59 protein-coding genes (1 of these 59 only partly in view) are annotated in these 56,021 nt (G+C 52.6%); 26 read left to right on the forward strand and 33 right to left on the reverse strand.

Annotated features, from left to right (window positions below; all coding sequences use genetic code 11):
- From BCF53_RS00580 to BCF53_RS00600, 5 genes are all read left to right on the forward strand, one after another.
- Positions 1–557, forward strand: the 3' portion of a protein-coding gene (locus BCF53_RS00580) for a winged helix-turn-helix domain-containing protein (RefSeq protein ID WP_132698804.1). 2,122 nt of this gene lie to the left of the window's left edge; only the last 557 of its 2,679 coding nucleotides appear in the window; the start codon falls outside the window, past its left edge; the stop codon is at positions 555–557.
- A gap of 117 nt (positions 558–674) precedes the next feature.
- Entirely contained in the window at positions 675–1,253 is a 579-nt protein-coding gene (locus BCF53_RS00585) for an OmpW family outer membrane protein (RefSeq protein ID WP_132698806.1), read from the forward strand.
- A gap of 11 nt (positions 1,254–1,264) precedes the next feature.
- On the forward strand, positions 1,265–1,501 hold the full coding sequence (locus BCF53_RS00590) for a hypothetical protein (RefSeq protein ID WP_132698808.1): 237 nt from the start codon (positions 1,265–1,267) through the stop codon (positions 1,499–1,501).
- Positions 1,498–2,142 (forward strand): hypothetical protein, encoded by a 645-nt coding sequence (locus tag BCF53_RS00595; protein WP_132698810.1) that lies wholly within the window; start codon positions 1,498–1,500, stop codon positions 2,140–2,142. Before BCF53_RS00590 ends, BCF53_RS00595 begins: the two co-directional genes overlap by 4 nt.
- A 277-nt stretch (positions 2,143–2,419) precedes the next feature.
- Positions 2,420–2,812 carry an STAS/SEC14 domain-containing protein gene (locus tag BCF53_RS00600; RefSeq protein WP_132698812.1) on the forward strand — a complete coding sequence of 131 codons (393 nt, stop codon included), beginning with the start codon at positions 2,420–2,422 and terminating at the stop codon, positions 2,810–2,812.
- Between the two features lie 16 nt (positions 2,813–2,828).
- Here BCF53_RS00600 and BCF53_RS00605 read toward each other — a convergent pair whose 3' ends face one another.
- The 9 genes from BCF53_RS00605 to BCF53_RS00645 form a co-directional block, all read right to left on the reverse strand.
- Positions 2,829–4,037, reverse strand: coding sequence for an anaerobic sulfatase maturase (locus BCF53_RS00605; RefSeq protein WP_132698814.1), 1,209 nt, complete (start codon positions 4,035–4,037; stop codon positions 2,829–2,831).
- Between the two features lie 54 nt (positions 4,038–4,091).
- A complete protein-coding gene (locus BCF53_RS00610) occupies positions 4,092–5,399 on the reverse strand; it encodes a sulfatase-like hydrolase/transferase (RefSeq protein ID WP_132698816.1) in 1,308 nt (435 codons plus the stop codon).
- Positions 5,400–5,502: 103 nt separating this feature from the next.
- Entirely contained in the window at positions 5,503–6,129 is a 627-nt protein-coding gene (locus BCF53_RS00615) for a DUF4956 domain-containing protein (RefSeq protein ID WP_132698818.1), read from the reverse strand.
- Between the two features lie 79 nt (positions 6,130–6,208).
- Positions 6,209–6,967 carry a polyphosphate polymerase domain-containing protein gene (locus BCF53_RS00620; protein ID WP_132698820.1) on the reverse strand — a complete coding sequence of 253 codons (759 nt, stop codon included), beginning with the start codon at positions 6,965–6,967 and terminating at the stop codon, positions 6,209–6,211.
- An 89-nt stretch (positions 6,968–7,056) separates the two neighbouring features.
- A complete protein-coding gene (locus BCF53_RS00625; protein ID WP_207902606.1) occupies positions 7,057–9,672 on the reverse strand; it encodes a CotH kinase family protein in 2,616 nt (871 codons plus the stop codon).
- Positions 9,673–10,043: 371 nt separating this feature from the next.
- A complete protein-coding gene (locus BCF53_RS00630; RefSeq protein WP_424511397.1) occupies positions 10,044–11,030 on the reverse strand; it encodes an ABC transporter permease in 987 nt (328 codons plus the stop codon).
- Between the two features lie 3 nt (positions 11,031–11,033).
- The gene (locus BCF53_RS00635) at positions 11,034–12,155 is read right to left on the reverse strand and encodes an ABC transporter permease (RefSeq protein WP_132698822.1); all 1,122 of its coding nucleotides are present in this window, start codon (positions 12,153–12,155) and stop codon (positions 11,034–11,036) included.
- Positions 12,152–13,729: an ABC transporter ATP-binding protein gene (locus BCF53_RS00640; RefSeq protein WP_132698824.1), complete on the reverse strand. Its 1,578-nt coding sequence runs from the start codon at positions 13,727–13,729 to the stop codon at positions 12,152–12,154. Before BCF53_RS00640 ends, BCF53_RS00635 begins: the two co-directional genes overlap by 4 nt.
- 151 nt (positions 13,730–13,880) lie before the next feature.
- On the reverse strand, positions 13,881–14,879 hold the full coding sequence (locus tag BCF53_RS00645; protein WP_132698826.1) for a BMP family lipoprotein: 999 nt from the start codon (positions 14,877–14,879) through the stop codon (positions 13,881–13,883).
- Between the two features lie 285 nt (positions 14,880–15,164).
- Between BCF53_RS00645 and BCF53_RS00650 the strand changes: the two genes are divergently transcribed.
- Entirely contained in the window at positions 15,165–15,350 is a 186-nt protein-coding gene (locus BCF53_RS00650; RefSeq protein ID WP_132698828.1) for a YfgJ family double zinc ribbon protein, read from the forward strand.
- An 89-nt stretch (positions 15,351–15,439) separates the two neighbouring features.
- Here BCF53_RS00650 and BCF53_RS00655 read toward each other — a convergent pair whose 3' ends face one another.
- Together BCF53_RS00655 and tkt are read right to left on the reverse strand one after the other, a co-directional pair.
- Positions 15,440–16,453 carry a BMP family lipoprotein gene (locus BCF53_RS00655; RefSeq protein WP_207902607.1) on the reverse strand — a complete coding sequence of 338 codons (1,014 nt, stop codon included), beginning with the start codon at positions 16,451–16,453 and terminating at the stop codon, positions 15,440–15,442.
- A 158-nt stretch (positions 16,454–16,611) separates the two neighbouring features.
- A complete protein-coding gene (gene tkt / locus BCF53_RS00660; RefSeq protein ID WP_132698830.1) occupies positions 16,612–18,600 on the reverse strand; it encodes a transketolase in 1,989 nt (662 codons plus the stop codon).
- Between the two features lie 305 nt (positions 18,601–18,905).
- Between tkt and BCF53_RS00665 the strand changes: the two genes are divergently transcribed.
- From BCF53_RS00665 to metF, 5 genes are all read left to right on the forward strand, one after another.
- Positions 18,906–19,832 carry an ArsR/SmtB family transcription factor gene (locus BCF53_RS00665; protein ID WP_165901766.1) on the forward strand — a complete coding sequence of 309 codons (927 nt, stop codon included), beginning with the start codon at positions 18,906–18,908 and terminating at the stop codon, positions 19,830–19,832.
- Between the two features lie 22 nt (positions 19,833–19,854).
- Entirely contained in the window at positions 19,855–21,009 is a 1,155-nt protein-coding gene (gene metK, locus BCF53_RS00670) for a methionine adenosyltransferase (protein ID WP_132698834.1), read from the forward strand.
- A 48-nt stretch (positions 21,010–21,057) separates the two neighbouring features.
- Entirely contained in the window at positions 21,058–21,432 is a 375-nt protein-coding gene (locus tag BCF53_RS00675) for a four helix bundle protein (protein WP_132698836.1), read from the forward strand.
- Between the two features lie 25 nt (positions 21,433–21,457).
- Positions 21,458–22,840 (forward strand): adenosylhomocysteinase, encoded by a 1,383-nt coding sequence (gene ahcY, locus BCF53_RS00680; protein WP_132698838.1) that lies wholly within the window; start codon positions 21,458–21,460, stop codon positions 22,838–22,840.
- Between the two features lie 87 nt (positions 22,841–22,927).
- A complete protein-coding gene (gene metF / locus BCF53_RS00685) occupies positions 22,928–23,764 on the forward strand; it encodes a methylenetetrahydrofolate reductase [NAD(P)H] (protein WP_132698840.1) in 837 nt (278 codons plus the stop codon).
- A gap of 6 nt (positions 23,765–23,770) precedes the next feature.
- Here the strand turns inward: metF and BCF53_RS00690 are convergent, their stop codons facing one another.
- On the reverse strand, positions 23,771–24,109 hold the full coding sequence (locus BCF53_RS00690; RefSeq protein ID WP_132698842.1) for a hypothetical protein: 339 nt from the start codon (positions 24,107–24,109) through the stop codon (positions 23,771–23,773).
- 164 nt (positions 24,110–24,273) lie between these two features.
- Between BCF53_RS00690 and argC the strand changes: the two genes are divergently transcribed.
- Positions 24,274–25,221 carry an N-acetyl-gamma-glutamyl-phosphate reductase gene (gene argC / locus BCF53_RS00695; RefSeq protein WP_132698844.1) on the forward strand — a complete coding sequence of 316 codons (948 nt, stop codon included), beginning with the start codon at positions 24,274–24,276 and terminating at the stop codon, positions 25,219–25,221.
- A 167-nt stretch (positions 25,222–25,388) separates the two neighbouring features.
- Positions 25,389–26,114: a 16S rRNA (uracil(1498)-N(3))-methyltransferase gene (locus BCF53_RS00700; RefSeq protein ID WP_132698846.1), complete on the forward strand. Its 726-nt coding sequence runs from the start codon at positions 25,389–25,391 to the stop codon at positions 26,112–26,114.
- 8 nt (positions 26,115–26,122) lie between these two features.
- Here the strand turns inward: BCF53_RS00700 and BCF53_RS00705 are convergent, their stop codons facing one another.
- On the reverse strand, positions 26,123–27,301 hold the full coding sequence (locus tag BCF53_RS00705) for a cation:proton antiporter (RefSeq protein ID WP_132698848.1): 1,179 nt from the start codon (positions 27,299–27,301) through the stop codon (positions 26,123–26,125).
- Positions 27,302–27,374: 73 nt separating this feature from the next.
- Between BCF53_RS00705 and BCF53_RS00710 the strand changes: the two genes are divergently transcribed.
- Together BCF53_RS00710 and BCF53_RS00715 are read left to right on the forward strand one after the other, a co-directional pair.
- Positions 27,375–28,022 carry a class I SAM-dependent methyltransferase gene (locus BCF53_RS00710; protein ID WP_132698850.1) on the forward strand — a complete coding sequence of 216 codons (648 nt, stop codon included), beginning with the start codon at positions 27,375–27,377 and terminating at the stop codon, positions 28,020–28,022.
- 24 nt (positions 28,023–28,046) lie between these two features.
- The gene (locus BCF53_RS00715) at positions 28,047–28,265 is read left to right on the forward strand and encodes a hypothetical protein (RefSeq protein ID WP_132698852.1); all 219 of its coding nucleotides are present in this window, start codon (positions 28,047–28,049) and stop codon (positions 28,263–28,265) included.
- Here BCF53_RS00715 and BCF53_RS00720 read toward each other — a convergent pair whose 3' ends face one another.
- Both BCF53_RS00720 and BCF53_RS00725 read right to left on the reverse strand, forming a co-directional pair.
- Positions 28,266–29,066 carry a TatD family hydrolase gene (locus BCF53_RS00720; protein WP_132698854.1) on the reverse strand — a complete coding sequence of 267 codons (801 nt, stop codon included), beginning with the start codon at positions 29,064–29,066 and terminating at the stop codon, positions 28,266–28,268.
- 64 nt (positions 29,067–29,130) lie between these two features.
- Positions 29,131–30,288, reverse strand: a complete 1,158-nt coding sequence (locus BCF53_RS00725) for an aminotransferase-like domain-containing protein (protein WP_132698856.1) — start codon at positions 30,286–30,288, stop codon at positions 29,131–29,133.
- Between the two features lie 113 nt (positions 30,289–30,401).
- Here BCF53_RS00725 and BCF53_RS00730 point away from each other — a divergent pair, with 113 nt between their 5' ends.
- From BCF53_RS00730 to BCF53_RS00750, 5 genes are all read left to right on the forward strand, one after another.
- A complete protein-coding gene (locus BCF53_RS00730; RefSeq protein ID WP_132698858.1) occupies positions 30,402–31,280 on the forward strand; it encodes an AraC family transcriptional regulator in 879 nt (292 codons plus the stop codon).
- Between the two features lie 82 nt (positions 31,281–31,362).
- Positions 31,363–32,379 (forward strand): class II fructose-bisphosphatase, encoded by a 1,017-nt coding sequence (gene glpX / locus BCF53_RS00735; protein WP_132698860.1) that lies wholly within the window; start codon positions 31,363–31,365, stop codon positions 32,377–32,379.
- A 50-nt stretch (positions 32,380–32,429) separates the two neighbouring features.
- A complete protein-coding gene (gene epd, locus BCF53_RS00740; RefSeq protein WP_132698862.1) occupies positions 32,430–33,512 on the forward strand; it encodes an erythrose-4-phosphate dehydrogenase in 1,083 nt (360 codons plus the stop codon).
- 48 nt (positions 33,513–33,560) lie between these two features.
- Positions 33,561–34,175: an HAD family hydrolase gene (locus tag BCF53_RS00745; protein WP_132698864.1), complete on the forward strand. Its 615-nt coding sequence runs from the start codon at positions 33,561–33,563 to the stop codon at positions 34,173–34,175.
- Between the two features lie 105 nt (positions 34,176–34,280).
- Positions 34,281–34,820 (forward strand): cysteine hydrolase family protein, encoded by a 540-nt coding sequence (locus BCF53_RS00750; protein WP_132698866.1) that lies wholly within the window; start codon positions 34,281–34,283, stop codon positions 34,818–34,820.
- A gap of 51 nt (positions 34,821–34,871) precedes the next feature.
- Here BCF53_RS00750 and BCF53_RS00755 read toward each other — a convergent pair whose 3' ends face one another.
- The 7 genes from BCF53_RS00755 to pspA form a co-directional block, all read right to left on the reverse strand.
- Entirely contained in the window at positions 34,872–35,411 is a 540-nt protein-coding gene (locus tag BCF53_RS00755) for an NADPH-dependent FMN reductase (RefSeq protein WP_132698868.1), read from the reverse strand.
- A 120-nt stretch (positions 35,412–35,531) separates the two neighbouring features.
- Positions 35,532–37,088: a GGDEF domain-containing protein gene (locus BCF53_RS00760; protein ID WP_132698870.1), complete on the reverse strand. Its 1,557-nt coding sequence runs from the start codon at positions 37,086–37,088 to the stop codon at positions 35,532–35,534.
- Between the two features lie 133 nt (positions 37,089–37,221).
- The gene (locus BCF53_RS00765; RefSeq protein ID WP_132698872.1) at positions 37,222–37,674 is read right to left on the reverse strand and encodes a hypothetical protein; all 453 of its coding nucleotides are present in this window, start codon (positions 37,672–37,674) and stop codon (positions 37,222–37,224) included.
- Between the two features lie 48 nt (positions 37,675–37,722).
- A complete protein-coding gene (locus BCF53_RS00770; RefSeq protein ID WP_132698874.1) occupies positions 37,723–38,262 on the reverse strand; it encodes a hypothetical protein in 540 nt (179 codons plus the stop codon).
- A 76-nt stretch (positions 38,263–38,338) separates the two neighbouring features.
- Positions 38,339–38,818 carry a PspC domain-containing protein gene (locus BCF53_RS00775; RefSeq protein WP_132698876.1) on the reverse strand — a complete coding sequence of 160 codons (480 nt, stop codon included), beginning with the start codon at positions 38,816–38,818 and terminating at the stop codon, positions 38,339–38,341.
- Between the two features lie 5 nt (positions 38,819–38,823).
- Complete coding sequence (gene pspB, locus BCF53_RS00780; RefSeq protein WP_132698878.1) at positions 38,824–39,066, reverse strand: envelope stress response membrane protein PspB; 243 nt, start codon at positions 39,064–39,066, stop codon at positions 38,824–38,826.
- A gap of 31 nt (positions 39,067–39,097) precedes the next feature.
- Complete coding sequence (pspA, locus tag BCF53_RS00785; RefSeq protein ID WP_132698880.1) at positions 39,098–39,778, reverse strand: phage shock protein PspA; 681 nt, start codon at positions 39,776–39,778, stop codon at positions 39,098–39,100.
- Between the two features lie 168 nt (positions 39,779–39,946).
- On the opposite strand from pspA, the gene pspF reads away from it, so the two are divergent.
- A complete protein-coding gene (pspF, locus tag BCF53_RS00790) occupies positions 39,947–40,942 on the forward strand; it encodes a phage shock protein operon transcriptional activator (protein ID WP_132698887.1) in 996 nt (331 codons plus the stop codon).
- Between the two features lie 67 nt (positions 40,943–41,009).
- Positions 41,010–41,342, forward strand: a complete 333-nt coding sequence (locus tag BCF53_RS00795) for a hypothetical protein (RefSeq protein WP_132698889.1) — start codon at positions 41,010–41,012, stop codon at positions 41,340–41,342.
- A gap of 58 nt (positions 41,343–41,400) precedes the next feature.
- Here BCF53_RS00795 and glnK read toward each other — a convergent pair whose 3' ends face one another.
- The 4 genes from glnK to BCF53_RS00815 all read right to left on the reverse strand — a co-directional run bounded on the left by glnK (position 41,401) and on the right by BCF53_RS00815 (position 45,700).
- Positions 41,401–41,739 carry a P-II family nitrogen regulator gene (gene glnK, locus BCF53_RS00800; RefSeq protein ID WP_132698891.1) on the reverse strand — a complete coding sequence of 113 codons (339 nt, stop codon included), beginning with the start codon at positions 41,737–41,739 and terminating at the stop codon, positions 41,401–41,403.
- Positions 41,740–41,830: 91 nt separating this feature from the next.
- Positions 41,831–42,415, reverse strand: coding sequence for an ATP-dependent Clp protease proteolytic subunit (locus tag BCF53_RS00805; RefSeq protein ID WP_132698893.1), 585 nt, complete (start codon positions 42,413–42,415; stop codon positions 41,831–41,833).
- Positions 42,416–42,708: 293 nt separating this feature from the next.
- Positions 42,709–44,604 carry an ABC-F family ATP-binding cassette domain-containing protein gene (locus BCF53_RS00810; RefSeq protein ID WP_132698895.1) on the reverse strand — a complete coding sequence of 632 codons (1,896 nt, stop codon included), beginning with the start codon at positions 44,602–44,604 and terminating at the stop codon, positions 42,709–42,711.
- Positions 44,605–44,677: 73 nt separating this feature from the next.
- Complete coding sequence (locus tag BCF53_RS00815) at positions 44,678–45,700, reverse strand: transcriptional regulator (protein WP_132698897.1); 1,023 nt, start codon at positions 45,698–45,700, stop codon at positions 44,678–44,680.
- Positions 45,701–45,707: 7 nt separating this feature from the next.
- Here BCF53_RS00815 and BCF53_RS19170 point away from each other — a divergent pair, with 7 nt between their 5' ends.
- Positions 45,708–45,884 (forward strand): hypothetical protein, encoded by a 177-nt coding sequence (locus BCF53_RS19170; RefSeq protein WP_165901767.1) that lies wholly within the window; start codon positions 45,708–45,710, stop codon positions 45,882–45,884.
- A gap of 95 nt (positions 45,885–45,979) precedes the next feature.
- Here the strand turns inward: BCF53_RS19170 and BCF53_RS00820 are convergent, their stop codons facing one another.
- The 3 genes from BCF53_RS00820 to rsd all read right to left on the reverse strand — a co-directional run bounded on the left by BCF53_RS00820 (position 45,980) and on the right by rsd (position 48,272).
- On the reverse strand, positions 45,980–46,705 hold the full coding sequence (locus BCF53_RS00820; protein WP_132698899.1) for a ParA family protein: 726 nt from the start codon (positions 46,703–46,705) through the stop codon (positions 45,980–45,982).
- A gap of 59 nt (positions 46,706–46,764) precedes the next feature.
- Positions 46,765–47,709, reverse strand: coding sequence for a WD40 repeat domain-containing protein (locus BCF53_RS00825; RefSeq protein WP_132698901.1), 945 nt, complete (start codon positions 47,707–47,709; stop codon positions 46,765–46,767).
- Positions 47,710–47,810: 101 nt separating this feature from the next.
- Positions 47,811–48,272: a sigma D regulator gene (rsd, locus tag BCF53_RS00830; RefSeq protein ID WP_132698903.1), complete on the reverse strand. Its 462-nt coding sequence runs from the start codon at positions 48,270–48,272 to the stop codon at positions 47,811–47,813.
- Positions 48,273–48,504: 232 nt separating this feature from the next.
- On the opposite strand from rsd, the gene BCF53_RS00835 reads away from it, so the two are divergent.
- Positions 48,505–48,924: a flagellar basal body-associated FliL family protein gene (locus BCF53_RS00835; protein ID WP_165901768.1), complete on the forward strand. Its 420-nt coding sequence runs from the start codon at positions 48,505–48,507 to the stop codon at positions 48,922–48,924.
- An 82-nt stretch (positions 48,925–49,006) separates the two neighbouring features.
- Here BCF53_RS00835 and rmf read toward each other — a convergent pair whose 3' ends face one another.
- The 3 genes from rmf to BCF53_RS00850 form a co-directional block, all read right to left on the reverse strand.
- Positions 49,007–49,207, reverse strand: a complete 201-nt coding sequence (rmf, locus tag BCF53_RS00840; RefSeq protein ID WP_132698907.1) for a ribosome modulation factor — start codon at positions 49,205–49,207, stop codon at positions 49,007–49,009.
- 166 nt (positions 49,208–49,373) lie between these two features.
- Positions 49,374–50,921, reverse strand: coding sequence for a glutamate--cysteine ligase (gshA, locus tag BCF53_RS00845; RefSeq protein WP_165901769.1), 1,548 nt, complete (start codon positions 50,919–50,921; stop codon positions 49,374–49,376).
- Between the two features lie 88 nt (positions 50,922–51,009).
- The gene (locus BCF53_RS00850; RefSeq protein ID WP_132698911.1) at positions 51,010–53,316 is read right to left on the reverse strand and encodes a Tex family protein; all 2,307 of its coding nucleotides are present in this window, start codon (positions 53,314–53,316) and stop codon (positions 51,010–51,012) included.
- Between the two features lie 206 nt (positions 53,317–53,522).
- On the opposite strand from BCF53_RS00850, the gene BCF53_RS00855 reads away from it, so the two are divergent.
- Together BCF53_RS00855 and BCF53_RS19500 are read left to right on the forward strand one after the other, a co-directional pair.
- Positions 53,523–54,119, forward strand: a complete 597-nt coding sequence (locus BCF53_RS00855) for a histidine phosphatase family protein (RefSeq protein ID WP_132698913.1) — start codon at positions 53,523–53,525, stop codon at positions 54,117–54,119.
- Between the two features lie 88 nt (positions 54,120–54,207).
- Complete coding sequence (locus BCF53_RS19500) at positions 54,208–54,720, forward strand: pilus assembly FimT family protein (RefSeq protein WP_207902609.1); 513 nt, start codon at positions 54,208–54,210, stop codon at positions 54,718–54,720.
- Positions 54,721–54,722: 2 nt separating this feature from the next.
- On the opposite strand, the gene BCF53_RS00865 is transcribed toward BCF53_RS19500, so the two are convergent.
- Complete coding sequence (locus BCF53_RS00865; protein WP_132698917.1) at positions 54,723–55,967, reverse strand: HD-GYP domain-containing protein; 1,245 nt, start codon at positions 55,965–55,967, stop codon at positions 54,723–54,725.
- Positions 55,968–56,021: the final 54 nt, after the last annotated feature.

Below are 56,021 nucleotides of genomic sequence, written 5' to 3' on the forward strand. Positions count from 1 at the left end.
CGCTGTCGTTCTATAAGGGTGAACTGCAGCTGGAGCCTGAGCGCGCGCTCAACCTGATCAACACCATGACAGAGCAGGCCCGCCATACCGGCAACCGGAAGCAGCTGATTGAAAACCAATTGCTCCGTGCCCTGCTCGGCCAGCTGGCGGGTAACCAGGCGCAGGCCGAAGCGGCTCTGAAGCCATTGCTTGCCAGCACCGAGGCAGCGGAATACCCGCAGCTGTTCACCAGTTTGGATACCTATTCGAAAGCCTGGCTGCGACAAGCCAGCGGTGCCAGCTGGTTGCAGGCACTGCTCGGTCAGCAATCGGGTCAGGCTGCTCACCCGCCTGCGCCTGCGCCAGTCAGCGAACTGGTTGAGCCGATTTCTGAGCGCGAGCTGGATGTACTTCGGCTGCTGGCCAGCGAGCTTTCCGGCCCGGATATCGCCGCCAGGCTGTTTATCTCGATCAATACCTTCCGCACCCACACCAAGAACCTGTACAGCAAACTCCAGGTGAATAACCGCCGCGCCGTGGTGCGCCGGGCACAGGAACTCGGGCTGGTCGACCGCTAATCCCATCGTTTCCGTTAAAAATCACCACATCATGTGACGCCAGCTCACATGACAGTCGCGCATGATTCTCCCCGCTAACGCAACCCGCGTATCGACGACCAACACACTGGAGAATAAATGATGACCCAACTTTTTAACCCGGCTGTCGCCATCGCCGTTACCCTGGCAAGCGCTGTTGCAGCGACCGCAAAAGCAGACGAGCCAACCCTGAATACCAAGCTGTTTATTGGCGCTAAAACCATCGATGCCGTGCAATGGCGTGCACAGGATGATCACGGCAGCATGGGCTTACTCACTGACATTAAAACCGGCTATCACAGTGTACGAGTGGCCATCGATCTGTTCGCCTCGGGCAGCGAAGACGATACCGACAGTAACGTGAAAGGCACCTATACCGGAGAGGCGCAACTGGGCTTGCGCAAATACTGCACGCTGAATGAACGCATCACCCCTTACCTCGGTGGCGGCGTGAACTTCGCCTACAGCATGCAGGAAAACAACGACGGCAGCGGTAAAACCGAAGATGAGGATGGCGGCGTGGGCTACTGGATGAATGTCGGTGTCGATTTGAACCTGACAGAGAACGTCAACATCGGCGTCGACGTTCGCTACGCCACCGCAGAGGTTGAGCTGTACGATGAAACCGTCGAGCTGGATGCAGCCACCGCCGGTGTCACCCTGGGTTACCGCTGGTAGGCGGCTCTGCCATGCAGCCCAACGCCCGTTATGAGATAAGAGTCGAGGGCATTTTTAATGCCCCGGCTCATTTCGGTGACGCCTGCCTGCGCTCGGAATCGATCGGTGAGACTACACTGATGCAGTTTGTTGTAGCCGACCCATGTGCCCTCTTTGGCCTGATAAAACGTATCCGCGACCACGGCCTGACACTGATCTCGGTAAACAGAATAGAGCCCCCCTTTTATAAACAGGAGTACCTGCCATGAAACAGCTGACAGATTTTGGCCCGGCCGCTGCGCTCTATGCAGCGCTCGCCTATATCTTCGCCCTGATGATTTTCGCGCTGGTTTTACATTGGCCAGATAGCCGCAGCGACCAAATTTTAGTTCTGTTGCAACACCCAACCCTGCTGCACTGGCTGTACGTTTTTGTCTATCAGCTGTGGGCCATTGCGCTGCTTGTGCTAACGCTCTGCATTTTAAAAACCGTGCCGAATAGTTCGGATGAATTGAAAAAGCTGATACTGGTTTTAGCCAGCGTTTGGGCAACCCTGGTCGCGGCCAGTGGCATGCTGTTTAACAGCGGTATTGCGGCCTCGGTCGCGGCGTTTGAACACAACCCGGAGCAGGCTGAAGAAATCTGGCAGAGCATCTCTTTTATTGCCAACGCGATCGGTGGAGCCAACGAGTACATCGGTGGTTTCTGGATGCTGTTTGTATCCATCGCCATGCGCAAAGCTGCGCTGTATAGCCGCGGCCTTGTCTGGCTGGGGTTTGCAATAGCGCTTGCAGCTCTGGCCACTGCGCTGCCCGGGCTTTCCTGGCTTGGCATTTTCTTTGGCTTAAGTCAGATCGTTTGGTTCTGTTGGCTGGCGCTAAAACTGAAGAATTTTGACGACCACAGTTAAACTAAAAAGCTCAGCCAATTCTTTGACCCGAAACGCCCTGCGCCTTTTATCTGAAACGGTTCAGTTGCAGCGTTTTGGCGTTGAACGCTATTCAGCTGTGTAAATAAAACTGTTTTCAGTGTGCTGCCATTGCAGATCGAATTCGCTCCTGACAAACTCTTGCCCTCGCTCGAAAAGTACACGGCCCCGAGTGCGAGATAATAATAATGATTTTTACCCGCCAGCGAATGTCGTGGTAGCTTATGAGGGAGCCATGCAAATCAGTTTTGAGGAAAGAATGCTAGAACACGGTACCTTCAGTTATCAGGTGCAAGACACGATCATTGTGTTCACTCTGGTCGGAGACTTTAACGAATACGGCATGCAGGCTTGCCTGAATGCAGAAAAAGAGGCCATAGAAAGCTTTGGCAATAAACCCTGCTCACTGCTTGTTGATTGCAGCCGAGCAACCGGCGCAACACCCGAAGCTCATCAGGCAATAGACAGCTTTTATCGTGACATCCGCTACGAAAACCTGACCGCCATCGCACTGGTCTATGCCAGTGAACTGCTGGCCCGCATTGAAGAAAGATGCATTCCTGAAATGAAGAACCATCGGGTGAAATCCTTCTTCGATTTAACCACCGCCCTGTCCTGGCTACAGCCCGATACTGCGCTGCAACGGAGTTAAGCTGCAGCGCTGCCAGTTACACCATATTGGCAACACTCATAACGTTACTAGCCGGTCGGCCTTGAGCCAGTTCATTGGCCATAAACTTCATATGGTTATCGATATGGCTGAAAATCTTCTTGTAACCGGCACACAAAATACTGTGTGGTACGCCTTTCTCATCCGTTAAAAAACGGTGTTTCGGACAATCTCCGTAGCAGGCAAACAGATAGCTGCACTCCTGACAGGTACGGCTGATATTGGCTTTATCGTTACCGAATTTATTTTGCTGTTTACTGCCGTGAGTTTTATTCAGTTTGCCCTGCAAAATATTGCCAATCTTATGATCACGATAAACGTAATGGTCGCAGGAATAGATATCACCGTTCTGCTCAATCACCATGGCATCGCCACAGGTTTTCTGAAAAATACACTGGCTGCTCTGCCGGCCGCTCCAGGCTGCTAAGGTACTTTCAAACAGCTGAATAAATACCTCTGAAACATCGTTGCGCACCCACTCATCGAAAATACTGTTCATGAAGTCACCGAATTCGTTGGCATCGACACTGAACGGCAGACACTCGGCACTGTGTGTGGAAGCGATCAGATCATTGAGGCTTTCGGCACCTTGCAACGCGCGGCTTTCAACCACCGGAATGTACTGCTGGTAGTGCGAGCCGATCTCTTTTAAAAACCGGTACACCGCTTTCGGGTGCTTAACATTAATATTGTTAATAACGGTTAGGGTGTTGAATGGAACATCGTATTGCTTCAGCAGCTCAACGGCCCGCATAACCTTTTTAAAGGTCGGCTTGCCCGTTGCCGTCAGCCGATAGGCGTTATGCAATTCTTCGGGGCCATCGACAGACAGGCCCACCAGAAAATTATGTTCTTTTAAAAATTGACACCACTCTTCGTTCAGCACAATGCCATTGGTTTGCAGGTTATTACGGATGGTTTTGCCATTGGCAAAGCGCTGTTGCAGGGCAACGGCCTTGCGGAAAAAACCCAGCCCGGCGAGCGTCGGCTCACCGCCCTGCCAGGCGAATTCCACCTGCGAAGTCGGCTGGCTGTTGATGTAATTTTTTATGTAGGCACGCAGAACCTCGTCACTCATGGCATCGCTGGGTTTTGCATTTTTTGCGCGTGGCAACTGCCGTTCTTTTTCCAGATAAAAGCAATAGTCGCAATCGATATTGCAGCTAAAACTGGTTGGCTTTGCCATCAGGTGAAAGGGTTTTGCCACGCATCACTCCATTATGAACTTGTGTAAAACAGACGCATCCTACCGAAAGCGACGCTACTGGGTTGCCAACTGCTGATAGCGCTGCTGCAGGCTGGCAACAATGGCAGCCTCTTCAGCAGAGATGCCATCGGCTAACAGATCGTCGGCTTCTTTTGGGTCTGTTGCCAGGTTGTACAATGCCGGCTGCTCTCCAATCTGCATCAACAGTTTGTAATCGCCCTGACGCATCGCCCAGCCAAACACATCGGAAGGCTTAGCCTCGCTCATATCACCAAAGTGCTCAACGTAAACGAAGTCTCGCTGCGTTGCATTGCCGTACAGCGCCGGCTCAAAGCTGAAGGAATCCTCGGCTTCGGCTTCAACACCGAGCATGGCAGCGATGGTAGTAAACATATCGCTGGTTTGAACGAAGGCCGGGCTTCGGCCGCTCTCAATGCCCGGGCCGGTGACCACCAGCGGCACGTTCACGCCGGATTCAAAGATCGTGCCCTTGGCTTTGTGATCACCATAGAAATCATCGACGACCTGATTGGGTGTGCCGTTGTCGCCGACAAACATAATGATGGTGTTATCGCGAACGCTCTGATCCATCGACGCCAGCAGGCGGCCTATCTCGGTATCCAGCGCTTCCAGCATGGCGTTGTAGTACGGCAATGGATTTTGCTTAATATTCCGTTCGGTATTGGGCAGATCATCGGCACTGTGAAGATCGTTCGGTGGCAGATGGAACGGCGAATGCGGTGCGTTGTAGGCCAGCCAAAGGAACCAGGAGTTATCCTGATCATTGATCCATTCCAGCGCTTCATTGGTCATCGCTGTGGTTGAGTATTGGTTAACGTCGACCTCTTCAGCAGCGGTTACGGCTGTCCACTTGTAGTAGTCACGAACGCCGCCCTTAAACAGCCCCCAGAAATCTGAAACCCCCAGTTCAGCCGGATGATTCAGGCTGTCATCTGAACCGGCAAGGTGCCACTTGCCCAGAAGATTGGTGCTGTACTGACTCGCTTCGAGTACATCAAACAGGCTGTTTGCGTCGGCAGACAAACCATTGGTGCCCTGGGGCGGAATGGCCGCACCAACCCCGGTACGAAAGCCATACTGACCGGTCAAAATGGTTGCGCGGGTGGGTGAACAGACCGGTGCCGAGTAGGCGTTATCGAACACCATACCCTGCTGACACATGGCCTCAATATTCGGCATCCTGGCCTGCTGGTTACCCATGGCATAGCAGTTGGAGGCATCGATACCCATGTCGTCTGCAATGATCAGAAGAACGTTGGGGGCCGCCTGAGCCAGCGAAAGACCCGGCAGGGCCACCAATGCAGCCGTGCCGATGTAGGTTGATAGTTTAGAACGCTTCATGACGCTTCCTTTTATTTGACCGGCCTAGCTTCACACTCAATATAGGCTGAAATAATCAAGAAGCGTATGGGTTATGTATAGAAACAGACCTTCTTAACCTGTTCTAAACTTTCACTGCCTTATAAGAGCCACTGCTGCCCTCCGGTGTTTGCTGCGTTTTACCCTGATTGCGGTACGTGACCTCCAGCAAAGCGGTATCGCGCAGAAAATCGATATTCTCGATCTTCACCTGCACAATGTTCAGCCCGGTACGCTGACGCAGGTCGGCAAACAGTTCTGCAGTATGTTGTGGTTTGATGTTCTCAATTTTCTCATACTGAATTGATTGCTTTGCATAGCGGTCGCTGACAAAGGCTGAATCGACAACGAAGGCGGTGCCGCACAACAGAATATTCAGTGCGATCATTTGTACCGGCCCCATTTGCGCCACGGCGGTAAGCAGGGAGATGGCAATCACCAGGAACAGATAGGTCATCTCTTTAATTGAGATAGATTCGGTTCGGTAGCGCAACATGGTGAACACGGCAAACAGGCCAAATGCGAAGCCCATCGACATATCCACGCCATGCAGAAAATAAATGACGATAAAGACGCCAATACCAAACAAAACAAATGAGGCCGCAAAGGGGGCATTGCGGGTAGAACGGAAATAGCTGCCATAACTGATCAGCGCAACAAAAAAAGCTGTAATTGAAAAGCGCAGCAAAAAATCTAAGTCAAACGTCGGCATGGGGTAATGCTCCTTAAAGGGTTAGTGTTTTCATAGCTTTATCTGAACGTCCCTGTCTGTTTACTTCTTAATCCAGTGGTTAATGAATGCGCTGCTCTGATAATTTTCGCAGCACCGGTTTAAAGCGGTTGACCTTAATCTCATCACCGTAGAGCAAGGCACAGCCGATGCAGTACTTACTGAAGCCCGTTTGGGTCATGTGAGGGACTTCCCGTAGAGAAAAGAACGGCGAATTCTTGGTGCTTTTCGCCTGCTTCAATTCGGCAATACACAGGCTGTTCAGGTGAAGTTTTTTCTGGCCATTGCTGGAATACCACAAGTTAAAATCAATGGTCAGCCGCTCAGCTGAATCTTCATTGGCCAGTGCAATACGGTTGTAGCCACTGTGTTGCGTGACCACCATCTTTGAATAATCAATACCAACTGCACTGGATACAAAATCGGCTGGTTGCCGGCTGCCCTGCAGGTTATCCAGACAGACGCGGGTTTTGTGGGTGCGGCGCTGATTGGTTTTATGCTTCACCTCCAGAAACGAGGTTTGCGTGTCGGTGTAATTGCGCTGACGCACCTTATAGCGGTTGAGCTTGCCGTTGTGGTGGTCGAAATAGAACTTCATTTCCGGTGTATCCAGGTACTGGTTTTTATAGGTGGAAACTCTGCAGCCATTTATATCCAGCACACGATAGTGGCCCGTTAGCTGTTGCAACATATTAGGCAGCCAGCTCACCGGGAACATGAATTTGCTGTCGACACGATTCATCAGATTGGCTTTTTTTAAATCATCCAGGCCATAACCGGCAAAGCCTGATAACCGTGAATTAATGTTTTTTTCTAGCATTTTTTTACTCGCAGCAGTCACCACCAGGAACCGGAATTGGTCTTGGTGGTGAGTGATTAAGGGTTAAAGGATGAGTGTTGGCTTTGCTGTTAGCGCTGCCCGGGCGATGTACCGCCACCGCTACCCACGGTTGAGCAATAGCCACTGCCCGTACCGGAAGACGGCGCCGTTCCGTTCAGCTGCTGCACCATGTTACTGACGCGGTAGCTGATGAAACTGGTCAGGCCGTAAAAGCCCTGGTAGTCACTGTTCAGATTCGATTCAAAGCCGTCAATGCCGTAGAAAGAGGTTGGATCATTGGCGACGTCTTCGCGGATCAACGCGGCCATCTCATCCACCCAGCTTTCAAAGCTGTTGGTTGCCAGCGCGCCATCAATCAGGGTTTGCAGATAACCGTGATAGCTTGCCAGGTTGTCATCGGAGGCAAAGCTTTTCTCGATCAGCGGGCGCTCGGCCATGCTGACACTGGTCGGCTCATCGATGTACAGCTCGCGCAAATCGTTGCTGCAGCCTAAATCAAAGGTGCCGAACGACTCGTTGAAATCCCAGGGGAGCAATGTGAACACGCCATCCTGTTCATAAAAATAATAGTTATGGGCGTAGTAGCCGTGATAGCTGTCGAGGTTTGAAAGCGAAGTACTGACGGCCATGTAACGCATCAGCGTATCGTAGTCGATCACGTCGTCCGGCTCGCCGTAGTTCAGCTCATCAATAAAGTTGATGAAGGCACCGTGATCGGTGGTGTCGTCGTTGGTTTCCACATCAACACCGCTGTAGTCGGTGAAGCTGTCGCTGATCCACAGCAGATCGCTGCCGGTGCCATCCGGCTTGTACATATCGCCTTCAGCATTCTGGTAATGGTCTTCCAGAAATTCACCGTCAACCGCCTCAACCATCAGGTACAGGCCATGCCGTTCATCATTAATGTAGAGGTTCACGAAAGCGCGGCGCGGCGCGGGTACATCCAGCTCATCCATCAGCTCATAGGCGATGTATTCGCGCAGGTAGCTGGGGTCGTTGTAGGAGTTATTGAGCACAAACTTCTTCAGTCCAAGCAACTTCTGGCCATCGACGTACTCGTTCATATCCACCTTAAAGCTGTAGCGCTCGCTGCCCATATTGGCCACGGCATCCAAACTGGAATTACCCTTGGCCCGAAAGGCTACGTCTTCCAGCGTCACGCCTTTGTAGCTGACGTCGGCGTAGTAATAGGTTTCATCGACGGCGTTTTCCAGCAGGTCGGACCAGTCGGCGCTATCCAGGGTGATATAAACCGATTCCACGGTATCGCTGCTGAACACCTGGGCGGCCTCATTGGCACTGCCGGCAGTAGGCTCAAGGGTATCCTGCACCCAGCTGCCATCCGGTGACAGACCATAGCTGTAACCTTCGGGAACGTCGCTGGCATCCCAGTCCAGGTAATCAACCGTTTCGTCGTCATAGATCAGGCTCAGCTCATCGCTGTTGCCCAGTTTAAACGGGACATAATCACTGCCGGGGTCTGTTTCAGTGGCGTAGATGACCCTGTATTCACCGGCTCCGAGCGTGACATCCGGCAAGGCAGCTTGCTCGTCAGAATCGGCATCGATCACCGCGTAATCGGCCAGATAAATGGATTCGTCGCTGTTGTTATACAGCTCAAACCAATCATCACCGCCGTTTGCATCGTTGGCGACGACCTCGTTGATTAGCAATTGAGTACGCTCAGCAACGGCATTGCCAGCCGCCGCAGTTGGCGTCAGGGTTTGCACACCATCGCTTCCATCCGGGTAACGGCCATAGCTGTAGTTGATCAGTGCATCGCCCTTACTCCATTCAAGCTTATCGATCAGGTCATCACCCTCATACAGGCTGACTTCATCACTGCCACCCAGCTTAAAGGCGACTGTTTCGTAGTCATCCAGCGTATCAGTGGTGGCGTAGATGCGGTAAAACTCACCGGCGGCCAGCGTGACATTCGGCAGACTTAGCCGGTCGGAGCTTTCATCGGCCAACGTGTAATCTGACAGATTAACGCTGCTACTGCCGGTGACGTATAGCTCCAGCCAGTCGTAACCGCCGTCGGCATCCTGCGCGACAATCTCATTAATGCGCAGCTGTGCATCGTTGTTCACAATGGTGTCGAGCTCAACCGCTTCGTCATCCGACGCTTCGTTGCTGGCACCCTGTGTGGGTGAAAGGGTTTGTGCATCGCCGGTGCCATCGGGCAGCAGGCCGTAGCTGTAGCCTTCATCGGCATCGCCGTCCTGCCAGTCCAGGCTATCGACCGCTACACCATCCTGATACAGCGTTACGGCATCATCGGAACCGAGCTTAAAGGTCACGTAATAGCCGCTGTCCAGAGTGACATCGTCTGCATCATCAACGGCTTCAATGACCAGATAGTCACCGGCACTGAGCACTACATCGGGCAGGCTCTGGGCTTCGTGATCAGCATCGTCATCCACCAGGCTGTATTCAGACAGATCCACGCTGCCTTCGGTGACGTAAAGCTCGATCCAGTCATTACCAGACACCGGTTTGGCGACAATTTCATTTATGACCAGGGTGCCGCTGTAGCTTACCGAATCGCTCGAATCATAGTTCGTCAGCGAGCCATCGCTGTCAGCACCTGGCTTGGCTTCTGCTTGACAAGCACTGAGCGCCAACTGGCTGGTTAGCAGTATCAACAGGGTTTGGCAGTTAATCTTGTTCATAGGCTTCATAAGGCTTTTAATCTCCCGCCTAACATGTGGTCAGACATGGTTTATTCCTTTGCAGATTCAATTCATTGAAATGCCGGAAATTGACGGTGCAATGTCAAACCACATCGGCGGCAAATGTTCAGATCATGTACTGTGACAATTTGATGTCAGCACATTGAAGATTGAATGATTATTCAGGCAGACCCGTTGATCTAGGAACTGGGTCTAACTGTGACCCTGGCTTTACCTCACCAATACCCGACAGCGTTTTTTCTGCACATTCGAAGAAGAAACTGCACCGGAGCCGGCGGCTAATTCATTTTTTCGGCAGGTGCAGAAATGAAAAAGCCCGCAGGACGCGGGCTTAAAAAGAAGTGTTTCGACTGAGCCGGTTATTCGCGCTCTTTCACATAAGGCTTACCAACCGCCTTCGGTGCAACTGCGGTACCGATGAAGCCACCGAGCAGGACCACGGTCAGAATGTATGGCAAAGCTTCGATGAACTGGACCGGAATTTCAAAGGCACCGATCATAGCGCCCTGAGAACGGTCAGCAATCGCCTGCAATACACCAAACATCAAACAGGCCAGCAGTGCACCGCGTGGCCGCCACTTACCAAAGATCAATGCCGCCAGGGCCATATAGCCTTTACCGGCCGACATGTTCGGCAGGAACTGCGCGGTTACCGCAACAGAAAGGTAAACACCGGCCAGACCCGCCAGAACACCACAGATGATCAGCGCCATGTAACGCATTCTTACCACCGAGATACCGGCGGTATCGACCGCGGTCGGGTTTTCACCCACCGCTCGCAGTCGCAGACCAAAGCGGGTACGGAACAGCAGGAACCACGAAGCCGGAACCGCCAGTAACGCCAGATACACCAGCAGGAAGTGCCCGGAAAGCAGTTCAGAGTAAAGGCCACCGATCACCGGAACATCTTCCAGCGCTTTGGCAAACGGGAACACGATTGGCTCAAAGCGGGCATCAATGCCATTGAGCGAATCTACCAGGTTCGGGGTATTACCGCCCTGATGGAACCAGAAATTACCCAGCGAGGCCGTTAAGCCCGCCGCCAGAATATTAATGGCCATACCGGAAACCACCTGGTCGCCACGGTGTGTCACTGTGGCAAAGCCATGCAGCATGGCAAACATGACCGAAACAAACACACCGGCCAGCAAGCCCATCCAAGGCGAGTTAGTAATATAGGCTGCCGCCGCGCCGGCAAAGGCACTGGCCAGAATTTTACCTTCCAGTGCAATGTTCACGACGCCGGAGCGTTCAGAGAACATACCCGCCAGCGCGGCAAAGATAAGCGGCGTGGATACACGCAGGGTGGCATCCAGAATCAGAATGATATTGTTAAACAGATCCATGGATCAGGCCCCCTTCGCTTCTTGTTTGCCGACCAGTTGCGACAGTTTCAGATAAGCATTCTCCACCGGATGCTTGGTCATGTGCTCAAGCGCACCGGAGAACAGAATAACCAGGCCCTGCAACACCACGATGATGCGTGGGTCGACGCCGTATTCAAACTGCAATTCACCACCGCCCTGATACAAAAAGCCAAACAGCAGGCTGGCTAAGACGATACCGATCGGGTGGTTACGGCCCATCAGCGCGACCGCAATACCGGTAAAGCCCATGCCATTCACCAGGCTCAGCTTGATCTGGTGCGCTTCGCCCTGAACAACATTCAGTGCAAAGAAGCCGGCCAGCATGCCGGAGATGAGCATGGTCATGATGATGGTTTTATTCAGATTAATACCGGCATATTCTGCAGCAGAAGCGTTCTGGCCCAGGGAGCGGATTTCATAGCCCCACTTAGTACGCCAGATAAAGAAGTAAACGAATACCGAGCAGATCAGCGCCCAGATGATCGACAGGTTAAGCGGTGAACGCTGCATCTTAATGCCCATCGTTCCGGCCAGTTCCCAGATCTTCGGGATCCAGCTGGCTTCATGGAACACCGCGCTTTCTACCGCCATAGAACCTTCCGGCTTAAGTACTTCCACCAGCAGGTAAGCCATAAACGACGCCGCGATAAAGTTGAACATGATGGTGGTAATCACCACGTGCGAACCACGTGTGGCCTGCAGCCAGGCCGGGATGAAGGCCCACAGTGCACCAAACAGGCCGCCCGCGATAATGCTCAATGGCAGCAACAGTAAGAACGGGATTTTGCCGCCGAGCAGCAGACACACCAGACCAACACCCAGCGCGCCCACATATGCCTGACCCTCACCGCCAATATTAAACAGGCTGGCATGGAAAGCGACTGCCACGGCTAGGCCGGTAAAGATAAAGCTGGTGGTGTAGTAAAGGGTGTAGCCCCAGCCATAAGAGCTGCCAAAAGCACCATAGGCCATGGTCTTAACTGCATCTATCGGGCTGATGTTGAGATACATAAATACGAAACCGGAAACGATGGCCGCTAACAGGATGTTAACCAGCGGTACGCCGATAACCGTTACCCAGGCCGGAATGCGTTGTTGACTCATGAATGCGCTTCCTTCTGTAATGCTTTAACTTCATCGGGAACAATGTTGGCCATCATCAGACCGAGAATCTGCTCATTGGCGACATCTGTTGGCACTTCACCAACGATCTTGCCATCGAACATCACCAGAATGCGATCCGCCAGGCTCATGATCTCTTCCAGCTCGACAGAAACCAGCAGTACCGCCTTACCGGCATCACGCATTTCAATAATACGGTTGTGAATAGATTCAATAGCGCCGATATCAACACCACGGGTCGGCTGACCCACCAACAGAACATCCGGTGACTGCTCCATCTCACGGGCAATGACCAGCTTCTGCTGATTACCACCAGAAAAGTTGGCGGTTTTCAGTTTTGGATCCTGTGGACGTACATCCCACTTTTCCATTTTTTCTGCACAGTCATTTTTAATCGCCGCCTGGTCCATTAACAGCTTAGCGTTATAGACATCGTTACGGTGGTAACCAAGAATGAAGGCTTCATCGGCGGCAAAAGAATTGACCAGACCCATCTTATGGCGGTCTTCAGGAATGTGTGCAACACCAATGTCGCGAACTTCGGAAGGGGTCAACTGATGGTTCTCGTCCAGCGTTTTGCCAGACACCTCAATTGAGCCGTGCTGAATATTTTTGATGCCCGACAGCAATTCCAGCAACTCTGACTGGCCATTACCACTGACCCCGGCAATACCCACGATTTCACCGGCGCGGACGTTAAAGTTGACGTTATCGAGACGCAATACACCGGCGCTGTCGGTCCAGGAAAGGTTGTTCACCTTAAGCAGTGTTCCAGCCGGCTTCGCTTCTGTTTTATTGACCCGCAGTAATACCTTACGACCCACCATCAGTTCGGCCAGCTGCTCACGGTTGGTTTCCGCCGTTTTGACGTGACCGACCATTTCACCGCGCCGCATAATGCTGACGTTATCGGTAACGGCCATAATTTCCTGCAGCTTATGGGTAATGATAATGACGGTATTACCCTGCTCTTTCAGCGCAGCAAGAACCTTGAACAGGTGCTCGGCTTCCTGAGGGGTTAATACACCGGTCGGTTCATCGAGAATCAGGATTCTCGCGCCACGGTACAGCGCCTTAAGGATTTCGATACGCTGCTGCATGCCGACGGAAAGCTGCTCGACCGGAACATCCAGCGGAACATCCAGACCGTATTCGCTCGCCAGTCGGGTCAGCTCTTTACGAGCCTTTTCCATGCTGACGTTCAGCATCATGCCGCTTTCCGCACCCAGAATAACGTTTTCCAGGGCAGTGAAGTTCTGAATCAGCATGAAGTGCTGATGCACCATGCCAATGCCGGAAGCGATCGCCACTTTGGAGTCACTGATTTTAGTGACCTTTTCGTCGATAAGAATCTCACCCTTATCGGCTTCATAAAAACCGTAGATGATACTCATCAAGGTGGATTTACCCGCACCGTTCTCCCCGACAATGCCGTGGATGGTGCCCTTCTCTACCTTGAGATCAATGTTTTTATTCGCGTGAACCGCGCCAAAGCGTTTGTCGATACCGCGTAATTCGATTGCCATTTGAACAGCAACATCTGTCTGAGCAGTCATGACTCACCTGATGTTCAATAAAATTAATAAGAGTTAGATAGGAAAAAAGCAGGTGAATACCTGCCCTTTTCTAAGTTAAAACGCAGCTGCGTTTTATAGCTAATTTTTATAGCCACGCTGACCAAAGGCCAGCGCTTTTATAAAAGGTCGATTAGTACGTGCAGCTCATGGTTGCAGTGTAATCGTGAACCTTGATCTTGCCAGCAATAATGTCTGCTTTAATGGCTTCAACCTTGGTTTTCATCTCGTCTGTGATCAGAGCTTCGTTGTACTGGTCGATTGCGTAATCAACACCGCCGGAAGCCAGATCAAATACTTTGATGCCTGGCTGGAAGTTACCGGCTTCAGCGTCTTTCCAAGTTTGGTAAGTAGCAACACCCACCTTCTTAACCATAGAAGTCAGCATGGTGCCTGGCTGCAGGTAGTTCTGGTTAGAGTCTACACCGATTGCGTATACGCCTTCGTCTTTAGCTGCCTGGTAAACACCGATACCGGTACCGCCAGCCGCTGCGAAAACAACATCAGCACCCTTGGCAATTTGAGATTTCGCCAGTTCAGAACCACGCGCCGGGTCACCGAATGCCGCCGGAGTAGAACCTGTCATGTTCTGGAACACTTCTGCGTTTTCAGTTACATACTTAACACCCTGCTCATAACCACAGGCAAACTTGGAGATCAGAGGGATGTCCATACCGCCTACGAAACCTACTTTGTCGGTTTCAGAGACCATTGCAGCCAGGGCACCGACCAGGAAAGAACCTTCATGCTCTGCGAACAACATAGACTGAACGTTTGGCAGATCAACAACAGAGTCGATGATTGCGAACTGAACGTCCGGGAACTCAGCTGCAACTTTGGTTACCGCAGAAGCCATGTTGAAACCAACCGCAACGATTGGGCTCTGGCCACGCTGGGCTAAAGTACGCAGGCCCTGTTCACGCTGTTCTTCGTTCTGAGGTTCAAACTCACGAACGCGAATGCCAGTTTCTGTAACGAACTTTTCAGCACCGTTACGGAATACCGCTTCGTTGAAAGATTTATCAAATTTACCAGCTGTGTCATAAACGACTGCCGGTTTAAAGTCTGCGGCAACCGCCGCGCCAGACATGCCAATAACAGTAGCAGCAGCCAGCGTTAGAAGTGCTTTCATGAAGGATCCCCTTTCCGTGTTTTCTTTATGTTTTTTTAATTACGTGGTGCGCAACGAGAGGTGGTGACACACCTTATTCAATCCTGACCGCACGGTCAAGTGATGGATGATTACATCGAAAGCATTATACACACTCGCCTTACTGTTACACGGAACACATCACGTTTCGTTCAGATAAGATTCATCTTATTTGACCAGTGCTCCAAAGTAGCTCTGATTGATAAGCATCAGCCCAAAATAAGTGCAAAGTGCTAGGCTTTCTTTAACAACTTTTGGAGTGGAAACATGGCAAAGCTATGCCCTAAATGTAACAGCGAACTCGAGGAACTGCGCGCTTGTGGCGCCGTTAACTATTTCTGCAACAGCTGCAACGAACTGGTCAGCAAGAGATCGGTTATTGATACAGAGAAAGCAGAGGAAGAAAACAAAGAAGAACAAACGAAGAGTGAAAAACCTTCAGCAGGCGCCTGATTTGAACTGCGGTTTACGGTTGCCGCTGCAAATTAAAAAAGCACTTCGGTTGAAGTGCTTTTTTGTGCCTGCCTTTGCGTTTTATAGTTTTAGTTACTAATAAGCGCTACCGGACACTGATTGTTATTCGCTGTGTAATCAATCACGCGAATCTTACCGCTGATAATATCTTCGCGAATTTTATTAATCTCTTTTTCCTGCTTTACGGTGATCAGGTCGCGATTGAAAATATCCAGTTTCCAGTCGACACCGTTCTCAGCCAAACCCAATACCTTGACGCCCGGCTTCCAGGTGCCTTCTTCAGCTTCATGCCAGGTACCGAATGCCGCAACACCGACGTTCTTCACCATAGACGTCAGCATGGTGCCCACGTGCAAAAAGTTCTGGTTTGAATCCACACCGATGGCATAAACACCGGAATTTTCAGCCGCCGCATCATAAACACCGTTACCTGCCCCGCCTGCAGCTGCGTAGATCACCTCGGCACCCGCATCTATCAGCTCAGCCGCTTTGTTGTAGCCGCCTTCCGTATCAGCGAAGCCTGAGAAGTCATCGGAGATCATCCGCGACAGCACCTGAATATTGCTGTTGATGTAGTGCGCACCCTGCGCATAACCACAGCCAAACTTGGTGATAAACGGCAGATTCACACCGCCAACAAAGCCAATTGTGTTCTTCTTCGCTTTCAGCGCGGCAACGGCGCCGACCACGAACGAGCCTTCGTATTCTTTGAATAGGATCGACTGCACATTAGGCAGGTCTACAACAGAATCGAGAATGGTAAATTGAAGATCCGGATACTGGCTGGCCACTTCCGCCACTGCCTCCCCGTAAGAAAAGCCGACCGCAACAATCGGGCTACGCCCCTGTTCAGCAAGACGTGTCAGAACTGACACATACTCTGCTGGCGAAGCCGGTTCAATCTCAACCAGATTGTGCCCATACTGTGCCCGATAAGGTGCGACACCTTCACGAAACACGGCCTCGTTAAAAGAGCTGTCAAACTTACCCGCTTCCGAATAAGCAACAGCAGGACTCGCTGAAAAACTCAAGGGTGCTGCCACTACAGCACACAGTGCAATCATTAGTTTTTTAATGTACATCTTTTGATTTTGTCCTCTATTTCCTTCCATCGAGCGGATGTTTTGGGGGAAGTTGTTCTTTTCTCGGGAATATTTTTTTAGAAGCGCTCAAGCAGGCAACTCTTTTACCACAAATAAAAAAGGCTGCCCATACGGACAGCCTTTCTATTTGCTTAAATTTAGGCTTTTTCGTTCACCAGTTCGACCAGTGCTTCAGAAGTGATGCCAAAGTGCTTGAACAGCTCTCCGGCTGGGGCAGATTCACCGAATGTTTCCATTCCGATGATGCCACCTTCCAGACCAACATATTTGTACCAGAAGTCTTTCGCGGCAGCTTCAATAGCGAAGCGCTTGACGCCGGCTGGCAATACCGCTTCTTTATAGGCAGCATCCTGCGCATCAAAGACATCGGTACACGGCATGGAAACCACCTGCACTTGCTTGCCCTGGGCACGCAGCGTATCTGCGGCTTCAACAGCCAGGCTCAGCTCAGAACCGGTCGCAATCAGCACCGCATCCGGCTTTTCAGCGGCCTGCAGCACATAGCCACCCTTGCGGATATTGGCCAGCTGCTCTGGTGTACGCGGGTTGTGCGGCAAGCCCTGACGGGAGAACACCATAGCATTCGGCGTTTCCGTGCTTTCAATCGCATAAACCCAGGCAACAGCACTTTCAACGGCATCGGCCGGACGCCAGGTGTTCAGATTAGGCGTAGCACGCATAGCTGCAAGCTGCTCAACCGGCTGGTGGGTTGGGCCGTCTTCACCCAGGCCGATGGAATCGTGAGTATAAACATGGATCACCGGCTGCTTCATCAGCGCGGCCATGCGAATCGCGTTACGTGCATATTCCATGAACACGAAGAAGGTCGCGCCGTATGGCTTCAAGCCGCCGTGCAGCTGAATACCGTTCATCATTGCCGACATGCCGAATTCACGCACACCGTAGAAGCAGTAGTTGCCGCCAGGGTCCGTTGCGCTAACGCCCTGAGCACCGCTCCATAACGTCAGGTTGGAACCGGCCAGGTCGGCCGAACCACCGAACAGTTCCGGCAATGCCGGTGCCAGTGCTTCGATAGAGTTCTGTGAAGCCTTACGGCTGGCGATAACCTCGCCCTTCTCGTTGACATCGTTGATGAACTTTTCCGCGATGTCCGCGAAGTTCACCGGCAGTTCGCCCTTCATGCGGCGTTCAAACTCAACCGCCAGCTCTGGGTACGCTTCTTTATAGGCCGCAAACTTTGCATCCCACTCGGTTTCCGCCTGAGCGCCCTTCTCGGTCGCATCCCATTCGGCTTTGATATCCGCCGGAATTTCAAAGGCCGGGTGAGACCAACCCAGCTTTTCACGGGTCAGTGCAATTTCGTCATCGCCCAGTGGTGCGCCGTGACAATCTTCTTTGCCTTCTTTATTCGGTGAACCAAAGCCAATGATGGTTTTACAGCAAATCAGGGTAGGCTGTTCTGTGTTGGTTTTTGCGGTTTCAATGGCCTGCTTAATCTCTTCTGCGTCGTGACCGTTAACACGTGGGATCACCTGCCAACCATAAGACTCAAAACGCTTCACAGTATCGTCGGTGAACCAGCCTTCAACTTCACCGTCAATGGAAATGCCGTTGTCATCGTAGAATGCGATCAGTTTACCCAGACCCAGAGTGCCCGCCAGTGAACAGACTTCATGAGAAATACCTTCCATCATGCAGCCGTCACCCAGGAATACGTAGGTGTTGTGATCAACGATGTCGTGCCCTTCACGGTTAAACTGACCGGCCAGAACCTTTTCCGCCACGGCCATACCCACACCGTTGGCAATACCCTGACCCAAAGGACCAGTAGTGGTTTCAATACCCGGTGTATAGCCGTATTCAGGGTGACCCGGAGTACGGGAATGCATCTGACGGAAGTTTTTCAGATCGTCGATAGACAGGTCATAGCCAGATAAATGCAGCAGTGAATAGATCAGCATTGAGCCGTGACCATTTGAAAGCACAAAGCGGTCGCGATCGTACCAGTTTGGGTTTTTCGGGTTGTGCTTTAAATAGTCTGCCCACAAAACCTGGGCGATATCCGCCATACCCATAGGAGCACCAGGGTGGCCGGACTTGGCTTTTTGAACGGCATCCATGCTTAAAGCACGAATAGCATTAGCGAGATCACTGCGTGAAGGCATTGTCGTCATTTCCTTAGTATCAAGAGCAAAAGCATCGCGTCTGCTGCGCGAAGGGGCGCAGATTGTCCCAAAAATAGACAGCGCTGGCAAAGCGGAATCCTGTTTTGTCATACAAATAGTGGGTTTATTGAAGCGTTCCGCTATCCGCCGGCCGGAAGTTGATCGAAGACGACCATTTTCAGTCAGAAGAATGCAGTTTTTATCAAAGCAAACTGGTCAATTTTAAGGGCATAAAACTATATCAAAATATTTTGATATAGTTCTTGCAATTGAAATTTCCACTGCTATCTTTCCACGCTATGAATTTGGATCAGTTACCCGCATTTTTTAAAGCCATCAGCGACCCAACCCGCATCGCCATCCTTCAGGTGTTGGGTACGGGTGCCTATGGCGTCATGGAATTAAGCGAGATGCTGGCGGTTAAGCAGTCAGGCATGAGTCACCACCTAAAGGTCCTCAGTCAGGCCGGGTGGGTTGAAAAGCGACGCGAAGGCAACACCATTTTTTACCGCCGCTCGCTCGGCGACACGCTCGCCATGCAGCAGAAGCTGTTCCGCCAGCTGGATACCCAGCCACTGGACCAGGCCGTTTTTGAGCAGCAGCAGCGCATCAGTGAAGAGCGCCTGCAGGCCGCCAGAAAGTTCTTTATTGAACATGCCGAAGAGTTCGAGCTGCATCAGGAGCGCATCGTACTTTTTGAAAACTACGGCCCCGAGGCACTGCAATTGCTCGACAGCCTGAACCGATCGCCGCAAAGCAACGTACTGGAAGTTGGCCCGGGCAAAGGTGAGTTTCTCGCCGCCCTGGCGCAGCGTTTTACCTCGGTGACCGGGCTCGATATTTCACCCGCCATGCTGAAGCAGGCCGATGAACAGGTTCACAACCTTGAAAACGTTGAGCTGATTGAAGGCAACACCGAACTGCTGGAGCAACAGGGCCGCCGATTCGACATTATTTTTTACAACATGGTGCTGCATCACGTTCCAATGCCGGAAAGTGAAATTGCCCAGTGCGCCAAGTTATTGAAACCCAAAGGCCTGCTGATCGTGACCGACCTTTGTCAGCACGAGCAAGAGTGGGCCAGAGAACAGTGCGGCGACCAATGGCTCGGTTTTGAACCGGACGAATTACACCTGTGGGCGCAGCGCCACGGCTTTAAACACAATCAATCCAGATTTTTAGCGCTTAGAAATGGATTTCAGGTACAGACACAGGTTTACAGCGCAGCCTGACCACCAAAATTGAGGAGCATCGATGAGCGAATACAACCTTTTTACTTCTGAGAGCGTTTCAGAGGGTCACCCGGACAAAATGGCCGACCAGATTTCCGATGCGGTACTGGATGCCATCATCGCCGAAGACCGGCACGCGCGCGTTGCCGTGGAAACACTGGTGAAAACTGGCATGGCGGTCATTGCCGGTGAAGTGCGCACCTCGACCTATGTAGATCTGGAAGACATCGTCCGCGACGTCATTCTGGATATCGGCTACAACTCCTCAGATGTAGGCTTCGACGGTGCTTCCTGTGCCGTACTGAACGCCATTGGTAAGCAATCTTCTGATATTGCTGTCGGTGTCGATGAAGCAGAAGACAAAGACCTCGGTGCCGGTGACCAGGGCCTGATGTTCGGCTACGCCACCAACGAAACCGATACGCTGATGCCTGCGCCTATCTACTATTCACACCGGCTGGTCGAGCAACAAGCCAAGCTGCGTAAAAATGGCAGCCTGCCGTGGTTGCGTCCGGATGCCAAATCACAGGTCACCCTGCGCTATGAAAACGGCAAGCCAGTCGCCGTCGACGCGGTTGTACTGTCGACTCAACACGATGAAAGCATCAAGCTGGGCGACCTGCGCGAAGCCGTACTGGAAGAAATCATCAAGCCGGTGCTGCCCAGTGAGTGGCTGCACAACGACACCCTGTTCCACATCAACCCGACCGGCATCTTCGTCATCGGCGGCCCGGTGGGCGACTGTGGCCTGACCGGCCGTAAGATTATCGTTGATACCTACGGCGGCATGGCGCGACATGGCGGCGGCGCGTTTTCCGGTAAAGACCCAAGCAAGGTTGACCGTTCAGCCGCCTACGCCGGCCGTTATGTGGCCAAAAACATTGTTGCTGCCGGCTTAGCCGATAAGTGTGAAATCCAGATTTCTTACGCTATCGGTGTTGCGGAACCAACGTCTATCTCGATCAATACTTTTGGTACCCACAAAGTTAGCGAAGCAAAAATCGCTGAACTGGTGCGTGAACACTTCGATTTACGTCCACGCGGCATCATCGAAATGCTCGACCTTCGCAAACCTATTTACCGCCCAACCGCATCTTACGGCCACTTTGGCCGCGAAGGATTCAGCTGGGAGAATACAGATAAAGCTGATGAATTAGCAAAAGCGCTTAATGTGTAAGACGTGAGATGTAAGACGTAAGACGAAAAAACAGTCAAGGAAGACTAAATGAATCGAAGCCATCACAGATTAGAAGTCTGGCAGCTATCCATGAATTTGGTGGAACAAATTTACGCCATGACTCAAGGGTTCCCTGCAGAAGAAAAGTTTGGATTAACCAACCAAATGAGAAGAGCGGCAGTGAGCATACCTTCGAATATTGCAGAAGGGTCAGCGAAAGGAAGCAAGAAGGAGTTTTGCAGGTTTTTACTTATAGCTCGCGGCTCTCTGATGGAGCTGGAAACACAAATTGAAATTTCAGAACGTTTGTCATTAGCACCTAAGCAAAGCAACGTTCTGGATTTACTAAATACGATCTTTGCCAAATTAAACGGGCTGATCAAATCACTTCAGGACGATGGACGTCTTACATCTTACGTCTAGCGTCAAACAAATGAGGAACGAATACATGACAACTTTCACCGACTACAAAGTCGCCGACATCAGCCTGGCCGAATGGGGCCGCAAAGAAATTGCCATCGCCGAAAGCGAAATGCCGGCCCTGATGGCGCTGCGCCGTAAATACAAAGCGGAACAGCCACTAAAAGACGCCAAAATCATGGGCTGTATCCACATGACCATTCAGACCGCCGTGTTGATTGAAACCCTGATCGACTTAGGTGCCGAAGTTCGCTGGTCCAGCTGTAACATCTTCTCCACGCAGGATCACGCCGCTGCCGCCATTGCCGCCGCCGGTATTCCGGTCTTTGCCTGGAAAGGTGAAACCGAAGAAGAGTTCCTGTGGTGTATCGAGCAGACCATCCTGGCTGAAAAAGACGGCTCCGACGTTTGGGATGCCAACATCATCCTCGATGACGGCGGCGACCTGACCGAAATGGTTCACAGCAAATACCCGGATCTGCTCAACCAGATTCACGGCATTTCCGAAGAAACCACCACCGGCGTTCACCGCCTGCTGGAAATGCTCGAAAATGGCGAACTGAAGGTTCCGGCCATTAACGTCAACGACTCGGTTACCAAGTCAAAGAACGACAACAAATACGGCTGCCGTCACTCACTGAACGACGCCATCAAGCGCGCCACCGACCACCTGCTGGCCGGTAAGAAAGCCCTGGTTGTTGGCTACGGCGACGTCGGTAAAGGCTCTGCCGCTTCCCTGCGTCAGGAAGGCATGATCGTTAAGGTGTCTGAAATTGACCCGATCTGCGCCATGCAGGCCTGTATGGATGGCTTCGAAGTGGTTTCTCCTTACATCGACGGCAACAACACCGGCGAGCTGAGCTGCATCAACAAAGATCTGCTGGGCAACACCGACCTGATCGTCACCACCACCGGTAACACCGACGTGTGCGACAAAAACATGCTGCAGGCCGTTAAGAAAGGCGCAGTGGTTTGTAACATCGGCCACTTCGACAACGAAATCGACACCGCCTTCATGCGTAAAAACTGGCGCTGGGACGAGATCAAGCCACAGGTTCACCAGATTTACCGCTCTGATGCATCCGATGACTTCATTCTGCTGCTGTCTGAAGGCCGCCTGGTGAACTTAGGTAACGCCACCGGCCACCCAAGCCGAGTGATGGATGGCTCCTTTGCCGACCAGGTGCTGGCTCAGATTTACCTGTACGAGCGCAAGTTTGCCGATCTGCCGGCCGACGAAAAGCCGGCCAACGTCTACGTTAAGGTTCTGCCGAAGAAGCTCGACGAAGAAGTGGCCGCCGAGATGGTCAAAGGCTTCGGTGGTGTCATTACCACACTGACCGATAAGCAGGCCAACTACATTAATGTACCGGTAGAAGGTCCGTTCAAGCCGGAAGAATATAAGTACTAATTTAAGACGTTGAACGTAAGACGTGAGACGGGAAAACAACGTCTTACGTCTAACATCTCACGTCTTACCGAGAGACAAGGATAACCTATGAACACTCCAGTCCCAGTCAGTTTCGAGTTCTTCCCGCCCAAAACTGAAGTTGGCTACGAAAAGCTGCTCAAGGCACACGATGAGCTGAAGGTAGCAAACCCGGAATTCTTCAGCGTCACCTATGGCGCTGGTGGCTCAACGCAGGAACGCACCATTGAAACGGTCATTGAGCTGAACCGCCGTGGCGTACCGGCGGCACCGCACCTGAGCTGCATTGGCTCGACTAAGGAAACGGTTCACGCCCTGCTGACCCGTTACAAAGAAGCCGGCATTAAACGTATTGTGGCGCTGCGTGGCGATTTGCCCAGCGGCATGATGGGCACCGGTGGTGATTTCAACTTTGCGTCCGATCTGGTGCGCTATGTTAAGGCAGAGTTCGGTGATGACTTCGCCATCGAGGTTGCAGCCTACCCCGAGATGCACCCGCAAGCCGCTAACCTGGATAAAGACATCGACCACTTTGTCGCCAAAGCGAAGGAAGGTGCCGACAGCGCGATCACGCAGTATTTCTACAATGTGAGTGCCTACAAACACTTCGTCGATGAAGTCCGCAAGCGTGGTTGTGACATCGAGATTGTGCCGGGCATCATGCCGATCACCAATTACTCGAACCTGGCGCGCTTCTCAGATGCCTGCGGTGCCGATATTCCGCGCTGGATGCGCAAAGCGCTGGAAACCTGTGGTGATGATGTTCAACGCATCCGTTCTATTGGTCTGAACTTTGTTGTGGATCTGTGCAACGAGCTGATTGCCGCCGGCGCACCCAAGCTGCACTTCTACAGCATGAACCAGTCTGGCCCGACGCTGGCAATTCTGGAAAAGCTGAATAAATAAGCCGCTTTACAGGTGCCATACCCAGTTTGAGTGTATGGCGCCGCTGGGGCCATACCAGGGTTGCTTCATCTCCTGGATGACCCAGCCCTGATGCCGTTCCTGATTAATATCGTAATTCACCTGATAAAACTTATAGACTTTGTCCGGGTCGTGAAAGTCATCCGCAAACGCGCACTCGTGCCGGTCAACCGGCGACGCACTGATCAACAGACCACCAAGCTCTTCAACGTGATGCCGGATTTCTTCCATCCGTTCATCCTGCACCTGTCGCGACATTTTCATCCACAGCCAAACGGTGATGCCACCGGCGATGAAGGTCAGTAAAAATGCAAATGGTGTGCTCATAGCCACCTCCCAACGAATATGCATATTTTATAAATAAGTATAAAACCTGCCTCTGCCGCCAATAGATTGTTTGGAAATGACACCGCGGCTTTATGCATCCAGCGGAAATAATCGCGTATAATCGTTGGTCAATTACAATGGCATTCAGATTCAGGTATCCACGCATGAGCAAAATCACCGCATACATTGACGGCCAATACGGCACCACCGGCTTGCAGATTCAGGAGCGTTTAAGCGCGCATCCGAACGTTGACGTTCTGAGCATTCCTGAAGAGCAGAAGAAAGACCCGGAACTGCGCCGTGAATTCCTCAACAAGGCCGATGTGGTGTTTTTGTGCCTGCCCGATGACGCCTCTCGCGAAGCAGTGACGCTGATCGACAACCCCGAAACCGTGGTCATCGATGCCTCCACAGCCTTCCGCGTGAACCCCGATTGGGTCTACGGTATTCCGGAACTGCCGGGCTACCGCGACAAGATTAAAACCAGCAACCGCATTGCCAACCCGGGTTGCTACCCCAGCGGCATGACTCTGCTGATCGCACCGCTGGTGGAAGCCGGCATTGTGCCAAAAAGCTATGCCATGACAGTGTCGGCCATTACCGGCTACAGCGGCGGCGGCAAGGCCATGATTGCCGACTACAAAACCAAACAGGGCGAAGCCGCCGCGATGGCTTCCGCCCGCCTGAAGAACCTCGACCTGAACCACAAGCACCTGCCGGAAATGACCCGCGTTACTGGCCTTGAGCATGCTCCGGTCTTTGTACCCACCGTGGCCAATGTTGAACAGGGCATGCTGGTTTCTGTGGCTCTGCATGGCCATGCCATTAGCGGCGATGCTGAAAAGATCCACGCCACACTGGCCAGCACCTACGCCGGCGAGCCGTTTGTGAAGCTGTTCCCGCTGAATGATGAAAGCCAACTGGAAGAAGGCTTCTTAGAGCCTACCGCCTGCAATGGCACCAACCGCATTGAGTTGTTTGTATTCAGTTCCGAAGACCGCATCTACCTGACCGCCCGCCTCGATAATTTGGGCAAAGGCGCATCCGGTGCGGCCGTGCAGAATATGAACTGCCGGTTTGGGATTGATGAGACGACGGGTCTGACTATTTAAGTCCATACCGGGTTAAGTCCGTACCGGGTAAGTTAGTGGGTTTAGATTATTCGGGCGCTCAAGTACGTCCATGTATCGCTCAACTTCGCACATCCATGTGCTCAGATGCCGAATAATCTAAACCCACTAACTCACCCTCCCACCTTAAAATTTTGTGCGAGTCTTTTATGAGAGTCATCCGAGCCTACTTAGCAGAAGCGTCCACAGCTAACCAGCGATTAGAACTACCGCACGCCGTTTTTCAACATCTCGTCAAGGTACTTCGCCTGGGCAATGGCCAACCTCTGGAAGTTTTTAATGGTCAGGGGAAACGCTTTTCAGCCGAGCTTTGCGAGGTGAGTAAGCGCTCAGCAACCGTACAGATAAACGAAGAGATTGCCGCCACGCCAGAATCACCCATTCAAACCCACATGGGTCTGGTGATGAGCAAGGGTGACCGCTTCGACTACGCCCTGCAGAAGGCCACCGAGCTGGGTGTGACTCACATTACGCCGCTCACCGCCGAACGCTGCGATTTAAAGCTCAATGCCGAACGGGCAGAAAAGAAAATACAGCACTGGCTGGGTGTCATCAGCAGCGCCTGCGAGCAGTGCTACCGAGATTTTGTCCCGACACTCGCACCTGTTCAAAGCCTGGAAAGCTGGGTTACCGAGCAGATCAGCGAGGTAAAGCTGGTCATGCACACGGCCGCCAAGCAGCCGAATTGGCCAGATCAAGCCCCTAAAGCGGTCAGCTTTCTGATTGGCCCCGAAGGCGGCCTGACAGAGCGGGAAGTTGAAATGGCCCAACAGAATGACTTTCAAAGCTGGCAGCTCGGCCCGCGTATTTTGCGCACCGAAACCGCACCGGTCGTTATGTTGAGCCTGCTGCAAGCCAAATGGGGGGATTTTTAGCGGCCTAATTAGGCATCGTCCAAGTGCGGGCCATGAGCCCGGCGCACCGCCAGCCGCGTCAGGATCGGCCCGACCATATCAAACAACACCGTTGAGGCGATCACCACCGACAGCAACAATTGCTGATACTGAGGGTATTCATTCGAAGCCACCAGCGCCAGGCCAATCGGCACACCCGCCTGAGGCATCAGCGCCAGCCCCATCCAGCGCCTTGTCGCCGGCGCGGTGCCGGCCATTCGGCAACCCAGCCAGGCACCAACAAACTTGCCACCGGCCCGGCCGAGCACATACAGGCCACCCACCAGCCCCAGTTGACTGAGCGACATCAAATCCAGCGAAGCCCCGGCCAATACAAAAAAGACCAGCATAAACAGCCCTTCCGTCCCCTCAATGGCGTGAAACGGGTACTCATGATGTTTGGCAAGATTACCGATCAGCGCCCCCATCACCATGGCCGAAATCAGATAAGAAAAATCCATGTACATGGCCAGGCCACCGCAAACCGCGACTACCCCTATCGCCTCGACCAGCATGGGTTCGCCCGGTTTGATGCGACCTGTCAGCATGGCCGCCGGCCCACCCAGACCAATACCCAGCAGCACCGAACCAAAGATTTCAACAATGGCCTCATGCACAAAACCAACCTCTCCATTGCCTTCCATATGGCCGGCAACCGCCATGCCGACACCAAACAACAGCAGCGCCCAGACATCATCGACCGCGACAATGGCCAGCAGCAATTTAGAAAAGTGAGAATTTGGATTGGTCTGCTCAACAACATCGAGAATGGCGGTCGGTGCCGTCGCTGAGGCAATGCAGCCCAGCAGAATCGCCAATGGCAGGCTAACGCCCGCCAGTACCAACAACAGCGCGACCATGAGCAACGCCAGCAAGGCCGCGAGCAGCGAGATCAGCAGAATCGAACCCGCCGCATTGGCGAACGATTCTCGGGTGAGTTTGCCGCCCAGTAAAAAGCCGACCATGAGCAGCGTCATATCCGCTACCATGTCGAAGCGCAACACAAAGAACTCGGGGATCAGATTAAGACCCTGCGGGCCAATCAAAATACCAAACAGCAGCAACAGCGTAACCCGTGGCAACAGGGTGCGCTCGGCCAGCCCCGTAGTAACCAGCCCAAGCAGCAGGATAGCTCCGATCGTCAGAAGGAATTCGGATGTTGCAACCACTGGCACGCTCCTGTATCAGCTCCCTGACTTCAGTTAAGCTAACCACCCTGTTATTCGCAACAATAAAGCGCCCATGACCGAACCCTGCCCGCTGTGCCAAAGCCCCGACTGCCACGCCTTTTTCGCCGATAAGCAACGAGCCTACCGGCAATGCCGCCAGTGCCAGCTGGTGTTTGCCGAACCGGCCAGCTGGCCCAATGCCCGCGATGAAAAAGCGCTCTACGATCTGCATGAAAACAGCCTGGAAGATAAGGGCTATAACCGCTTTCTGGCGCGCATTGTTGATCCGCTCACCGACCGGGTTTCACCACCGGCGCAGCTGCTCGATTTTGGCTGCGGCCCGGCACCGGCGCTGGCCAACCAGCTGCGCCAGCTGGGCTTTGAGGTTTCGCTGTACGACAGCTTCTACTACCCTGAAACCCAGGCGCTGCAGCACAGCTATGACGCCATTGTCGCCACCGAGGTGATTGAGCACCTACACCAGCCGCGTATCGAACTGGAACGGCTGTGGGCACACCTGCAGCCCGGCGGCTGGCTGGCGCTGATGACACAGCGGGTCATCGATGCAAAGGCGTTTAAAACCTGGCAATACAAAAACGACCCGACGCACGTGTGCTTTTTCCATGAGCGCAGCTTTCACTGGCTGGCCGGGCAGCTGAACGCCAGCCAACTTAATTTTGAAGGGCGTGATATGGTGTTCCTGCAGAAACCTGAAAACTGACTCACTTTTAAAAGGAGCTAAAAAATGAGCGGAACCTTTTGGTTTGTACTTGGCATTCTCAGCATCGTCACCGTGGGCCGGTTGGCCTCGGAATCTATGAAAACCAAACGAAAGCTGGCCGAGGGTGCCTCAGAGGAACAGCAGGCGCGGATGAATGAGCTGGAAGAGCGAGTGAAAACGCTGGAACGCATCGTCACCGACAAGCGCACTAAGCTTGCCGATGAAATTGACTCACTGAACTGATCAGAAACTGAACAGCCGGTTGGCATTGGCGTAGGTACTTGCCAGCACCTGTTCATTGGTAATGCCCTTCACCTCGGCAATCTTTTCGATAATAAACGGCAGGTATTGCGGCTCGTTCGAGCGGCCGCGGTAGGGCGCTGGCGTCAGATAGGGCGCGTCGGTCTCTACAACCACCTGCTCCAGCGGCGTTGCCGCCAGCACTTCGCGCACGTTATCCGCGGCATTGAAGGTCACAATGCCGTTAAAGCCGAGCATAAAGCCCTCACTCAGGCAGTATTCAGCCAGCGGCAATCCCGAGGTAAAGCTGTGAATAACGCCCTTCTTCGGCAATTGTGCACTGAAGTTTTTCAGAATGGCCTGCATGTCGTCATCGGCTTCACGGGTATGCACAACAATCGGCTGATTCAGCTGAATCGCTAAATCGAGCTGCTGCTCAAACACTTTGCGCTGTACCGCGCGGTCGGAATGATCGTAGTAATAATCCAGACCAATCTCGCCGACGGCGACGATCTTATCATCGTTACCGTGCGCCAGAATCTCGGCCGCTGTTTCATCGGTGAACTCTTTGGCATCGTGCGGGTGAACACCGAGCGTGCCCCACACCAATGGGTTTTGAGTCAGTTCACGCACCTTAGCGAGGTTACCAGGCGACACACCGATGGTGACGACCCGCTCCACACCGTGCGCGGTGGCGCGCGCCAATACATCGGCAAGGTCTTCACCCTCCAGATAATCCAGGTGGCAGTGGGTTTCGATAATCGGGTGATTAAAAACAGGAATGTCGCGCTTCTTCTTGCTCATGCTCTTCGCTTAAAGGTTCTACTGAGGCGCCACAGTGTACTGATTCATGCCCGCGGTGCCACCGTCAATCCGTCGACGATTCGCTCATCGACGCTGCCAGCCGCTGCGCCGCCCGCTTCAGTTGTGCCGGTGCTAAACAGCTGAAGTTCAAACGGATAGCCTCATAGCCAGGCGCACCTTCCGGCCAGAACGCCTGCCCCGGCACGACCGCCAAGCCATTGCGCAGGCAGCGCTGGGCCAGCGCCGGTGCTTCATCCTCTGTCAACCTCGCCCAGATAAACATGCCGCCCTGTGGTACGTCAAAACTGAGCGCGCTGCCAAGTTCGTGCTGCAGCGCTTCGGCCAACACCTGCACACGCAGGCCATAGTGATGACGCAGGTTGCTTAGGTGTTGCGGAAATTCCGGGGCCTTCAATAAGGACAAAATCATCTGCTGCATTGGCAGCGAGCTATGCAGATCACTGGCCTGCTTCACCACCACCAGCGGGCTGAGCAATTCTGCTGAACCCTGCACATAACCAATACGCATACCCGGTGTGGCAATCTTCGAAAACGACTGCAACAGCAGGTGTTCACCCTTCATCAGGGCGCTGACCAATGGCAGTTCATCCCCGCGATAGCGTAATTGCCGGTAGGGCGCATCTTCGATCAGCATCACCTTATAACGGTCGAGCAGTTCAGCCACCGCCAGGCGCGTGGCCAAACTCCAGCAGACGCCAGTAGGGTTGTGAAAATCCGGTACGGCGTAGAAAAACTTTACACCGCCCTTTGCCAACTCGGCCTCCAACTGTGCGATGTCCGGCCCGGTGTCGGTGGCCGGTATCAGGCCAATATCGATCTCTGCGAGCTGAAATATCTGCAAAGCGCCGAGATAAACCGGCGCTTCCGCGAGAATACGGTCACCGGGGTTCAGGTAAGCACGACTGATCAGGTCGAGCCCCTGCTGCGAGCCGGTGGTGATCAACAGTTGGTCAGGCGATGCCAGATTATTCTGCGTTGCGATATGGTCGACCAGCCCGGGTAAACCGGAGGTCAAGCCGTATTGGTAAACGCCCGGGGTTTCCGCCAGCTCGTGCGCCGCCCTGGCCAGCAGCCCGGTCGGGAACAGCTGTGCATCCGGCAGGCCGCCAGCCAGCGACAGAATCTGCCTGCCCTGCGTGGCTTTGAGAATATCGCGGATATAAGACGGGCGTGTCGTGGCCATGCGTCGCGCGCTTTGCATTGGTAAAGCTCCTTAACAAAAGAGGCCTTCACTTTAGGCTGATGCCCTGCCCGGCTTTTGTGCTAAATTGCGGGGTGCTTTGTTCATTTGTGCTCTGTTAAGGCCATCTTTCCATGCTGAAAACCCAGCAACGACGCATCAACGATGTTCTGTACCGGATTCATCGCGACATTGATCAGCCGCTTAACGCCACAGCGCTGGCGCAGACGGCCAACTGGTCGAGCTTTCATTTTCATCGCTGCTTTAAGGCGGTGACCGGCGAAAACGTCAACGACTATATCCGTCGTGTCCGGCTGGAAATGGCGGCCAATCAGCTGATGTTTTTCCCGCAGCAATCCATTGGCCAAACCCTGCAGCAGTGCGGTTTTGTCTCTCAAGCCTCATTCAGCCATGCCTTTAAGAAGCATTTCGGTTGCACCCCCGGCCAGTGGAGAAGCAACGGCTATCAGGCGCTGGCGCAGCAGAACCAGCAACAATGGCATGATGACCTTAAAGACCGGGCCAGCCGAGCCGAGCACTACCCCATGCCCAGTGTGCAGGTAAAAACCCTGCCGGCACGCAAAGCCGCTTATGTGCGTCACGCAGGCTACGGCCGCGACATCCGTCGGGCATGGGAGAAGCTGGAGGTATGGGCACGCCAGCAATCGCTCAACTGGGAAGCACTGCCGAAGTTTGGGCTGCACCATTCCAATGCCGACATCATACCGCTGAGCCAGTGCCACTATGTTGCCTGCATCGAGCTGGACACCAGCCCGCAACAGTTGCTGCCATTGAACCAACTGACCATTCCCGGCGGCAGCTATGCCTGCTTTGATCTGCAGGGCGTCTATGGCGATTTGCTGCCGGTGCTGCACAAGTTTTATCACGACTGGCTGCCCAACAGCGGTTACAGCCTGGCACCCACGCCCGGCTATGCTCACTACCGGCGCTGTCATTTTATGGATGCGGAAGAGCGCTTTGATCTGACTTTTTGCGTGCCCTTGTGGTTATAAAACACCTGAAGGCGCCGGTTTATAAGATGCCGGCCAACAGCAAAAAAGGTAGAATGCGCGCAAATTTTCTGGAGATGCCCTCATGCGCCGTGAACTCGCCTTTAACTTTTCCCGTGTAACCGAAGCCGCCGCCCTTGCCGGATACAGCTGGCTGGGCCGTGGCGATAAAAACAAAGCCGATGGCGCTGCTGTGGAAGTCATGCGCGCCATGCTCAACAAGATCGAGTTTGATGGCGAGATTGTCATCGGTGAGGGCGAGATCGATGAAGCGCCGATGCTCTACATTGGCGAAAAGGTTGGCACCGGCGGCGACGCCTGCGATATCGCCGTCGACCCGATTGAAGGCACCCGCATGACCGCCATGGGCCAGGCCAATGCCATCGCTGTGATGGCCGTTGGCGAGAAGGGTTCATTCCTGAAAGCACCGGATATGTACATGGAAAAGCTGGTGGTTGGCCCGGAAGCGCGCGGCTTTATCGATCTGGATATGCCGCTGGAACAGAACCTGAAGATCGTCGCCAAAGCACTGAATAAAGACTTGTCCGAGCTGGTTGTCGTCACCCTGGCTAAGCCACGCCACGATGCCGCCATTCAGCAGATGCAGGAGATGGGCGTACGCGTTTTTGCCCTGCCCGACGGCGACGTAGCCGCCAGTATTCTGACCTGCATGCCGGAAAGCGAGGTCGACATGATGTACTGCGTCGGTGGCGCACCAGAAGGCGTGGTTTCTGCAGCGGTCATCCGCGCATTGGGTGGTGATATGCAGGGCCGCCTGATTCTGCGCAAAGATGCCAAGGGCGAAGACGAAGAAAGTCTGCGCATCAGTGCAATTGAAGAAGAGCGCTGCAAACAGATGGGCGTAGAACCCAATAAGGTGTACCAGCTGAACGACATGGCGCGCTCCGACGATGTGGTATTTTCTGCCACCGGCATCACCAAGGGTGACCTCCTCGACGGCATCAAGCGCAAGGGCGATCTGGCCACTACAGAAACACTGTTGATTCGCGGCCGCTGCCGAACAATCCGCAAGATTCAGTCGACGCACTACCTGGACCGCAAAGACGATGACATCAAGAACACCATTCTGAGACAGGGCTAATGGCCCTGCTCTGCGCTCTGTAAGCTGTCATCACAGAAAGGAACCAAACCATGCAACACCGCTCCAGCACCGGCGATAAGCCCATCCGCATTGCTATTCATGGCTTTGGCCGCATCGGGCGCTGTGTGCTGCGAGCGTTGTATGAGGCCGGCCTGCAGGAAAGCCTCCAGATCGTTGCCATTAATGAGCTGGCCGAGCCGCAGGCTATCCGTCACCTCACCCAGTTCGACTCCACCCACGGCCGCTTCTTCTTACCGGTAACCCTCGGTGATGGCCTGCTTTGGGTGAAAGAAGACGCCATTAAACTCAGTCACGAAGCCGACATCCGCAAGTTGCCGTGGGCTGAACTGGCGATCGACATCGTTTTTGACTGCACCGGTAAAACCTACAGCAAAGCCGATGCCCAGCAGCACATCGATGCCGGAGCAAAGGCGGTATTGCTGAGCCACCCCGGCGCTGCCGATATGGATGCCACCATCGTTTACGGGGTAAATGAGCACTTACTTTCTGCGCAGCATACTGTGGTTTCCAATGCCTCCTGCACCACCAACTGCTGCATTCCGGCGCTCAGCGTGCTGGATAACGCCTTTGGCATTGAGCGTGGCGCCATTACCACCATCCATTCTGCGATGCATGACCAGCAGGTGATCGACGCCTACCACAGTGACTTGCGCCGAACGCGCGCCGCCGGACAATCCATTATTCCGGTGGATACCAAACTCGCCGCCGGTATTGAACGCATTCTGCCGCATCTGGAAAACAAGTTTGAAGCGATTGCCGTGCGCGTGCCGACCATTAACGTCACGGCCATGGATTTATCACTGACGCTGAAAAGCCGGGTCGATATTCAGAGCATCAATGCCGCGCTGCAGCAGGCCGCTGTGGAAAACTTCGAGGGCATTGTTGCCTACACCGAAGAGCCGCTGGTTTCGTGCGATTTTAATCACGACCCGCATTCCTGCATTGTCGATGGCAGCCAGACCCGGGTTTCCGACGGGCATCTGGTTAAGCTGCTGCTCTGGTGCGATAACGAGTGGGGCTTCGCCAACCGCATGCTGGATACCGCTCGCGCAATCGCTAACGTGCGCCTGAATGCCCACGAACCGGCGCAATCGGCACCCGCAGAAATTTAACATTTGCCCCTTAGGCTGACCGCTGAGTATACAAAGGAAGTGATTTTTATGAGCGCAACCATCAAACATCTGGTCTTCGATATGGGCGGTGTCCTGGTGCAGATCGACTGGCACAATCAGGTATCTAAAATTCTCGGTGAAGACATTCCATTCGAGCAGATCCATGCCCGCTGGGCCAATTCCAAAGCCGCGACCGATTTTGAAGAGGGCAACATCAGCTTTGATGAATTTGCACAGCAGCTGATTGCCGAGAATAACCTGAACACCAGCGAAGCTGAGGTAAAAGCCGCCTTCCGCGCAATTCTGCTCGACGATTTCCCCGGCATTGTCGAGCTGCTGCAGCAACTCAAGCCCAACTACACGCTCAGCCTGCTGAGCAATACCAACAGCTTTCACTGGGAAATTTTAAACCAGCGCAATTCCTTTATTCCATTGCTTGATAACCCCTTCACCAGCATGGATTTCGGCGTGATGAAGCCCGACCCGGAAATTTACCGCAAGCTGGTTAGCGCATTGAACTGCGAACCGCAGGAAATTCTGTTCTTTGATGATGGCGTCAAGAACGTCACCGCAGCCCGCGAGCTGGGCCTGAATGCCGAACAGGTTTTTGGCCCGGATGACATTAAGGCCGTTCTGCCAAAATATGGTGTTCAGCTTGGCTGAGGAATTCCGCAACGAAACTTAAAGAAACGTTAAATTTCGGAGAACGAGCTTCTTTCACGCCTGCAACCTGACTAGCATTCAGGGAGTCAATTTGGAAATCTTTCTATGAGCCTAACTACTGCGGTCGTCGTTATAGATGTGCAACAGGCCTTGTGCTCCGGCCCTTTTCAAACCTTTGAATCCGACCGGGTGATCGCCACCATTAACCGTGTTACCGATAAAGCCCGCGCCGATGGCGTTCCGGTGTTTTTTGTTCAGCACGAAACCGAAACCGGCCCGATGGTGAAAGGATCTGCAGGCTGGCAACTGGCCGAGGGGCTGCACCAGTCGGAAGAAGATGCCTACATCAGCAAGCGGTTTTCCGATGCCTTTAAGGAAACGGAATTACAACGCTACTGCGATGATCAGGGCATTGGCCATTTGATTATTTGTGGCATGCAGAGTGAGTTCTGTGTCGACAGCACCACCCGCCATGCACTGGCGCGGGGCTTTGAAGTGACGATCATCGCCGATGGCCATACCACGCTCGATACCAGCGTGCTGCCGGCAGAGAAAATTTCAGCACACCACAATGCAACCTGGCAGAATCTGACCAGCTATCAGAATACTGCGCAGGTGGTGCATGCCAATGAACTGGAAATCTGATGCAATTTTCTGCGTGAAAAGCGTGTTCAACCCAGAATAAAAAGCCCGGTATTACACCAGCGTTTTCAATAAGGCGCGCAGCTCTGCAGCCAGCTGTTCATTCACCAGTTGCCGACTTTCTTTATCGAAGTTCTTACCGAAAAACGGAACCGACAAGCTGCCCCGCAATTCCGCACCGAAGTGAGGTGCAGACTCTACCGCCAGCTTCAGTACATTTTTAGCGCCGCTGGGGCCGGGCGATGTGCCCAGCGCAACCATGGGTTTGCCCTGAAAGACCTGCTTATCGATCCGCGATGCCCAATCAAAAATATTCTTAAAGGCGGCGGTGTAGTTACCGTTATGTTCCGCGTAGGAAACGATCAGCGCATCGGCACTGCCAATCTTTTTAAAGAAGGCCTTGGCGTCATCCGGAATACCCCAGGCAGCCTCACGGTCGCTGCTGAAGATCGGCATTTCAAAGGCGTTCAGATCGATCACTTCGACTTCCGCTTCCACGGCCAGCTCCTGCTTTAACACCATTGCTGCATGAGTAACCAACGCTTTATTAATTGAAGCTTTACTGCTGCTTGCTGCGAAGGCCAGCACTTTCATAACACTCTCCAGAGCTTGATCTACGGTCAGATAATTCGGCCAATTTTGGCACAAAACAATAAGACCAATGAAGGAAAAAGTGCGTGGTAACAGCAACAACAGATGATCTGCAGCAAGCGCCTAATGCATAACGACGATGCGGTCTTTGCCGGTGCGCTTTGCCTGATACATGGCGGCATCGGCGAACGACATCAGCCGTTCTGCCGACTCATCATTATTCAGGCAGGTCAGGCCGATACTCAGGGTAATGCTGATTTCGCCATTGGCGGTATAGAACCGCTCTTCTCTGATCTGCTGCCTCAGGCGCTCGGTAATGTAACGGGCATGCTCCAATGAGGTATCCCGATACAGCATCACAAACTCTTCACCACCAATGCGCGCGCAGAAATCGCCGGAGCGAACTTCGCGCTGGAAGAATTGCCCCACCTGCTGCAGCACTTCATCGCCCGTTGAATGGCCGTAGCGGTCGTTAATCTGTTTGAAGTTATCGATCAGGCTTTGCTGGTTGCGACGGGCATGCTCAAGATCGCGGTTCAGTACCTCGAAGAAGTGGCGGCGGTTTGGCAGCCGGGTCAGGGCATCGGTGCGGGCATCGTCTTCGGCGAGCAGCTTCGCCTTGTGCAGCTCCAGCGTACTCTTCAGTACCCGCTTTCTGAGCATCAGGTTGTGAAACAGCAACAGCAGAGCAATAACCACAATCACACCAACGTGGAATTGCAGCTGGTTCTGGCGGTAAAAATCCATAAAGCTAAGATGTTCCGCCGGCGGCTGGTAAATGAATGAGTTAAGGTTTACCGGGTACTCTATGCTGCCGAACTGCTGAAAGGTATTGACGATGTGTTGCCAGCGTTCGGGGTTCATATAACCCACCGGTACAAGACCCGGCAGGATAAGGCTAACAATCTGTTCCGCCTCAAACGCCAGCTGCTCGCGGCTTTTATTCTGCGTGTTGTATTTAGCCAGGATCACATCGATGGCTTCATCGACGTTTGCCAGTGCGTAATCCCAACCCTGCAACGATGCCCGACGGAAATCTTCCACCAGCTGCGGAGACTGCTCGATCATTCTCGGCGTTGTGGTCAGAATATCGCCGTAAAAATCGACACCGTAATCAACCGGCTTAAACAGCCGGTAACGGATGCCAAGCTGATCGAGCATATAGGGCTCATTGCTCAGGTAGCCATTTAATGCCTCCAGGTCACCGTCAACAAACGCCTGTAACGACAGATCACTGGCTGCAATATCGACGTCGAACATGCTCAGACCCGCCTTTTGAAACATCGCCAGCAGCTCAGCATTACTGTAACCCTGGCTGTTTCGCAGTCGCTTGCCCTTTAGCTCTGTCAGCTCAGTGACCTGAGCATCTTCACGAACAATCAGGATCGAAGGGGAATGCTGAAAAATGGCCGCCAGTGCAACAATAGGCGCGCCCCGGGAAAAATAGATCACCGAACCTGGATCACTGACACTGAAGTCTGCAACGCCTTCAATCAGCGGCTTGATGCTCGACATATTGGCTTGCCGCTCATGAATAGTGACGTCCAGGCCGACATCAGCATAGAAGCCTTTTTCTTTGGCCATGTAGTAGCCGGCAAACTGAAACTGGTGCAGCCACTTTAGTTGCAGGCTGACCGACTGTGCCGTAGCAACAGAACAAACCCCGAAACTGGCCAGCAAAATACTGGCTGCTATGCAGGCACGTCGGAAGCTAAATAAAAGGCGTCTCTTCAAAGCTGTAAATTACCATTCCGTGGACGCCTACAGTGTAGTCGTTATTTTTAACGGATGAGAATGAGAATAGAGTGCTTTCTTATGACATCGCCTTTAACTTGAGTATCAGTTCCTGAATCTCCATAGGCTCTGGTGGCCGACTATTACTGTAGACCAACCGGCTCGGACAATACTGCCGCAGATAGCTGACCTGTTCGCACAGCGCACGGAAGTTATCTGCGCATTCGGCTTCCGGACCGCCATAGGCCAACACCACCGCTTCAGGGTCGGCATCGCTTTCATGAATAGGGTCGTCATCGCCATTGATCAGCGCACGGTGAGACAAATAGTGAGGGGAAATAATAGACCAGTGCTCAGGGATGTCGTCAGCATTCAGGTTACTGGCGAAGCGTCTTTCGAGATCGACAAAGACCATATCGGTATTGGGGATCGGCCCGTACAGCTGATAGCCAATGCCATTTACCTTGAGCTGATGAAGCAGGTAAACCAGTGCAGGGTGCACCGGAAAGGCTCCGCCAAAACAGTCAGACATGAATGCTTCCTAATCCAAATAAGAACACGTCTGCCTGAGCTTAGCAGCTTACGGTGCGGATGTCCGGTCTGCAAAACCGGCACTGTGTAAAAAGGCTTCGGCACGCTGCTGGCGAGTTTCACTGCTGGGCTTATAGAGCACAGACACCTTAATCCACCGGTCACCCTGCAGATACCAGCGATGTTCCTGCACCCGTGATTCGGCATCAAAGAAGGCATAGCTGGCGTAGCTCTCCTGCCATTGCAACGGCGCCTGCACGGCCCCGCCAACGGCGAGACGATCCTGCTCTGCAATGCGCGCCACCAGCTCGGTAAAGGCGCCATTCAGCTGGTCGCTCTGTACCAGAAACGACATCCCCTTGCGCGTTAATCCCCAAACTTCGGGCGCACTGTCGTTCTGTAACACCGGCGACTCCTCCCAGGCGATACGGAACCCGGAATCCAGGGTTTGCCAGACATAGCTCGGCTCTTCGACTGGTTTGACGCGGCTTGGCCACTGCACATACAGGAAGCCGGCAACCATCACCAATAGAATCAGCCCGGTGGGCTCTTTAAGAATACGGGGAAATTTTTCAGGTAATAGGCGCATAGACTGGCAGGCTGAACATGAACGGGCAGTATAGGCGATACGCACTCGTCACTGAAAGTGCGCATCGGGACAGTCTTTAGCGGATTTTTGAAAACTCTTTATCGAGCTGATAGCGCCGGGAGGTGACGTAGCGCTCCATCTCGGCGGTGCGCTTAACCGCATCTTCCATGCGCGTGCGTGCGGTTTGCAAGCGCTCGCTGGCACTGGGCTGAGACTGCAGCATATTCACTGGCCGGTCTTCATGAGCAGACTCATCGTAGCGGTAGCGCTGCGGCCTGGCCTTGCCGAACTTGGGGCGCGGTGCCAGTAGCACCCAGCAAGCGATATACACCATCACCATCACCGGCGGGCTGATAAAAAACACACCGGCAATAAAGAGGCCCCGGGGCACCCAACGGTCGACATTGAGATGATCGGCAACGCCAGCACAGACGCCGGCAATCTTCCTTTTCTTCACATTGCGGTACAGGTTCATGCCGTAGCCATCGGCCCTGCGACGCGACCAGGGTGCCTGCCCTTGAGCACCGTTACGCGAGTCGTACTTGTTTTTACTCATGCGGGTTACTCCTTCACTGCGTCTTCACGCCAGCGCGGATTGCTGTCATCGAGAATGGCTTCCAGCGTTTCGATACGCTCGGATAACTTATCCAGATTGCGCAGCAGGTCATCCAGCGCCTGGTGATCATTTTCATTCAGCGCACCACCGGCACGGCCCTGCGCGCGGTAGTGCAATATCAGCCAGATGGGCATAACAATGGTTATGAACAAAATGGCGGGCACAAACATAAAATCAAAAAACTGCATCATTCACTCCTGTTGCGTTAGCAGACATGACTCAGCTTTTATCTGAACCGGCTTGCAGCTCTGCTTTTAACTGCGCCAGTTCTTCGCTGACGGAGTCATCCTGTGCCAGCGATTCAATCTCAGTCTTCAGACCCTGTTTCGGATCTCGACCCAGCTCATCGGCCTCGAGCTGACTTTCCATGCCATCGATCCGCTGCTCATAACGCTCGAACTTATCGAAGGCATCCTGAAGCTGCTCACGGTTCAGCTGACCGCGCACCTTCTGGCGGTTGGTGACAGAGGTCTGCCGCATCATCAGCGTTTTCTGTTTCGCTTTTGCGTCATTCAGCTTCTGCTGCAACTGACTGATTTCATCGGAAAGATGCAACAGGTGATCGTCTAGCGCGTTGAACTCCTGGGTGACCACCGCGACCTCTTCCTCAATCGACTGCTTTTCCGCCAGTGCCGCCCGCGCCAGATCTTCACGGTCTTTTTCCAGCGCCAACCGGGCTTTGCCCTGCCACTCGGTCACTTCTGCCTGCAGGCGGCTTAGCCGACGTTGCGCGTCTTTTTTATCGGCAATCACACGTGCCGAGCTGGATCGCACTTCCACCAGCGTTTCTTCCATTTCCTGAATGATCAGGCGGATCATCTTTTCCGGGTTTTCTGCCCGGTCCAACAAAGAATTCAGATTGCTGTTAATGATGTCGCTCAGTCTCGAAAAAATACCCATGGCTGCTCTCCTGTTATTTGGCCAATGCTGCTATCGGTATTACAGAATGCGTGCCAGTTTGCTAACACATTGATTTATAAGGCTATTCATAAAAGCCGCTCGATATTCTTCGACATATTTAGCCAATCAGACTAAATTAACTGGCGAATATCACTAAGGTGGAGCGCCATGGAACGCAGCCAACCTCAACGCATCGTCGGTGAAAGCTCGGTGCTTTCTGACGTTCTCGATCAGGTGTCTCTGCTGGCGCCGATCAACCGGCCGGTGCTGATCACCGGCGAACGCGGCACCGGCAAGGAACTGATCGCCGAACGACTGCACTACCTATCAGGCCGCTGGGATCAGCCCTTTCTGAAGATCAACTGCGGCGCAATCAATGAAAACCTGCTCGATGCCGACTTATTCGGCTACGAACCCGGTGCCTTTACCGGTGCCAACCGCACCCATCAGGGCCGCTTCGAACGCGCCGATGGCGGTACGCTGTTTCTTGATGAGCTGGCGAATATGTCTTCGGCACTGCAGGAAAAACTGCTGCGTATTATTGAATACGGGGAGTTTGAACGGCTTGGCGGTCAGCAGACCCGTTATGTTGATGTCCGCATCGTTGCCGCCACCAACGAAAACCTGCCCGGGCTTGCCGCACAGGGCGATTTCCGCAAAGACCTGCTCGATCGCCTCGCCTTCGATGTATTAACGCTACCGCCGCTGCGCGCCCGGGGCAGCGACATCGAAAGGCTGGCAGAACATTTCGCCATCGGCATGAGTATAGAGCTTGGCCGCGAGAGCTTCCCAGGCTTTGGTGACAACGCCTTGCGCCAGCTTTATGCACACCCCTTCCACGGCAATATTCGCGAGCTGAAGAACGTCATTGAGCGCAGCCTGTATCGCTGGCAGGAAGCCGATCAACCGGTCGACGCACTCATCCTCGACCCGTTTGCTTCGCCCTGGCTGGAAACCGAGAAGCCAGGCAAGCTGCCGCAGACGGATCTATCCACAGGCTTCGGTGAACTGGTCGCCCGCTACGAGCAGGCATTGCTGGAACAGGCACTGGATAGCAATGACCGCCATCAGGGCAAGGCGGCCGATGCGCTGGGGCTCAGCTATCATCAGTTTCGCAGCCAGCTGAAAAAGCATGGCATCATCGGCCAACCAAAAGGCTTATAAACCTTGGTCGAATTGCGCATCGGCCACCTTTGAACCTTAATGAATGACAGTTTCAGAGGAGAACCCTATGGCCATACAACGAATAACAACCGGCGCCATCCTGATGACCTTAAGCCTGTTCACTGCCAGCCTGTTTTTAAATTCCCCTTACCAGCTTTGGGGCCTGATGGCCGTGGTCGGTCTGATTACCGGTGCCAGCTTCAGGCTCGGTCAGCGCCACGTCATCACCGGGTTTGGTATTGGCATCGCCCTAACGCTGGCCCGCGAAGCGCTGACCTACGGCCAGTTGGTTAAGGTGACCGCACCGGTTTACGCCGCCGGCTACCTGTTTGCCGTTGCGACCACCCTGCTGGTCAGCTACTTGCTGCTAACCCTGTTCGTTCGCCGCAACGCCCGATAAAGCCACAGGCACAAAAAAGGCTGCACGAGGCAGCCTTTAATATCGGGTTTACAGCTTATCAGATTGCTTCAGAGCCGGTTTCACCGGTACGGATGCGAATAACCTGCTCCAGAGGTGAGATAAAGATTTTACCGTCGCCAATCTTACCGGTGGCAGCGGCATTGGAAATTGCTTCAACGACTGTGTCAACGACATCGTCATCGACGGCAATTTCAACTCTTACCTTCGGCAGGAAATCAACAACGTATTCAGCACCACGATACAGCTCAGTGTGACCCTTCTGACGACCAAAGCCCTTAACTTCAGTGACGGTAATACCCGTGATGCCCACTTCGGAAAGAGACTCACGTACATCATCCAGTTTGAATGGCTTTACAATTGCAGTGACTAGCTTCATAACAATTCCTTAACTTCTACTTGTTTTGATTGCAGCTAAACTTTCCCGGCAGGTTCCGGGCGGTCAGCCCAACCCTGTAACAGGCTTAAGCTTAGTTTAATTCTGTAACCTTTCGAATTACCTTGCTGACAATACCATATTCTATTGCTTCATCCGTGGTCATCCAATTGTCACGTTCGATATCCAAACGAACACGCTCAATTGGCTGGCCGGTTTGCGCTGCAATAGTTTTAGCCAGACGCTCGCGCATACGGATAATCTGCTCCGCCTGAATGGCAATATCGCTGGCCTGACCGCCAACGCCACCGGAAGGCTGGTGAATCAGGAAGCGGGTATTTGGCAAACAGTAACGGTCTTCCTTTTCTGCTGCCAGAAAAATATGCGTACCAGCACTGGCAACATAGCCGGTACCAATCACCTTCACGCGTGGCGTGATGAACTGAATAATATCGTGGATGGTGTCGCCGGCTTCAACATGGCCACCCTGGCTGTTGATAAACAACAGAATGTCATCGTCGGATTCTTCCGCCAGTGCCAGCAGTTGAGCAGCCACCTTCTTTGCCATGGTCTGATTGATTTCTTCACAAATAAGCACTTTACGACCCGTAAAAAGGCGCTCACCTACCGGATCAAAATGTTCATCGGATTTCACTGTATTCTCCTTGGATGACTTCATAAATCTGAGTATAGACAGAGTTCGGTTTGCACCGTTACTTCTACCCTCACTTTACAATTTGTCAGCACCTGATGGCACTGGCAATTACCTGATTATGAACACGAAGCGGTTGAGCGCTTCGCACGTGTGTATCAACTTTTTACTGCCTTTAAACAGGCCCCCATCTGAACAGGTAAGCGCATGATTTTATTCAAGTTTTCCAGCCTGCTCATTTTAAACTCAAAATCCTGACACCCTGGGCCCAGTGCTTTGCAGCCACATACAAAGACGTTATCCAGCGAGTTATCCACAGATTATGTGGATGACTGCATTTCTTCCAACGCCTCGGATGCTTCCATCCAATCGAGCTCTGCTGCTTCAAGCGCGGCCTTCACTTCGCCCTGTTCCAGCAAAGCCTTCTGCAGTGGTGCTTTGTTCACTGTTTCATAGATAGTTGGGTCCGCCAGCTCGTTTTCAATTGCATCAAGCTTAAGCTGCAGTTTTTCCATCTTCTGCTCGGCTGCTTTCTGTTGTCGGAGCAACGGCTTCAAGCGCTCACGTTCAGCCGCCCGAGCCTGACGCTGCGCTTTTTTATCACCCACTGCCGTTGCTGTTGAAGCCAACGGGTTGCTCTGCTGTGTGGGTGCTTTTAGCAATGCCTGAAAGTAATCGGCCAGATCACCGTGGTAATCTTCCACCCGGCCGTCACGAACCCACCAGAATTCTTCTGCCGTGGTATTCAGCAGGTAGCGGTCGTGCGAAACCAATATCACCGCGCCCTCGTATTGCTGAAGCGCTAGGTTAAGTGACTCACGCATATCCAGATCGAGGTGGTTGGTTGGTTCATCGAGCAGCAACAGATTCGGTTTCTTCCAGGCAATCATTGCCAGCGCAACACGCGCTTTTTCACCACCGGAAAAATTAATTACCGGCTCCAGCGCACGATCTCCGGAGAAGCCAAATCGGCCGATGAAATTCTTAATGTCCTGATCGCGAGCGTCAGGATCGATGCGACGAATATGCAAAAACGGGCTGGCGTCATCATCCAGAGATTCCAGCTGATGCTGCGCAAAATAACCCACCTCAATGTTTTGCCCGTAGTGGATATGACCCTGCTGAGGAGTCAGCTCCTTCGACAACGCCTTAATCAGGGTCGACTTACCGGCACCATTCACACCCAGCAGGCCCAGGCGCGTACCCGGATGGAGGCTGAGATTCAGGTTATGCAGAATGGTTTTATCGCCATAGCCGAGGTTTACATCATGCAGGCTAATGACCGGATCGGAAACCCGGCCACCGGCACTGATGCTCAGGTCATAGCCATGACTCATAATCGCCGGCGCTTCCAGCGTCAGTTTTTCCAGCATCTTCACGCGGCTCTGCGCCTGTTTGGCTTTGGTCGCCTTGGCTTTAAAGCGGCGGACAAACGATTCCAGATGCTCGCGCTGACGCTGCTCGTTTTCAAACGCGGCCTGTTGCTGAGCCAGGCGCTCGGATCGCTGGCGCTCAAACTGCGAATAGTTGCCACGATAAAGCGTCAGCTTCTTCTGATCGAAACCGACAACCTGAGTGGCCACGCCATCCATGAAGTCGCGGTCGTGTGAAATAAACAGCAGTGTGCCTTCAAACTGACGTAACCAGCCTTCCAGCCAATAGCAGGTATGCAAATCAAGGTGGTTGGTCGGTTCATCCAGCAATAGCAGGTCTGCCGGGCACATCAGCGCCCTGGCCAGATTCAGGCGCACGCGCCAACCGCCGGAGAAGCTGCCTACCGGGTTTTGGAATTGCTCAACGGTAAAGCCTAGGCCGGCCAGCAGTTGCTCAGCCTGATGCTGCTTATTGAAGGCCTGATAGTTATCTAAAGCGCCCAAACACTCGGCAATGATATGGTCATCACCCTGCTGCTGCGCTTGCTCTAGCTCGGCTTCCAGTTGCCGTAAGGTTTTATCGCCATCTAAAACAAAGGCCAGTGCACTGCGGTCAACGGCGTCGACCTCTTGCGCCATATGCGATAAACGCCACTGCTTCGGCACCAGACATTCTCCGGCATCGACCGAAAGCTCGCCCTGAAGCACCCGAAACAGTGTGGATTTGCCGGTGCCATTTGCGCCAATAACGGCGATGCGTTCACCGGGATTAAAGGTGACGGATGCGTCTTCAAGCAGAGACTTGCCACCGAGCTGTAATGAAATATTGGATAGTTTGATCATGGCCGCGAGTTTAACGTATAAAAAAAAGGAGCCGAAGCTCCTTTTTCTTTATCTGCTATTTTATCCGTTGCGATCAGGCGTCAGATTTCGGATCGAACAGGCTGCGACCTTCGGATTCAGCCGCTGGATTAACGGCAGGTACCGGTGCTGGCTCAGCTTTTGGTACTTCCGGAGCCGGCGCAGGTGCTGGCTTCGGTTCGGCCTTCACAGGCTCAGCTTTAACCACCGGGGCCGGTTTGACTGCCGCAGGCTCAACGGCTGCCTTTGGCGCTTCTGCTGTGACCGCAACCTTCTTAACAGGAGCCTTTCGGGCAACGACCTTTTTCGCCGCTGGCTTAGCCGCCGGTTTTTCTGTCGTTTTAGCGGCAGGCTTTTTAGCTACCGGCTTTTTCGCTGCAGGCGCTTTCTTGGTCGCCGGCTTCTTAGTTGCTGGCTTGGTGGCTGCTTTAGTCGCCGTTTTCTTGGCTGCAGTTTTGGTTGTGGTCGTTTTAGTGGTGGTAGCTTTTTTCGCTGCTGGTTTGGCGGCAGTTTTTCGGGCAGTGGGCTTAGTGGCTGTTTTTCGGGCCGTTGATTTGGCTGCAGTTTTACGGGTTGCTGGTTTAGCTGCCGCTTTCTTTGCTTCCGCGCGGGCTTTCGCTGCCGCTTTTCTGGCTTCCGCTTTTTCTTTCTTGGCGGCTTCTGCGGCTGCTTTCTTCTCTGCCATGGCTGCTTTTCTGGCTTCGGCTTTAGCACGCGCTTCACGTTCTTTGTCTTCTGCTTTACGCAGGCGTTCCAAACCTTTTGCTACCTTAGCCGCAAGCTTCATTTCAAACTTGGCAGTCGCTAAGGCACTCTTCGCTGTTGCCAGCTCAGTTTTCAGTGCGGACAGTTCATCCTTTGCTGCGGCCAGAGCTGCAGTGGCAGTATCGAGAGATTTAACGGCCGCGGCTGTTTTTGATGTACGGGCACGCAACGCTGCTTTCTGCTTTCGCTCTGTCGCTTTTTTGGTTTTGGTCGTAGCGGTTGCTACTTTTTTTGCAAGCGCAGTAATCTGCTTTTCTGTAGTGGTTACTTCTTTTGCCTGCGCAGCAGCGAAGGATGCTTCCAGTTTCAGCAATTCAGCTTTGATTTGGCTGGCAGCAGAGGCTGCTACTGTTTTAGCAGGTGCTTTTTTTGCTACAGGTTTTTTTGCGGCGGTTTTGCGAGTAGTTGTTGCCCGCGTTTTTTTTGCAGCTGCAGCTGCTGGTTTTCGAGTAGTTTGTTTTTTAGCAACGGCCATGACCCCAGTCCTCACGAGTTGAATTGCACAACGATTAATTACAACGCTGTACTATTGACACCGAGGCCTGAAAATTCAAGCATTAGTTGGAAATTTCAGAAACTTTTTCTCAGTTATTTAATGAGAGTCAATCCACTCGACAAGTTTCAGCCAGTCTGAGACGTCTCTTTTCTCCGGGTTCTTTAAATCATGAATTCCCAGACCGTATTCGGAAGCACGAATATAATACTGCGTATCTCTAAATGAAGAGATAAAAGGTATTTTTAAACTCTTTAAAAACAACTCCAGCTTGGCATACACAAGCGTATTTTTGCGCACGCGATTAGCAACTACAGCAATCTTTTTCGGCGCCGTTCGATGTGCCGGTGTTAAAAATAAATCTTTAATGAAGTTGGTTGTCGCTCTTATATCAATCGGTGATGGCGTTACCGGAATGATGACAAAGTCGCTTTCTCTTACCAGATCATTCAACAGCATTCCGCTAAGCCCTGCCGGGGTATCCATAACCACCTTGGTGGTTTCTGCCGGCAGGTTACGTAAGTACCAGGTGCGGGTCATTTGTGCAGTCGATTTTTTATAGGCAGACACGCCGTGAATCTTTGAACGCTCCGACTGCCTTAACTGCAGCCATTGGCTTGCTGAGCCCTGCGGATCAAAGTCGATCAGTGCGCACGGTTCATTGCGCGCTGCAAACAAGCTGGCCAGGTTGGTGGCAATGGTTGTTTTACCGCTGCCACCCTTGGCGTTAGCGATCAATATGCGTGTTGGCCTGGGAGCATTGATTACCCGGGTTCGGGCTTCACCCTGATTGATCTGTTCCTTCACTCTGACCTCTCCACTCATAACGCCCCCGTTCACCTGTCTGTTATACAGCTATCCGATTGGCTATTACGCTCTGCCAATTACTGAAATGTATAAAGAAAACCATTCGAACCAATTGCCAATAATTTTGAGCCTTGCTTTGCCACATCGAGCACAATAGCACTCTTAAACGATTGCTTACTCTCTGTGCCAATTTGATAAGTTACCAGCTTCTTGCCGGTGTCAGCGTCAAACTCAAAAATATTCCGGTGTGTGGTGCCCACAATTAAACTGGCATCACCTATAAATCGCGCGCTGTATATTCTGAATTTAGCGGTAGACAGCGAAGCGCGCTTTACTAAATTCGTCGTTGTCCAGATTTCAGCCTTTTCGTGTGCCGGAGCGATAAGCATCAGAGCACCGGAATCGCTTAATTTAACGACGGACACCTGATTATCGTGAGGAAAGGTTTTTACCAGCTCAGCGTTGCGGATATTCCACAACTTTGCCGTGGAATCTTCCGAGCCGGTTAACGCCAGCCCTGCAGACACATTGATGGCAACCGAGACAACCGGCCCCTGATGTTCAAACTCGCGCAGCAGGCCACCATTTTGCGCATCAAACAGTACCGCCTTATTGTTATCCAAGCCCAGCATCACAAAGCGACCGTCAGCAGATAAATCCGCCGCTTCAATACGCGCCGGTGCCGACCAGAACCAAACCGGAAGGCCGGTCTGTGTATCCCACAAAACCAGGTTGTAATAGTTCACGGTAATCGCAAAGCGGCCGTTATCTGAAATGTCGGTGTAGAGAATTTCCGTCAGGAAGCCCTCTCGGTGATTCCAGTTAAATTCGCGCGATTGCTTGTGGATATCCCAGAACGAGCCACCATGTTGAAACGAACCCACTACCAGCGAAGCGCCGTGTTTTTCCAACGCCGCTGAATAGGCACCCTGTGTTGCCAGTTGCAACTTGGCCTGCGGTCGTTCAGCACAACTGCTCATCAGCAGAGTGAAGATAAGAAGAACTGATAGGAATGGTCTCATAGCATCGGTTTGACTACTCTTTCATCAGAAGTGTAGCACTGTATGAGACAACGGAAGATGTCAGGCCAGCGAGTACAGCCAGCCGGAATTGAATGATTGGCTTACGCGAGATGTTCGTGGGCGTTGTGTAAGCGCTCGATCAGACGGTCTTCAATGGCAAAACGCTCGGTCATTTTTTCACCCATAGATGAAAGATCGCCCTTCAGCGAGCCGATATTCGCTTCAACCATGGAGCCGGTCGCGTATTTATCGTTAAAGTCGAGAATGAATTGAGTGGTTGCATCGATAAGCGGATACAACTCTTTGGCAAGTACAAGGCCGCCGTCATCAAATTCTTTGGCTTCCCGGAACAGCTGCTCATAAACCTCGAAATGGCCTTCAGAAACATAATCAACCAGCCGTCGGTTGAACTCTTCCACGGCAGTGGTGACGTCTTCTTTTCCTTCGGCATCATAAATGGCAAAAAACGCCACCAACGCCTGCTGCCGGCCAAGTAACCAGCGATCAATGATTTCGTGGGTACCGCCCCAACGTTCCCGTGCATTCTTACAGTTTTCGAGCATAAATCCTGACCTGTGAGACGTTATAAGAGTATGCCTGGCATCCTTCTGCTGCCAGCCGTTTCATAACAATATATGCTCAGTCAATGTTACAAACAAGCTAACATTGTAATTTAAAGAGACTCAAGAACGGCCCAACTCCGCCGATACCCCAATCAAAGCGGCAGTACACACAACAGCGTCTATATTTCACTTGATGACAGGCATGAATCAAATCTTCTTATCGGGAGCACCCATGAGCTTCAGAGTTATACGCAATTTCAAATTTCTGATCATTGCTCTGATCGCTACCTGTGCGGGCAGCGTCTTTTCTGCAGACGACGACAGTGCGATAGTACCGGGCTACGTGGAACTGGACCCGTCGTTCACCCTGAATTACGGCGATATCCGCCGAACCCGCTATATCCAGACGACGATGACACTGCGCTTGAGCGACTCAAGCACAGAGCTCGATGTTAAAGCCCATAATGATGCCATCCGGCACACGATCATCATGCAATTCTCCGAACAAAGTGCCGAAACGCTGAAATCCACTGAAAAGCGCGATGAGTTTCTAAGCCAGCTCACTGCCGCGCTGCAAGAATTAATGGTGCAGGAAACCGGTGAACCGCTGATAGAGCGCGTGCTGCTGACGACCTTTATCATGCAGCCATAACGCGGAGCATTGATTATTTTAAAGTGGAATATTTAGCCGGAAACACTGTTCCGGCTGAGCAGCTGTTTTAAAGCCAGAGATGTTATGCGAAGCGCACCTGTTTGCGTTCTTTAATTGATCGCTGATACTGGAACAAACCATCGTCTTTACCGGCTTCCCAGGCGGCCACCAAAACGTCGTTATCGTACGGACATTCAGAATCTGACTTTCCAGCCAGCCCGGTCATGTAACCCTGCTGATACGCTTTGTTAAGCGATTCCAACGTCCATTGTATTTCCGGCATATAAACTACCTTTTGCTTTTCTTCCTGTTAGCACACACCCGCCAGTGAATCCTTGGCCAGTACTTAAAAAGACACAATAGAAATGATTGTATTGATTCGCCAGTTCTTAATTGACAACCAAGTCACATATTGAATTTAAAGTCGTTACTTAACTGTAACTTTTGCGTCATTGCTCGAGGTAATTCGCCAGAAACTGTTCAAACGGGCCCTGATCTGACATTTCAATATCCCGCTGACGACGCCAACTCTGTTTCGACTCATTCACCCGAAACTTTAGCCTTTGTTCGCTTAACGGCTGCTGAAGCAGCGCCATCGTTTCTGCTGACCGGCTCAGTGTAAACTGCCGAAACGAGCCCGATTTTTTTACATCCGCCAGAACTCTGCTGGAGAGCAGGTTTTCCGGTGTTGCTATCTTACTGCGTTGTGCTTCACAGGCATTCTGATAGTCGTCAGTCTGTTTTAGCTGATCAATATTTTTAGCAAAGCGACAGATCGAATCAATTAACTCGCTGGCCAGTTCTGCCGGTTTACGAGACTGACCATTCACAACGATTTCCAGTTCAGGGTCACGCCCGCGTATCGCGACCAACTCGCTGTTTTTCTGCAGCTGACGGCATTCCTCTGCTGAAATGGTCGGGTGGTCTTGCACCATACACCACAATAAAAACAGATCGATAAAATCAATTTGGGTTTTATCAACACCCAATGGCAAATAGGGGTTCACATCCAGGCAGCGCACTTCAATATATTCAACACCGCGGGTTCTCAGCGCATGTATCTGCTTTTCACCAGAATAGGCCACCCGTTTCGGTCGAATATCGCTGTAGTATTCGTTCTCAATCTGCAGGATAGAACTGCTCAACTGGTTGTATTGCTCGCCAACCTTCACGCCAATTTTTTCGTACTTCGGGTACGGCTGTCTGATCGCTTCTGCAAGTGTTTTGGCATAGGATTCCAGCGAGTTAAAACAGACAAATAATTCTGCTTGAGCCTGATTGGAATAACCCACATTGCTCATACGCAAACTGGTTGCATGCGGTGCATAAAGGGTTTCATCATTCAGTTCTGAAAGCTGGTTTGAAACAGAATCCAGAAACGACTTATCCGCTGCAGGTGAAGCGCCGAACAAATACAGCAGCAACCAGCTGTGACGTCTGAAGCTGCGGATCAGGCCGAAATATTCATCGGTTTTAAAATCAGTTAGGTCACCGCTTTTACCATTCAACAATGCCCATTGCCGCCAGAAGCTATCGTTCAGCGACCAGTTGTAGTGCAGCCCGGCAATGGTCTGCATCTTGCGGCCATAGCGGTGCCATAAGCCGTGACGGTATATGGTTTTCAGCCGGCCAATATGGCTGTCGCCATACTGCGCGATTGGAATCTGCTCCTGCGCCGGTAACGGTGACGGCATACTGCCGGACCAGAACATTTCATCTTCGAGCTGGCTGCTGGTAAAGCAATGCAATTCTGAAAGCTCATCCAGCAAGCTTTGGGTATCGGTATGCACGCCGGTGATAAATTCAAGCAGGCTTTCCGAGTAATCGGTGGTTATCGAGCCGTGGGTTAAAGCCGAACCCAGGGCCTGGGGATGAGGCTTTTGGCTGAGCGTGCCCTGTTTGTCGACACGCAGCGTTTCCCGCTCTATGCCGCGTTGAAAGTTGAAGGCATTAGGGCGAAGTTGCTCAAATAATGAAAAGCGGGAGATGGCAGCCAAGGTGATGTCCTCGTAAAACGAAGCTGGAAGTATGAGGTTAAATCAGCGCAGTTCAAGGAACTGCGCCTTATATTTAGTAGGAGTTTACTTAGCGTTTTTGCTTCTTAAACGCCTGATCAAACAGAGAGTCGAGCGTGTTGGCCGGTGCGGCTTTTTGCTTTGGTGCGCGCTGCTGCGGCTTGCGGCCTCCGCCGTTCTGGCGGTCACCGGAGCTCTGATGCTCACTGGCATCGTCATCCAGACGCATCGACAGTGCAATGCGCTTACGCTGTACATCCACATCCATCACCTTAACTTTGACAATGTCACCCGCTTTCACAACCTTAGACGGGTCATCCACATACTGGTGGCTGAGTGCGGAGATGTGTACCAGGCCATCCTGATGCACACCGATATCCACAAAGGCACCAAAGTGAGTAACGTTGGTAACCACCCCTTCGAGGGTCATATTTGGGCGCAAATCCTTCAGTGTTTCCACCCCATCCTGGAACTGTGCGGTTTTAAATTCCGGCCGCGGGTCGCGCCCCGGTTTATCCAGCTCTTTGATGATGTCGGTAACGGTAGGAATACCGAAGGTTTCGTCGGTGTAATCTGCCGCGTTTAGCGCCTTTAGGAAGCGGGTGTCACCTATGACTTCCTGCACCGTTTTCTGTTTTGCCTGCACGATCTTATTGACCACGCTGTAGGCTTCCGGGTGCACGCCGGAACGGTCCAGCGGGTCGGAGCCATTCATGATACGCAGGAAGCCGGCGGCCTGCTCAAAGGCCTTTGGCCCCAGGCGCGGCACATCTTTTAATTGCTTGCGCGAGTCGTAAGCGCCATTGGCATCACGGAAGGCAACAATATTGTTGGCAATGGTCTGATTCAAACCCGAAACACGCGCCAGTAGCGGCGCCGATGCGGTGTTCAGATCTACGCCAACAGAGTTCACACAGTCTTCAACCACCGCATCGAGCTGGCGCGCCAGGGCAACCTGAGAAACATCGTGCTGATACTGACCCACACCGATGGACTTTGGATCGATCTTCACCAGCTCGGCCAGCGGGTCCTGCAGGCGGTGGGCAATAGAGATGGCCCCCCGAATGGTGACGTCTAAATCCGGAAATTCTTTCGCCGCATACTCCGAGGCGGAGTACACCGAGGCACCGGCTTCATTCACCATGACAGCCTGCGCTTTAATCTGCGGCTGCTTTTTCAGGAAATCTTTAACGAAGCGCTCGGTTTCGCGGCTTGCGGTACCGTTACCGATAGCGATCAGTTCCACGTTGTGCTGCTGACACAGCTTTAACAGGACGGCTTCGGCTTCCGGGATTCGGTTCTGTGGCGGCGTCGGGAAGATGGCTCCGTGATCCTGCACCTTACCGGTGGCATCCACCACCGCTACCTTCACCCCGGTACGCAAGCCAGGGTCTAAGCCGATGGTGGCTTTCGGGCCGGCCGGTGCGGCCAGTAACAGGTCTTTCAGGTTTTTGGCGAATACATCGATTGCAGCCTGCTCTGCGGTTTCACGCACGCGGGAGAACAGATCGGTTTCAATATGGGTGAGCAACTTGATACGCCAGGTCCAGCGGCAGACATCTTTCAGCCAGGCATCTGCCGGCCGGTTCAGGTCTTCAACGTGGTAATGCTCTGCAACCATAACGGTACCGGTACCGCCGCTGCGGGCATCTTCATTCGGAATCACCAGCGACAACGACAGAACACCCTCGTTTCGACCACGGAACATCGCCAAGGCGCGGTGACTCGGTACCTTCTTGATGGCTTCGTCATGCTCGAAGTAATCCTGGAATTTTTCACCTTCAGCCTGCTTGCCTTCAATGACACGGGCCTGCATTTCGGCGTTATGCCACATGAAATCTCGCAGTTTACCGAGCAGATCGGCATCTTCTGCAAAACGCTCCATCAGAATATAACGCGCGCCATCCAGGGCCGACTTGGTGTCTTCAATGCCGGCGTCTTTATTAAGGAAATCTGCCGCGAACGATTCCGGGTTCAGATTCGGATCTGCCAATAAGCCTTCGGCCAGAGGTAGCAAGCCCGCTTCAATGGCAATTTGGCCTTTAGTGCGGCGCTTCTTCTTATAGGGCAGATACAAATCTTCCAGTTCGGTTTTGGTTTCGGCTAAGGCAATTTTTTTGCTGAGCTCCGGCGTCAGCTTGCCCTGCTCTTCAATGCTGGAAATGATGCTGGTTCGGCGATCGTCCATTTCACGCAGATAGCGCAGGCGCTCTTCCATCTGGCGCAACTGGGTATCGTCCAGCCCACCGGTGACTTCTTTACGGTAACGGGAAATAAAAGGAACCGTTGCGCCTTCATCTAACAGTGTGACCGCTGCGGTAACCTGAGCAACGGCGACATTTAATTCACTGGCAATTTTTGCTTCGATAGCTGACATGTAATACCCGATTAATCTGTACCTGAAAAAACCGCCACATCATTTAGAAATTAACCGGCAATTGCAAGCAACCGCCGTCGCTAAGCCATTGATAACGAAGGTAACTTAAAAGCTTGTGAAAAGTGTCATAGCCGCGCGCCGGAAATTTCCAATCGTTCCACCAAAAGAACAGTGTTAAATTGGCTTATTCGGAAGGAGTTAATGAGATGAAAAAGCTTATTATCGTTCGTCATGGCGAAACAGACTTTAATCGCCAGCGGTTAATGCAGGGCCAGCTGGATACCGAGCTGAACAAGACCGGCCATAAGCAGGCACATTGCGCCGCTCTGGCTTTGAAAGGGGAACAGTTTGATGCTATCTGGAGCAGCCCGCTGCAGCGTGCCAAGGCAACCGCCCGCTATATCCATGCCCACCACGACTGCCCGATTGAAATTGAACCGCTGCTGACTGAGTGTTCCTTTGGCGAGTTTGAAGGCCGGCCCATTACAGAGTTGATTCAGGCCGAGCAACAGGCAGAGCGCAGCGGCGAAACCTTTGTAGCCAGAGGAGCGGAAAGCAAGCCAGAGCTGGTCATCCGCGCACAAACACTCAAACAGAAAGTTCTGCAGTCGTCCGCAAAAACACTGGCACTGGTTTGTCATGCCGGCATCGCCAAGCCGCTGATTGGCCAGTTTCTCAATCACTCCATCGAGGAGTGGTTTCAATTGCCGCAAGGTAATGCCTGCATTAATACACTGCTCATTGATGCAGAAGGCCGTGTTTTAGCCTGCCAGTTGAATGAGACCGCACACTGCGACAGCTAAGCCGACAAACTGGAGTGGTGACAAGTTATCGCCTACTATGCCAGCTGTAATTTAATGAATCGTTGTTGGCCTTGAGATGAAGCTAAAGATGTACAAGCCATCGTTATCGAGTGGGTTCACGCTGATTGAGTTAATACTGACTATTGTTCTGCTCGGTGTGCTCTCAGCGTTTGCATTACCCAGGTTCGCCAATTTGGGGAGCCAGGCGAAAACGGCGGTTATTGAAGGAATTGCAGGCACAATGGACTCGACTATTGCCATTGTAAAAGCCACCGCCAGAGTGCAAGGCGTCACCGTTAAATCCAATTCATCCAGCCAGCAAGACAATGTCATTGAAATGAGCGGCATTTCTGTTGAGGTTGACTGGAGAAACCTGTGCCCGGAAAGCAGTGCCGAACTGGGCGATGCCGTCGATATGCTTTATTTCCTGAACATTGATACCAGCTCGGCAGCGGGCAGTGGTTTGTTAACGAGCGTCACCAACCGATATACCCTCGTCGGCTATGATTTGGATGACAGCAGTGCCAACGCTTGCTACGTTGAATATGACTCTTTTGGCGACCCTAACTGTACCGTAACGGTCAATACTTCCGGCTGCTGAGATTAATCTTCCATCAGCTGTTGGGCGTAGTCTTCCACCCGAATCCCCAGATGCCCGTCCGGAAAGACGTTAGTGATATGAACACGTTCACCCTTGGCCGATGCTTCCATTTCTGACAAATTCCATTTCGCGCCGAGCCGGTAGCCACGGCTGGTGGGTATCAGAATTCGTACGTTCGGATAGAGCCGCTGGCCTTCAACCGCCTGCACAACCACGCCTATATCACCGGTCGAAAGCTCAACGATCGCCCCCGGAGTCACCCAGCCCAGAAACTGAATAAAGCGCTCAACCATAGTGTGATCGAACTGTTTGCCGCGCATCGCCCAGAGAATGCTCATGGCGTCATGATGGGATCTGGCATTCTGATAGACCCGGTCGGATGTGATGGCATCATAAGCATCAACGATAGCGACCACCCTGGCCATCTCGTCAATCTGCAGATGATTTAACCCCTTCGGATACCCCTTACCATCGGGCCGCTCATGATGCTGTAAAATACCGGCAAGCACCCGCTGCGGCAGGTCCGGTTCATCCTTTAGCCTGGTAAAGCCCCTCATCGGGTGCGTTTTCATTATTTCAAATTCTTCTTCGGTCAGCTTGCCCGGCTTGTTGAGCACCGCCGAATCAATATCGATCTTACCCAAATCATGCAGCAGACCTGCAACCCCAACCTGAGCAACCATTTTTTGATCCCAGCCCAGTGCCGCACCAAGCCCCATCGCCAGAATACAGACGTTTATGCAGTGCTCGGCGGTGTATTGGTCTTCATGCTTAATGCGTGTTAACCACACCAGTGCCGGCAGGTTCTTGCTGATTGATGAGGAAATATCCTTAACCAGCGTGATGTTTTTACGGATGTCTTGCCGATCCAGCCGGTGAAAATGGTTGGTGATATGCATCGCCCGTTCACGAAGATTCAAATAGGCGGTGAGCGATTCACGCATAGACACGCTTGTTATCGGCTGGGTTCTGAGCACCTTGGCTTCTTTAGGGACGGGCTTAACATCGGCCTTTTTAGCCGGCTGAGTCTTTCGCTGGCTTTTTTTCAGGTCGATAATGACCCAATGGCAATGGTTTCTAATCCAGTCGAGCTCTTCCAGATCACTGACAACAAAGCCCTGAATCAGAAAGGGCGTTTCACTCCAGGGCGACGATAATTGCGCGACAAAATGCCCCAGTTTCAGCTCATGGGGGGCAATCTGTTGCTGGTTTTCCCAGACTTTATTTTCAGGAGGAAGATTATACATTGGGTTACACACCTACCCAGTCATATGAATTGATTAGCTGCAGACAAGATAAAA

The organism is Reinekea marinisedimentorum (genome assembly GCF_004341165.1).
In the GTDB taxonomy this organism is placed as follows: Bacteria; Pseudomonadota; Gammaproteobacteria; order Pseudomonadales; family Natronospirillaceae; genus Reinekea; species Reinekea marinisedimentorum.

Excerpts from the sequence above, each read along its gene's own strand:
- glnK (WP_132698891.1), bottom strand. The coding sequence starts at position 41,739 with ATGAAGCTAGTCACTGCAATTGTAAAGCCATTCAAACTGGATGATGTA.
- BCF53_RS00710 (WP_132698850.1), top strand. The coding sequence starts at position 27,375 with ATGACCGAACCCTGCCCGCTGTGCCAAAGCCCCGACTGCCACGCCTTT.
- BCF53_RS00750 (WP_132698866.1), top strand. The coding sequence starts at position 34,281 with ATGAGCCTAACTACTGCGGTCGTCGTTATAGATGTGCAACAGGCCTTG.
- BCF53_RS00595 (WP_132698810.1), top strand. The coding sequence starts at position 1,498 with ATGAAACAGCTGACAGATTTTGGCCCGGCCGCTGCGCTCTATGCAGCG.
- BCF53_RS00590 (WP_132698808.1), top strand. The coding sequence starts at position 1,265 with ATGCAGCCCAACGCCCGTTATGAGATAAGAGTCGAGGGCATTTTTAAT.
- pspF (WP_132698887.1), top strand. The coding sequence starts at position 39,947 with ATGGAACGCAGCCAACCTCAACGCATCGTCGGTGAAAGCTCGGTGCTT.
- BCF53_RS00620 (WP_132698820.1), bottom strand. The coding sequence starts at position 6,967 with ATGCTAGAAAAAAACATTAATTCACGGTTATCAGGCTTTGCCGGTTAT.
- BCF53_RS00675 (WP_132698836.1), top strand. The coding sequence starts at position 21,058 with ATGAATCGAAGCCATCACAGATTAGAAGTCTGGCAGCTATCCATGAAT.
- rmf (WP_132698907.1), bottom strand. The coding sequence starts at position 49,207 with ATGCCGGAAATACAATGGACGTTGGAATCGCTTAACAAAGCGTATCAG.
- BCF53_RS00615 (WP_132698818.1), bottom strand. The coding sequence starts at position 6,129 with ATGCCGACGTTTGACTTAGATTTTTTGCTGCGCTTTTCAATTACAGCT.
- BCF53_RS00770 (WP_132698874.1), bottom strand. The coding sequence starts at position 38,262 with ATGCGCCTATTACCTGAAAAATTTCCCCGTATTCTTAAAGAGCCCACC.
- BCF53_RS00655 (WP_207902607.1), bottom strand. The coding sequence starts at position 16,453 with ATGTACATTAAAAAACTAATGATTGCACTGTGTGCTGTAGTGGCAGCA.
- BCF53_RS00725 (WP_132698856.1), bottom strand. The coding sequence starts at position 30,288 with ATGCAAAGCGCGCGACGCATGGCCACGACACGCCCGTCTTATATCCGC.
- glpX (WP_132698860.1), top strand. The coding sequence starts at position 31,363 with ATGCGCCGTGAACTCGCCTTTAACTTTTCCCGTGTAACCGAAGCCGCC.
- BCF53_RS00765 (WP_132698872.1), bottom strand. The coding sequence starts at position 37,674 with ATGTCTGACTGTTTTGGCGGAGCCTTTCCGGTGCACCCTGCACTGGTT.
- BCF53_RS00720 (WP_132698854.1), bottom strand. The coding sequence starts at position 29,066 with ATGAGCAAGAAGAAGCGCGACATTCCTGTTTTTAATCACCCGATTATC.
- BCF53_RS00700 (WP_132698846.1), top strand. The coding sequence starts at position 25,389 with ATGAGAGTCATCCGAGCCTACTTAGCAGAAGCGTCCACAGCTAACCAG.
- BCF53_RS00730 (WP_132698858.1), top strand. The coding sequence starts at position 30,402 with ATGCTGAAAACCCAGCAACGACGCATCAACGATGTTCTGTACCGGATT.
- BCF53_RS00610 (WP_132698816.1), bottom strand. The coding sequence starts at position 5,399 with ATGAAGCGTTCTAAACTATCAACCTACATCGGCACGGCTGCATTGGTG.
- BCF53_RS00810 (WP_132698895.1), bottom strand. The coding sequence starts at position 44,604 with ATGATCAAACTATCCAATATTTCATTACAGCTCGGTGGCAAGTCTCTG.
- BCF53_RS00820 (WP_132698899.1), bottom strand. The coding sequence starts at position 46,705 with ATGAGTGGAGAGGTCAGAGTGAAGGAACAGATCAATCAGGGTGAAGCC.
- BCF53_RS00715 (WP_132698852.1), top strand. The coding sequence starts at position 28,047 with ATGAGCGGAACCTTTTGGTTTGTACTTGGCATTCTCAGCATCGTCACC.
- BCF53_RS00795 (WP_132698889.1), top strand. The coding sequence starts at position 41,010 with ATGGCCATACAACGAATAACAACCGGCGCCATCCTGATGACCTTAAGC.
- BCF53_RS19500 (WP_207902609.1), top strand. The coding sequence starts at position 54,208 with ATGTACAAGCCATCGTTATCGAGTGGGTTCACGCTGATTGAGTTAATA.
- BCF53_RS00805 (WP_132698893.1), bottom strand. The coding sequence starts at position 42,415 with ATGAAGTCATCCAAGGAGAATACAGTGAAATCCGATGAACATTTTGAT.
- BCF53_RS00690 (WP_132698842.1), bottom strand. The coding sequence starts at position 24,109 with ATGAGCACACCATTTGCATTTTTACTGACCTTCATCGCCGGTGGCATC.
- BCF53_RS00825 (WP_132698901.1), bottom strand. The coding sequence starts at position 47,709 with ATGAGACCATTCCTATCAGTTCTTCTTATCTTCACTCTGCTGATGAGC.
- argC (WP_132698844.1), top strand. The coding sequence starts at position 24,274 with ATGAGCAAAATCACCGCATACATTGACGGCCAATACGGCACCACCGGC.
- BCF53_RS00755 (WP_132698868.1), bottom strand. The coding sequence starts at position 35,411 with ATGAAAGTGCTGGCCTTCGCAGCAAGCAGCAGTAAAGCTTCAATTAAT.
- BCF53_RS00625 (WP_207902606.1), bottom strand. The coding sequence starts at position 9,672 with ATGAAGCCTATGAACAAGATTAACTGCCAAACCCTGTTGATACTGCTA.
- BCF53_RS00630 (WP_424511397.1), bottom strand. The coding sequence starts at position 11,030 with ATGGATCTGTTTAACAATATCATTCTGATTCTGGATGCCACCCTGCGT.
- BCF53_RS00650 (WP_132698828.1), top strand. The coding sequence starts at position 15,165 with ATGGCAAAGCTATGCCCTAAATGTAACAGCGAACTCGAGGAACTGCGC.
- rsd (WP_132698903.1), bottom strand. The coding sequence starts at position 48,272 with ATGCTCGAAAACTGTAAGAATGCACGGGAACGTTGGGGCGGTACCCAC.
- pspB (WP_132698878.1), bottom strand. The coding sequence starts at position 39,066 with ATGCAGTTTTTTGATTTTATGTTTGTGCCCGCCATTTTGTTCATAACC.
- ahcY (WP_132698838.1), top strand. The coding sequence starts at position 21,458 with ATGACAACTTTCACCGACTACAAAGTCGCCGACATCAGCCTGGCCGAA.
- BCF53_RS00775 (WP_132698876.1), bottom strand. The coding sequence starts at position 38,818 with ATGAGTAAAAACAAGTACGACTCGCGTAACGGTGCTCAAGGGCAGGCA.
- metF (WP_132698840.1), top strand. The coding sequence starts at position 22,928 with ATGAACACTCCAGTCCCAGTCAGTTTCGAGTTCTTCCCGCCCAAAACT.
- tkt (WP_132698830.1), bottom strand. The coding sequence starts at position 18,600 with ATGCCTTCACGCAGTGATCTCGCTAATGCTATTCGTGCTTTAAGCATG.
- BCF53_RS00835 (WP_165901768.1), top strand. The coding sequence starts at position 48,505 with ATGAGCTTCAGAGTTATACGCAATTTCAAATTTCTGATCATTGCTCTG.
- BCF53_RS00865 (WP_132698917.1), bottom strand. The coding sequence starts at position 55,967 with ATGTATAATCTTCCTCCTGAAAATAAAGTCTGGGAAAACCAGCAACAG.
- BCF53_RS00640 (WP_132698824.1), bottom strand. The coding sequence starts at position 13,729 with ATGACTGCTCAGACAGATGTTGCTGTTCAAATGGCAATCGAATTACGC.
- pspA (WP_132698880.1), bottom strand. The coding sequence starts at position 39,778 with ATGGGTATTTTTTCGAGACTGAGCGACATCATTAACAGCAATCTGAAT.
- epd (WP_132698862.1), top strand. The coding sequence starts at position 32,430 with ATGCAACACCGCTCCAGCACCGGCGATAAGCCCATCCGCATTGCTATT.
- metK (WP_132698834.1), top strand. The coding sequence starts at position 19,855 with ATGAGCGAATACAACCTTTTTACTTCTGAGAGCGTTTCAGAGGGTCAC.
- BCF53_RS00855 (WP_132698913.1), top strand. The coding sequence starts at position 53,523 with ATGAAAAAGCTTATTATCGTTCGTCATGGCGAAACAGACTTTAATCGC.
- BCF53_RS00585 (WP_132698806.1), top strand. The coding sequence starts at position 675 with ATGATGACCCAACTTTTTAACCCGGCTGTCGCCATCGCCGTTACCCTG.
- BCF53_RS00635 (WP_132698822.1), bottom strand. The coding sequence starts at position 12,155 with ATGAGTCAACAACGCATTCCGGCCTGGGTAACGGTTATCGGCGTACCG.
- BCF53_RS00850 (WP_132698911.1), bottom strand. The coding sequence starts at position 53,316 with ATGTCAGCTATCGAAGCAAAAATTGCCAGTGAATTAAATGTCGCCGTT.
- BCF53_RS00645 (WP_132698826.1), bottom strand. The coding sequence starts at position 14,879 with ATGAAAGCACTTCTAACGCTGGCTGCTGCTACTGTTATTGGCATGTCT.
- BCF53_RS00600 (WP_132698812.1), top strand. The coding sequence starts at position 2,420 with ATGCTAGAACACGGTACCTTCAGTTATCAGGTGCAAGACACGATCATT.
- BCF53_RS00745 (WP_132698864.1), top strand. The coding sequence starts at position 33,561 with ATGAGCGCAACCATCAAACATCTGGTCTTCGATATGGGCGGTGTCCTG.